Source organism: Devosia sp., from assembly GCF_048261455.1.
Taxonomy (GTDB): Bacteria; Pseudomonadota; Alphaproteobacteria; order Rhizobiales; family Devosiaceae; genus Devosia_A.
This window is the reverse complement of sequence record NZ_JBLXGA010000002.1, coordinates 263,831-321,323: the sequence shown is the minus strand read 5'-3', so window position 1 is coordinate 321,323 and position 57,493 is coordinate 263,831. Positions and strand designations below refer to the sequence as shown.

Annotated in this window: 51 protein-coding genes and 1 tRNA gene (1 of these 52 only partly in view); 35 read left to right on the top strand and 17 right to left on the bottom strand. The window is 61.0% G+C overall.

The window, feature by feature from the left end:
- On the top strand, positions 1-1,671 hold the 3' portion of the coding sequence (locus tag ACN0TK_RS03560) for a beta-galactosidase (RefSeq protein WP_417308065.1). Its footprint begins 438 nt before the window's first position; the window shows 1,671 of its 2,109 coding nt (coding positions 439-2,109); its start codon lies off the left edge, out of view; its stop codon occupies positions 1,669-1,671.
- 110 nt (positions 1,672-1,781) lie between these two features.
- Positions 1,782-2,669, top strand: coding sequence for a siderophore-interacting protein (locus ACN0TK_RS03555; protein WP_417308064.1), 888 nt, complete (start codon positions 1,782-1,784; stop codon positions 2,667-2,669).
- Between the two features lie 12 nt (positions 2,670-2,681).
- On the opposite strand, the gene ACN0TK_RS03550 is transcribed toward ACN0TK_RS03555, so the two are convergent.
- Both ACN0TK_RS03550 and ACN0TK_RS03545 read right to left on the bottom strand, forming a co-directional pair.
- The gene (locus ACN0TK_RS03550; RefSeq protein WP_417308063.1) at positions 2,682-4,118 is read right to left on the bottom strand and encodes a mannose-1-phosphate guanylyltransferase/mannose-6-phosphate isomerase; all 1,437 of its coding nucleotides are present in this window, start codon (positions 4,116-4,118) and stop codon (positions 2,682-2,684) included.
- A 44-nt stretch (positions 4,119-4,162) separates the two neighbouring features.
- Positions 4,163-4,966 (bottom strand): metallophosphoesterase, encoded by an 804-nt coding sequence (locus tag ACN0TK_RS03545; RefSeq protein WP_417308062.1) that lies wholly within the window; start codon positions 4,964-4,966, stop codon positions 4,163-4,165.
- A gap of 230 nt (positions 4,967-5,196) precedes the next feature.
- Here ACN0TK_RS03545 and ACN0TK_RS03540 point away from each other — a divergent pair, with 230 nt between their 5' ends.
- The 3 genes from ACN0TK_RS03540 to ACN0TK_RS03530 are packed head-to-tail and all read left to right on the top strand — an operon-like array spanning position 5,197 to position 8,413.
- Complete coding sequence (locus ACN0TK_RS03540) at positions 5,197-6,060, top strand: aromatic ring-hydroxylating dioxygenase subunit alpha (RefSeq protein WP_417308061.1); 864 nt, start codon at positions 5,197-5,199, stop codon at positions 6,058-6,060.
- Between the two features lie 11 nt (positions 6,061-6,071).
- Entirely contained in the window at positions 6,072-7,778 is a 1,707-nt protein-coding gene (locus ACN0TK_RS03535; protein WP_417308060.1) for a Rieske 2Fe-2S domain-containing protein, read from the top strand.
- Entirely contained in the window at positions 7,778-8,413 is a 636-nt protein-coding gene (locus tag ACN0TK_RS03530; RefSeq protein WP_417308059.1) for a glutathione S-transferase family protein, read from the top strand. Before ACN0TK_RS03535 ends, ACN0TK_RS03530 begins: the two co-directional genes overlap by 1 nt.
- A gap of 20 nt (positions 8,414-8,433) precedes the next feature.
- On the opposite strand, the gene ACN0TK_RS03525 is transcribed toward ACN0TK_RS03530, so the two are convergent.
- Both ACN0TK_RS03525 and ACN0TK_RS03520 read right to left on the bottom strand, forming a co-directional pair.
- A complete protein-coding gene (locus ACN0TK_RS03525; protein WP_417308058.1) occupies positions 8,434-9,174 on the bottom strand; it encodes a sugar isomerase domain-containing protein in 741 nt (246 codons plus the stop codon).
- A 2-nt stretch (positions 9,175-9,176) separates the two neighbouring features.
- A complete protein-coding gene (locus tag ACN0TK_RS03520) occupies positions 9,177-9,881 on the bottom strand; it encodes a GntR family transcriptional regulator (RefSeq protein ID WP_417308057.1) in 705 nt (234 codons plus the stop codon).
- Between the two features lie 220 nt (positions 9,882-10,101).
- Between ACN0TK_RS03520 and ACN0TK_RS03515 the strand changes: the two genes are divergently transcribed.
- The 10 genes from ACN0TK_RS03515 (at position 10,102) to ACN0TK_RS03470 (ending at position 18,594) form a co-directional block, all read left to right on the top strand.
- Positions 10,102-11,370: an ABC transporter substrate-binding protein gene (locus ACN0TK_RS03515; protein ID WP_417308056.1), complete on the top strand. Its 1,269-nt coding sequence runs from the start codon at positions 10,102-10,104 to the stop codon at positions 11,368-11,370.
- An 83-nt stretch (positions 11,371-11,453) separates the two neighbouring features.
- Positions 11,454-12,284, top strand: coding sequence for a carbohydrate ABC transporter permease (locus tag ACN0TK_RS03510; RefSeq protein WP_417308055.1), 831 nt, complete (start codon positions 11,454-11,456; stop codon positions 12,282-12,284).
- Positions 12,268-13,107, top strand: coding sequence for a carbohydrate ABC transporter permease (locus tag ACN0TK_RS03505; protein WP_417308054.1), 840 nt, complete (start codon positions 12,268-12,270; stop codon positions 13,105-13,107). Before ACN0TK_RS03510 ends, ACN0TK_RS03505 begins: the two co-directional genes overlap by 17 nt.
- A 9-nt stretch (positions 13,108-13,116) precedes the next feature.
- On the top strand, positions 13,117-14,475 hold the full coding sequence (locus ACN0TK_RS03500; RefSeq protein ID WP_417308053.1) for a beta-N-acetylglucosaminidase domain-containing protein: 1,359 nt from the start codon (positions 13,117-13,119) through the stop codon (positions 14,473-14,475).
- A 15-nt stretch (positions 14,476-14,490) separates the two neighbouring features.
- Complete coding sequence (locus ACN0TK_RS03495; RefSeq protein WP_417308052.1) at positions 14,491-15,123, top strand: GNAT family N-acetyltransferase; 633 nt, start codon at positions 14,491-14,493, stop codon at positions 15,121-15,123.
- 124 nt (positions 15,124-15,247) lie between these two features.
- Positions 15,248-16,048, top strand: a complete 801-nt coding sequence (locus tag ACN0TK_RS03490; RefSeq protein ID WP_417308051.1) for a substrate-binding periplasmic protein — start codon at positions 15,248-15,250, stop codon at positions 16,046-16,048.
- 38 nt (positions 16,049-16,086) lie between these two features.
- Positions 16,087-16,902, top strand: coding sequence for an amino acid ABC transporter permease (locus ACN0TK_RS03485; RefSeq protein ID WP_417308050.1), 816 nt, complete (start codon positions 16,087-16,089; stop codon positions 16,900-16,902).
- Positions 16,903-16,967: 65 nt separating this feature from the next.
- Positions 16,968-17,483, top strand: coding sequence for a CreA family protein (locus ACN0TK_RS03480; RefSeq protein WP_417308049.1), 516 nt, complete (start codon positions 16,968-16,970; stop codon positions 17,481-17,483).
- A 108-nt stretch (positions 17,484-17,591) separates the two neighbouring features.
- Positions 17,592-17,786, top strand: coding sequence for a hypothetical protein (locus ACN0TK_RS03475; RefSeq protein ID WP_417308048.1), 195 nt, complete (start codon positions 17,592-17,594; stop codon positions 17,784-17,786).
- 172 nt (positions 17,787-17,958) lie between these two features.
- Complete coding sequence (locus tag ACN0TK_RS03470) at positions 17,959-18,594, top strand: peroxiredoxin (RefSeq protein ID WP_417308047.1); 636 nt, start codon at positions 17,959-17,961, stop codon at positions 18,592-18,594.
- A gap of 60 nt (positions 18,595-18,654) precedes the next feature.
- On the opposite strand, the gene ACN0TK_RS03465 is transcribed toward ACN0TK_RS03470, so the two are convergent.
- Positions 18,655-18,915, bottom strand: coding sequence for a hypothetical protein (locus ACN0TK_RS03465; protein WP_417308046.1), 261 nt, complete (start codon positions 18,913-18,915; stop codon positions 18,655-18,657).
- Positions 18,916-19,038: 123 nt separating this feature from the next.
- On the opposite strand from ACN0TK_RS03465, the gene ACN0TK_RS03460 reads away from it, so the two are divergent.
- Complete coding sequence (locus ACN0TK_RS03460; protein ID WP_417308045.1) at positions 19,039-20,823, top strand: hypothetical protein; 1,785 nt, start codon at positions 19,039-19,041, stop codon at positions 20,821-20,823.
- Here the strand turns inward: ACN0TK_RS03460 and ACN0TK_RS03455 are convergent.
- Together ACN0TK_RS03455 and ACN0TK_RS03450 are read right to left on the bottom strand one after the other, a co-directional pair.
- Entirely contained in the window at positions 20,818-21,171 is a 354-nt protein-coding gene (locus ACN0TK_RS03455; RefSeq protein WP_417308044.1) for an MmcQ/YjbR family DNA-binding protein, read from the bottom strand. The genes ACN0TK_RS03460 and ACN0TK_RS03455 overlap by 6 nt on opposite strands.
- Positions 21,158-21,481, bottom strand: coding sequence for a hypothetical protein (locus tag ACN0TK_RS03450; protein WP_417308043.1), 324 nt, complete (start codon positions 21,479-21,481; stop codon positions 21,158-21,160). Before ACN0TK_RS03450 ends, ACN0TK_RS03455 begins: the two co-directional genes overlap by 14 nt.
- Positions 21,482-21,734: 253 nt before the next feature.
- Here ACN0TK_RS03450 and ACN0TK_RS03445 point away from each other — a divergent pair.
- A tRNA-Ser gene (locus ACN0TK_RS03445) sits at positions 21,735-21,824 on the top strand.
- A gap of 840 nt (positions 21,825-22,664) precedes the next feature.
- Here the strand turns inward: ACN0TK_RS03445 and ACN0TK_RS03440 are convergent.
- Complete coding sequence (locus ACN0TK_RS03440; RefSeq protein ID WP_417308042.1) at positions 22,665-23,153, bottom strand: hypothetical protein; 489 nt, start codon at positions 23,151-23,153, stop codon at positions 22,665-22,667.
- A gap of 705 nt (positions 23,154-23,858) precedes the next feature.
- On the opposite strand from ACN0TK_RS03440, the gene ACN0TK_RS03435 reads away from it, so the two are divergent.
- The 8 genes from ACN0TK_RS03435 to ACN0TK_RS03400 all read left to right on the top strand — a co-directional run bounded on the left by ACN0TK_RS03435 (position 23,859) and on the right by ACN0TK_RS03400 (position 37,085).
- Positions 23,859-26,513 (top strand): hypothetical protein, encoded by a 2,655-nt coding sequence (locus ACN0TK_RS03435; RefSeq protein WP_417308041.1) that lies wholly within the window; start codon positions 23,859-23,861, stop codon positions 26,511-26,513.
- 562 nt (positions 26,514-27,075) lie between these two features.
- Positions 27,076-27,987, top strand: a complete 912-nt coding sequence (locus tag ACN0TK_RS03430) for a restriction endonuclease (protein ID WP_417308040.1) — start codon at positions 27,076-27,078, stop codon at positions 27,985-27,987.
- Between the two features lie 12 nt (positions 27,988-27,999).
- Complete coding sequence (locus tag ACN0TK_RS03425; protein ID WP_417308039.1) at positions 28,000-30,732, top strand: class I SAM-dependent DNA methyltransferase; 2,733 nt, start codon at positions 28,000-28,002, stop codon at positions 30,730-30,732.
- A 229-nt stretch (positions 30,733-30,961) separates the two neighbouring features.
- Entirely contained in the window at positions 30,962-31,936 is a 975-nt protein-coding gene (locus ACN0TK_RS03420; RefSeq protein ID WP_417308038.1) for a hypothetical protein, read from the top strand.
- A complete protein-coding gene (locus tag ACN0TK_RS03415) occupies positions 31,933-33,990 on the top strand; it encodes a DEAD/DEAH box helicase (protein WP_417308037.1) in 2,058 nt (685 codons plus the stop codon). Before ACN0TK_RS03420 ends, ACN0TK_RS03415 begins: the two co-directional genes overlap by 4 nt.
- Complete coding sequence (locus ACN0TK_RS03410) at positions 33,983-35,182, top strand: GIY-YIG nuclease family protein (RefSeq protein WP_417308036.1); 1,200 nt, start codon at positions 33,983-33,985, stop codon at positions 35,180-35,182. Before ACN0TK_RS03415 ends, ACN0TK_RS03410 begins: the two co-directional genes overlap by 8 nt.
- A 220-nt stretch (positions 35,183-35,402) precedes the next feature.
- Complete coding sequence (locus tag ACN0TK_RS03405; protein WP_417308035.1) at positions 35,403-36,287, top strand: ArdC family protein; 885 nt, start codon at positions 35,403-35,405, stop codon at positions 36,285-36,287.
- A gap of 54 nt (positions 36,288-36,341) precedes the next feature.
- On the top strand, positions 36,342-37,085 hold the full coding sequence (locus ACN0TK_RS03400; RefSeq protein ID WP_417308034.1) for a hypothetical protein: 744 nt from the start codon (positions 36,342-36,344) through the stop codon (positions 37,083-37,085).
- 322 nt (positions 37,086-37,407) lie between these two features.
- Here ACN0TK_RS03400 and ACN0TK_RS03395 read toward each other — a convergent pair whose 3' ends face one another.
- Positions 37,408-38,280 (bottom strand): hypothetical protein, encoded by an 873-nt coding sequence (locus tag ACN0TK_RS03395; protein ID WP_417308033.1) that lies wholly within the window; start codon positions 38,278-38,280, stop codon positions 37,408-37,410.
- Positions 38,281-38,292: 12 nt separating this feature from the next.
- Positions 38,293-38,604: a hypothetical protein gene (locus ACN0TK_RS03390; RefSeq protein ID WP_417308032.1), complete on the bottom strand. Its 312-nt coding sequence runs from the start codon at positions 38,602-38,604 to the stop codon at positions 38,293-38,295.
- Between the two features lie 362 nt (positions 38,605-38,966).
- Here ACN0TK_RS03390 and ACN0TK_RS03385 point away from each other — a divergent pair, with 362 nt between their 5' ends.
- Together ACN0TK_RS03385 and ACN0TK_RS03380 are read left to right on the top strand one after the other, a co-directional pair.
- Positions 38,967-39,545: a tyrosine-type recombinase/integrase gene (locus ACN0TK_RS03385; RefSeq protein ID WP_417308031.1), complete on the top strand. Its 579-nt coding sequence runs from the start codon at positions 38,967-38,969 to the stop codon at positions 39,543-39,545.
- Between the two features lie 251 nt (positions 39,546-39,796).
- Positions 39,797-40,018 carry a hypothetical protein gene (locus ACN0TK_RS03380; protein ID WP_417308030.1) on the top strand — a complete coding sequence of 74 codons (222 nt, stop codon included), beginning with the start codon at positions 39,797-39,799 and terminating at the stop codon, positions 40,016-40,018.
- A gap of 69 nt (positions 40,019-40,087) precedes the next feature.
- On the opposite strand, the gene ACN0TK_RS03375 is transcribed toward ACN0TK_RS03380, so the two are convergent.
- From ACN0TK_RS03375 to ACN0TK_RS03355, 5 genes are all read right to left on the bottom strand, one after another.
- The gene (locus ACN0TK_RS03375; protein WP_417308029.1) at positions 40,088-40,654 is read right to left on the bottom strand and encodes a hypothetical protein; all 567 of its coding nucleotides are present in this window, start codon (positions 40,652-40,654) and stop codon (positions 40,088-40,090) included.
- 4 nt (positions 40,655-40,658) lie between these two features.
- On the bottom strand, positions 40,659-42,032 hold the full coding sequence (locus tag ACN0TK_RS03370) for a type IV secretory system conjugative DNA transfer family protein (RefSeq protein ID WP_417308028.1): 1,374 nt from the start codon (positions 42,030-42,032) through the stop codon (positions 40,659-40,661).
- A 10-nt stretch (positions 42,033-42,042) separates the two neighbouring features.
- Positions 42,043-43,317, bottom strand: a complete 1,275-nt coding sequence (locus ACN0TK_RS03365; RefSeq protein WP_417308027.1) for a relaxase/mobilization nuclease domain-containing protein — start codon at positions 43,315-43,317, stop codon at positions 42,043-42,045.
- On the bottom strand, positions 43,314-43,667 hold the full coding sequence (locus tag ACN0TK_RS03360; protein ID WP_417308026.1) for a hypothetical protein: 354 nt from the start codon (positions 43,665-43,667) through the stop codon (positions 43,314-43,316). The genes ACN0TK_RS03365 and ACN0TK_RS03360 overlap by 4 nt, the downstream gene beginning before the upstream one ends.
- Positions 43,668-43,784: 117 nt before the next feature.
- Positions 43,785-44,726, bottom strand: coding sequence for an AraC family transcriptional regulator (locus tag ACN0TK_RS03355; RefSeq protein ID WP_417308025.1), 942 nt, complete (start codon positions 44,724-44,726; stop codon positions 43,785-43,787).
- A gap of 110 nt (positions 44,727-44,836) precedes the next feature.
- On the opposite strand from ACN0TK_RS03355, the gene ACN0TK_RS03350 reads away from it, so the two are divergent.
- The 3 genes from ACN0TK_RS03350 to ACN0TK_RS03340 all read left to right on the top strand — a co-directional run bounded on the left by ACN0TK_RS03350 (position 44,837) and on the right by ACN0TK_RS03340 (position 48,814).
- Positions 44,837-45,205, top strand: coding sequence for a hypothetical protein (locus tag ACN0TK_RS03350; protein ID WP_417308024.1), 369 nt, complete (start codon positions 44,837-44,839; stop codon positions 45,203-45,205).
- Between the two features lie 296 nt (positions 45,206-45,501).
- Complete coding sequence (locus ACN0TK_RS03345; protein WP_417308023.1) at positions 45,502-46,809, top strand: alpha-L-fucosidase; 1,308 nt, start codon at positions 45,502-45,504, stop codon at positions 46,807-46,809.
- A 4-nt stretch (positions 46,810-46,813) separates the two neighbouring features.
- On the top strand, positions 46,814-48,814 hold the full coding sequence (locus tag ACN0TK_RS03340) for a DUF5107 domain-containing protein (protein ID WP_417308022.1): 2,001 nt from the start codon (positions 46,814-46,816) through the stop codon (positions 48,812-48,814).
- Here ACN0TK_RS03340 and ACN0TK_RS03335 read toward each other — a convergent pair.
- A complete protein-coding gene (locus ACN0TK_RS03335) occupies positions 48,811-49,815 on the bottom strand; it encodes an N-acetylglucosamine kinase (RefSeq protein WP_417308021.1) in 1,005 nt (334 codons plus the stop codon). The two genes, ACN0TK_RS03340 and ACN0TK_RS03335, sit on opposite strands and share 4 nt — an antisense overlap.
- Before the next feature lie 107 nt (positions 49,816-49,922).
- Here ACN0TK_RS03335 and ACN0TK_RS03330 point away from each other — a divergent pair, with 107 nt between their 5' ends.
- The 4 genes from ACN0TK_RS03330 (at position 49,923) to ACN0TK_RS03315 (ending at position 54,972) form a co-directional block, all read left to right on the top strand.
- The gene (locus tag ACN0TK_RS03330) at positions 49,923-50,882 is read left to right on the top strand and encodes a MurR/RpiR family transcriptional regulator (RefSeq protein WP_417308020.1); all 960 of its coding nucleotides are present in this window, start codon (positions 49,923-49,925) and stop codon (positions 50,880-50,882) included.
- Positions 50,875-51,624: a sugar isomerase domain-containing protein gene (locus tag ACN0TK_RS03325; protein ID WP_417308019.1), complete on the top strand. Its 750-nt coding sequence runs from the start codon at positions 50,875-50,877 to the stop codon at positions 51,622-51,624. Before ACN0TK_RS03330 ends, ACN0TK_RS03325 begins: the two co-directional genes overlap by 8 nt.
- Before the next feature lie 67 nt (positions 51,625-51,691).
- Complete coding sequence (gene ngcE / locus ACN0TK_RS03320) at positions 51,692-53,068, top strand: N-acetylglucosamine/diacetylchitobiose ABC transporter substrate-binding protein (protein WP_417308018.1); 1,377 nt, start codon at positions 51,692-51,694, stop codon at positions 53,066-53,068.
- An 11-nt stretch (positions 53,069-53,079) separates the two neighbouring features.
- The gene (locus ACN0TK_RS03315) at positions 53,080-54,972 is read left to right on the top strand and encodes an ABC transporter permease subunit (protein ID WP_417308017.1); all 1,893 of its coding nucleotides are present in this window, start codon (positions 53,080-53,082) and stop codon (positions 54,970-54,972) included.
- Positions 54,973-55,154: 182 nt separating this feature from the next.
- Here the strand turns inward: ACN0TK_RS03315 and ACN0TK_RS03310 are convergent, their stop codons facing one another.
- Positions 55,155-55,814 (bottom strand): DUF1028 domain-containing protein, encoded by a 660-nt coding sequence (locus ACN0TK_RS03310; protein ID WP_417308016.1) that lies wholly within the window; start codon positions 55,812-55,814, stop codon positions 55,155-55,157.
- A gap of 138 nt (positions 55,815-55,952) precedes the next feature.
- On the opposite strand from ACN0TK_RS03310, the gene ACN0TK_RS03305 reads away from it, so the two are divergent.
- Positions 55,953-57,493 (top strand): ABC transporter substrate-binding protein (locus tag ACN0TK_RS03305; protein ID WP_417308015.1); only part of this gene is annotated, 1,541 nt, incomplete at its 3' end.

Sequence of the window (57,493 nt, the reverse complement as noted above, 5' to 3'; positions counted from 1 at the left end):
CTCGCGACCCGCTACAAGGGCCACCCGGGCCTTCTCGGCTACGACGTCTGGAACGAGGTGAACTACTCGCCCGACGTCGATTATTCCGACTTCATGAAGGCCGATTTCCGGCTCTGGCTAAAGGAAAAGTACGGCACGCTCGATGCCCTGGCCGAGGCCTGGTACCGCTATTCCTACGCCGAATGGGACGACATCGAGCCGCCTTACGAGGTCGCCGCCTATCCGCAGAACCTCGACTGGCTCGATTTCAAGCGCGACAATTTCTACGGCCAGATGCAATTCCGGATCGACACGATCCGCGCGGTCGATACCGACTGCATGATTGCCGCACATGGCGTCGGTGGCGCCATCCAGAACATGGCGGCTGGTGGCTCCGACGACTGGCTGGCGGCCTCCAAGGTAGAGCTCTACGGTCTGACCTGGGTGCCCAGCCGGCGCGGCTTTGCGCCGTGGCAGAATTTCTTCGGCCCCGACATCACCCGCTCCGCGGCGCGCGGCAAGAAATGGTGGCACGCCGAGCGGCCGGCCGGTCCGCTGTGGCTGCAGCCGCAGGTGCTCGGCCGCGACAAGGAAGACGGCCGGGTGATGGAGCCCGAGGACATCCGCACCCTGACCATGACCTCGTTCGCGGCCGGCGCCACCGGCGTGATGAACCTGCGCTGGCGGCCGCTGCTCGATGGCCCGCTGTTCGGGGCGTTCGGCGCCTATGGCATGGACGGGTCGCGCACGCCGCGCTCGGACATGCAGAGCAAGATCGGCAAATGGGCCAATGCGCCGGGGCAGGGGGAGCTGTTCGCGGCGCGCCCGGTGAAGGGCGACATCGGGCTGTTGGTGATCCCCGAGGCGCAGGCCTGGGACTACCTGCTCAATGCGCGGCACCGCCCCCAGACCTATCGCGAGGCGATGTGGGGCGCCTATCGCGGCTTTTTCGACAATGGCATCCAGGCGGACTGGGTCCATATCGACGACATAACTGGCTATGACGCGATCTACGCGCCCTATCCGATCATGCTGACCTCCGAACACGCGAAACAGCTCGCAGACTGGGTCGAGGCGGGCGGCAAGCTGATCTCCGAAGCGACGCCGGGTTATTTCGGCGATCGCGGCAAGGTGGGAACGACCCAGCCGAACAACGGGCTCGACGTGGTCTTCGGCGCTACCGAGGACGAGGTCGAGTTCATGCCCGACATCGGCGACCGTATTCACCTTGCCCTCGAAGGCGTGCCGGTGCAGGGCGGCGGGTTCCTTCAGTCCTACACGCTGACGACGGGGCAGGATCGCGGTCACTTCGCCGACGGCCGGCTGGCGGTGGTGGAAAACCGCTTTGGCGCGGGCCGCACCCTGCTGGTCGGCACGCATCCGGGTGCCGGTTACTTCAACGCGCCGGGCGGCGACAACCTGCGCTATTTCGCCGAAGTCTTCGCCTGGACCGGCAAGACCCAGCAGGTGGTGCTCGACAACCCGTCGCTGCAGGCGCGCCTGCACACAAGCGACGGGCAGAAGGTGCTCTGGGTGATCAATTCTACCCGTGAAGCGCAGGAGGCGCGGGTGACGATCGCCGGGGCCGCCGCGGAACTCGGGTCCGCCTACTGGGCCGAGGCGGGCGCACTGGCGACCGGCGACAGGATCACCGTGCCGCCGCGCGACGCACTGGTCGTCCGCCTGGACTGACCGGCGCCGGCCCGGCGCGACGTGACCGCGCCGGGCATGTCTTTCCTGACAAATGTTGACTAGCGTTATCAGAATTAGTAGCGATGCCGGCGCCTGTTCCGGAGACTGCCATGACACCGCTGACGCTGATGACCGCGACCGTATTGGGCCGCCGCCAGATCACGCCCGGCATGGTGCGGGTGACGCTGGGCGGTGACGGTCTCGCCGGTTTCAGATCGACCGGCGTCGGCGACGAGTATGTCCGGCTTTTCTTCCCCGACCCCGAAACCGGGGAACTGGTGGTGCCGAACATCGACGAGAAAGGCCGCTGGCGCTGGCCCGAGGGCAAGACGCCGGCGCATTGCGAGTGCTACACGATCCGCCATGCGCGTGACGGCGAAATCGACCTCGACTTCGTGGTGCATGGGCATGGTCGCGCGAGCCACTGGGCCCAGCAGGCCGCGCCGGGTCAGACCATCGTCCTGCGTGAGCCCTATGGCATTTATGAAGCGCCGGCGGATTCGCGCTGGCTGATGTTCGTCTGCGATGCCACCGGCCTGCCGGCGCTGGGGCGGCTGCTCGAACAGCTTCCGGCTGGCGTCGAGGCACGCGCCATTATCGAAATCCCCGATGCCAACCACCGCCAGGTGCTGACCAGCCAGGCCGATCTCAAGCTCGTTTGGCTCGAGGGCAGCGGCAATGGGCTGTCCGCTTCGCAACTGTCCGATGCCGTGGCCGGGATGGATTTGCCCGCGGCCGACACCGCCTATGTCTGGGTGGCCGCAGAAGCCAAGGCTGCGCGGAAGATCCGCCGCCACCTGCGCCATACGCTCGGCTGGGCCGGCACCCGCTATTCGGTCACCGGCTACTGGACCGACAAGCTGGCCGAATGGGAAGCCAGCTGGAAGGCGCTGGACGAAGACGTCAAAGAACGCATCAGCGAACTCTGGGTCTCCGGCCGCGACCGCGAAGAGGTGGCCGATGAAGTCGAAAAGACCCTCGAGCCCTATGGGCTGTGAGCCGGGTCGATCTCAAGCGCGGCCGAACTCGTCCTCAATGCGGATGATGTCGTCCTCGCCGAGATAGGAGCCGGTCTGCACCTCGATCAGCTCGAGCAGGATCTTGCCCGGATTGGCCAGCCGGTGGACGCAGCCCAGCGGCAGGTAGATCGACTGGTTCTCGCTCAGCATCGTCACCTCACCATCGATCGTCACTTCGGCGGTACCGGAGACGACGATCCAATGCTCGGCGCGATGGTGATGTTTTTGCAGGCTCAGGCGCTTGCCCGGCTTGACGAAAAGACGCTTCACCTGGAAGCGCTCGCCATTGAGGATGGATGAATAGCCGCCCCAGGGGCGGTAGGCCGTGCGGTGGATTTCGGTGAGCGCCGCGGTTTCCGGATCGGCGCGCAGCTGCTTGACCATCGGCCCGACCTTTTGCGCTTCCGACAGCTTGCCGACATAGACCGCGTCCTCGGTTGCGATCACCGCGACATCGTCGAGCCCCTCGACGGCAACATGCGCCCGGTCGGTGACGACCAGCGCATTATGGGTGTTGTTCAGAGTCGCCGGGCCGCGCACGGAATTGCCGTCGCCATCATGCTCGGCGGCTTTCCAAACGGCATCCCAGGCGCCGAGATCGGACCAGGTATAGGTGACGGGCACCAGCGCCACGGCCTGCGACTTCTCGAACACGGCATAGTCGACCGAAATGTTCGGCGCCGTGGCAAAGCTCGAGCCCTCGAGCCGGGTGAAATCGAGATCGCGGGTCGCAGCGGTGACCGAGGCGCGGGCTGCGGCATGGGTCTCGGGCGACAGCCGTTCGATCTCTGCGAGGAAGGTCCCGACCCCGAGCATGAAGGTGCCCGAGTTCCAGAAATAGCCACCGGCTGCCAGCATCTCTTCGGCCCTGGCGCGTTCCGGCTTTTCGACAAAGCGCGCCACCGCGTGCACCCCATCGCCGAGCGCAGCGCTCTGCTCGATATAGCCATAGCCGGTTTCCGGCGCGCTCGGCGTAATGCCGAAGGTCACGAGCTTGCCGGCGCGCGCTGCAGCGGCGGCCGTATCGATGCTCCAGCGGTAATTGTCGTCGACCGTCACCGAATGGTCGGAGGCCAGCACATGCATCACCGCATCCGCGCCGAACTGCTCAGCGACATAAAAGGCGGCGGCGGCAATGGCGGCGGCGGTGTTACGTGCCACCGGCTCCAGCAGCACGGCCGAAGGCATCAGGCCCATCTCTTGCGCCTGTTCGGCGACAAGGAAGCGATATTCGGCATTAGTGACGATGACCGGCGGCAGATAGCGCGCGCTGTCCGTCACGCGCTCCAGCGTCTGCTGATAGAGCGAGTTCTTGCCGACAAGATCGAGAAACTGCTTGGGCCGTGCCGAGCGCGACATCGGCCACAGCCGGGTCCCCTGACCGCCTGCAAGGATAACCGGGACGATGAGCTGGGTGCTGGAGGTCATCAAGAAGCTTCCGTTGTTCCGCCGTGCAGTCAGACTGGTGAAAATTACGATCCTGCCAACATGGAGGACGTATCGATCAAAAAAGGAGGCTCGCCGCGCGCCAGACGTACGGCTGTCAGCCGGCCGGTGGCGAACGCCCCGGTGTCTATCGCGATCCGCCCCGGTGTCACGAGAGGCGCTTCGCGTATCGTATGGCCATGGACGACGACTTTTCCGAAATCAAGGTAATCCGCGGCAAAATCATCCCGGTACCATATGAGATCCGTCGCGCTCTGCGCGGCAAGCGGCACGCCAGGCATCAGGCCGGCATGGCAGAGGATCGCCTCCGGGGTTTCGATGAGGAGCGGCAGGCCGGACATGAAGGCGATGTGCTCGTCGGGGATATGGCGCTGAACCAGCGCGGCAAACTGGCGCTGTGGCAGATGCGGATCCTCCAGCGCGTCGAGCGGCACGCCATAAGACAGCAGGGTCTCCACCCCGCCAAACTCCAGCCAGCGATCGCCGCGGCGCGGACGGGCGATGAATGCCAGCATTGCCGCCTCGTGATTGCCCATCAGGCACTGGCGCTGAAAGCCGGCAGGGGGTGAGGTCAGCATGTGGTCGATGACCGCTGCGGAGTCTGGCCCGCGATCGACGAGATCGCCGAGCATCACGATCCAGTTTTCGCCAGCGCGGTGCTCAGCATCAGCAACAATCCGCGCCTCGAGCGCCTTCAGTTGCGCCAGGCACCCGTGCACATCGCCAATGACATAGAGGGTATCCGGCCCCGGATCGAAGCTGAGCCGCCGTTCGGGCGCATCGAGGTCCGGCAGCTCGGCCTCGGACCGACCACCCAGACGCTGCAGCAAACCTTTCAACACGGGTCTGCCCTTCTGTTCCCCTAGAGCCCGCAAACTATTGAGCCCACCCCCGTCTGGCAAGTGGCCCCAACGCCAGCCGTTTTCGCGCCCCGCCACCTGATGCAGGGCGGGTTTGTGCGCGATGCGCTTGTTTCGGCGGGCGGGGCGGTTCTAAGTTGTTTCAGTCAGCCTTGCGGCGTGGTCGCGGGGCGGGATTGGACGGTTGGAGTGCGTGTTTGATGAAACTGGCTGATGTTGCGCCGTCGGTGCTGGAGCTCTGGCAGGTGATTGCGCCGATCGACGCGCTGCGCCCCGGTGGCGAATTGCGCACCGTGCTGCTGGGCGAACCGATCATAGCGACGCGGACCGATGCCGGCCTGCGCGTTGTGCGCAAGGCGGCGCCCGATGTGCCTATGGCGGTGCTCGAACGCTACGGCTTCATCTGGACGAGTTTTGTCGAAACGCCCAAGCCACTGTTTCCGCTACCCGAATATGATGAACCGGACCGGCGCAATGTGGTGGCGGCCTCGTTCGGCGTTGCTGTGTCGGCGCCGCGGGCAGTCGAGAACTTCCTCGACATGGGGCACTTCCCCTATGTGCACACCGACATTCTTGGGGCCGAGCCACACACCGAGGTGAAAGAGTACGACGTCGAGATCTCGGAGGATCGTGACGAAGTGCTGGCGACCCGCTGCCGGTTCTTCCAGCCGCGCGCCGCGCTGACGGCCACGGAGGGGCAGGAGGTCGAATATGTCTACCGCGTGCCGCACCCCTATTGCTCGGTGCTCTACAAATCCTGCCCGGCCGACGAGAGCCGCTTCGATGTGATCTCGATCTTCTGCCAACCGGTGGGCGAGGAGCAGATCATTGCGCATCTGCTGCTGACCCAGGTCGACGAAACCAGCACGGAAGCCGAGATGCGGCGTTTTCAGCAGACAATTTTCGGCCAGGACAAACCGATCCTCGAAAATCAGTACCCCAAGCGCCTGCCGCTTGATCCGCGCGCCGAAACCCCGATCCGCGCCGACAAGTCGGCCATTGCCTATCGCCGCTGGCTGTCGAAAAAGGGCGTCAACTACGGCGTCATCCCCCAGCAGGCCTGACGGAGTTCTGCGTGTCCAATTTTGAAGGCTGGCATCCGATTGCCGCGAGCGGCGACCTGCCGTTTCGTCATGTGTTTCACGGCCAACTGGCCGGCCGCGAACTGGCCGTGTGGCGGGCCGACGACGGCAATGTGAATGTGTGGGAGAACCGCTGCCTGCATCGCGGCGTGCGCCTGTCGATCGGCATCAACGAAGGCACGGAACTGAAGTGCCAGTACCATGGCTGGCGCTATGCCAACCGCTCGGCCGGCTGCACCTATATTCCCGCGCACCCCGCCGATGCGCCGGCACGCCGGATTACCAACCGCACCTATCCGGTCACCGAACAGTTCGGACTGGTCTGGGCCGCGGTGACGCCGGTCACCGCATTCGCGCCGCCGCTGGCCGGTAGCGATTGGTTTGCGCTGCGCCCGATCCCCGTAAACGCGCCGCCGGACCTGGTGCTGCAGCATCTGCGGGCCGCGGCCGATGGCGAGGTGACCGACATTGGGCCAGAGGCACTGCAATTGACCCTGCAGGGTGCGGGCGGTGAGGAGACGGCGATCTTCGTGCAGCCGGTCGACAGTGACCGTGCGGTCATCCGCGGCCTGGTTGCGGGCAAGCCGCAGGACGAAGTGGCGACCCTGAGGCTGTTCAACCGGCTGCTGACCGATCTCAGGACAAAGATCGAGACAGCGGCCGCGGCGCAGGCTTCGCCTGAGCCCATTGTTCCGACCTATGAACCGGTATCGCTGGAACTGTCATCGATGCCGGACCTGCGGGTGGGGCAGCAGGCGACGCTGCGGGTGCGGCTGGCGCGGCGCTTTGCCGTGGCCGAGGACATCACCGGCCTTGAACTCGCGGCGCTCGAGGGGCATTTGCCGACCTTCCAGCCCGGCGCTCATATCGATCTGCACCTGCCCAATGGTCTGGTGCGCCAATATTCGGTCACAAATGGGCCGGGCGAGCAGCTGAGCTATGTCATCGCGGTCAAGCGCGAGCCGGACTCGCGTGGCGGGTCCACGGCGATTGCCGATACGCTGCGCGAAGGCGATGTGCTGGCGATCTCCGAACCACGCAACAATTTTCCACTGCGCCGCGATGCGCTGCACACGACGCTGATTGCCGGGGGCATCGGCATCACGCCGCTGCTGTCGATGGCGCGGGCGCTTCACGGCTCGCACCTGCCGTTTGATTTTCATGTCTTTGCGCGATCCGAGGCGCATCTGGCCTTCCGCGACGTGCTCACCGGCTTCGGCGAGCGGACGCATCCGCATCTGGGACTGTCGGTGGCCGAGACCGAGGCCGAAGTGGCGGCAGCGCTGGGCGCATACAGCTTTGCGCGGCACGTCTATGTCTGCGGGCCGGGGCCGATGCTGGAGCTGGTGCGCGCCACGGCGGCCCGGCTCGGCTGGCCAGACGAGGCGGTGCATTTCGAGTATTTCAAGAACACAAGGCCGATCGACGACAGGTCGAGCTTTACCGTCGAACTGGCGCGCTCCGCGCTGACGCTCGAAGTGCCCGGCGGCAAGTCGATCCTCGATGTCATGCGCGAAAACGGCATCGACGCGCCGTCGTCGTGTGAGCAGGGCGCCTGCGGCACCTGCCTGACCACGGTGCTGGAAGGCGTGCCCGACCATCAGGACGTCTATCTCAACGAAACCGAAAAACAGGCGAACCGCACCATGCTGACCTGCGTATCGCGCGCCAAATCGGCCCGTCTGGTGCTCGATATCTGATGCCGACCCTCTACGATTATGAACTGTCGGCGGGCTGCTACACGGTGCGGCTGATGCTCTCCATCCTGCGCCAGCCCTATGATGCCGTGCCGGTCGATATCTTCCCCGGCGTCGCGCATCTGGAGCCCGAATTCCTGGAGCTCAATCCGCTCGGTGAACTGCCGGTGCTTGTCGATGGTGATCGCGTGCTGCGCGATGCACCGGCGATCCTCGTTCATCTGGCACAGACCCGCGAAACCGGGGGCGAGTGGCTGCGCGAGGCAGACCTCGCCGAAATTACCAGCTGGCTGCTGATGGCGCAGCGGCTGAGTGCGAGTGTGGGGCAGGCCCGCCTGATCCGCGCTGGTATCGCCCAAGGCGAGAGCGCGCCGCTCGAGGCCGAAGCGCACCGCCTGCTGCGGGTGATCGACGAGCATCTGTGGTTTGGCGAGCGCGAAAGCCGCGACTGGCTGGTCGCCGGCGGGGCGCCGACAATCGCCGACATCGGCTGCTTCCCGGATATTGCGCTGAGCGAGGAAGCCGGCGTGATGCGTCAGGATTATCCTGCGGTGCGCCGCTGGATGGACCGGGTGAAGCGGCTTTCCGGGTTCATCGGCATGTCGGGCGTTTTTCCGGCGGGGCCGGCGCGGGAGTAGGCGCCGGGCCCCTCAAGCGACTAGAGCCCGACGATACGCGGGCGCCAGCGGGCGATGAGGGCTTCAGAGGCAGCTTCGGCACCTTCCATATTGGCGCTTTGATAGACATCGACGCTGATACCGCGCTGCGCCAGCAGATCGACCGCTTCGGCGAGCAGCGCATTGAGAATAAAGACGCCGGCAATAGTCGAGGTCGGGCCCATCTGCATCGTGCCTGCCCCGACATTGAGGCCGGCGTCGCCATAGCTGCCGGCATTGTCGAGGACCAGATCGGCGACTTCGTGCAGCAGCTTGCCGCTTTCATGTCGCGAACTGATCTGCTGTGAATGCGTGAGGGACGTGAGCGCGATGGTCGTGGCGCCACGGGCCCTGGCAGCGAGCGCCATTTCGATCGGATAGGCATTGCGCCCCGAATTAGAGGCGACGAACACCACATCGCCGGGGCCGACCGGATAGCGGGCCAGCACCTGCTCGGCCCGTCCGGGTTCGCGCTCGGTCTGGGTCGACAGCTCGGCGCCCTCGTGCAGCATCAGCGCCGGGTCGAGAATGGCCTGCGCTGCAGCAATGCCGCCGGCGCGATAAAACACTTCCTCGGCGAGGATATGCGAGTGCCCGCTGCCCGCCACATAGATCAGCCGGTCATTCTGGAGTGCCGCGGCCACGGCGTCGCGCGCCGCGTCCATCGCCTGGGTCTGGTCGGTGACAATCCGGTCGAGAATGGCGACGATCTGGTCTCTATAGGTGCGCCGTAGGGCAGTCATTTTTAGCCTCTGATTTCGCCGACATACTTATAGCGGTCACCGCGATACCAGCTGATCGCGTCTTCGACCGCCATACCATCGGCCCCGTAGCCGAGCTGGGAGATTTCGAGCACCGCCGCGCCCGGCCGAATGCCGAGATGCCCAGCGATTTCCTCATCGGCCTCCGACGCCTTGAGGGTCTGCAGGATCCGCCGCGGTCGCGCGTCATGCGCATCCATGCGTTCATACAGTGATCCCGAGCCGTCATAGTCTGCCCCGACAGCCGACACGGGGACGATTGCCCGCTCGTACGACAGCGCTTCGCCCCCAGCGAGGCGCAGTCGTACGAGCGTCAGCACCGAGGTGCCGAGCGGCAGTCCGGTCCGGATCGCCCCATCGGGATCGATGGGGCCAACCGAGCATTCCAGCACACGCGAGGTGGGCAGCAACCCACGCAGCTGCATGTCCTCGGTAAAACCGGATAGCCGCGACAAGGCTTTGGGGATGTGACCGGTCACCACGGTTCCGGCCCCGGGCCGGGTGGTAACGCGGCCCATTGCCGCCAGATCTTTCAGGCTTTGACGCAGGGTCGAGCGCGATACCTCCAGGCCTTCGGCCATTTCGCGTTCCGACGGCAGCGATTCACCAGCAGCGATCACACCGGAGTCGATCGCCGCAGCGAGTGCGTTGCGCAACCGCTCGCCGAGAGGACCGTGTTGGCGGTCCATGCGCTCCCTTAGCTGGCGATAGAAGTCCACGTCTCCCCCGGTGTCGTTGCCGACCTCTTGGATAGCTTCACTGGTATGTCTTTGGTTTGTTCATGTCCACCCTTAAGTCGTATCAAATGCGATCCGTGGCAATGTCGCGAAGGGGTATAGACAAACGCGTCCAAACCAATAACATACCAGTAGCAAGGCGGTCATCCGTCCGACACAAGGGGTGCGAACAATGAATGCTTTTCGTCTGACCACACTGGCGCTCACCGCGGCGCTGTTGAGTTCCACGGCCATGGCCGAAACCGAACTTCGTTTCACGCACCCGATGACGGGTGGGTCCAATCGTGTCGTTCTCGACGAGATCATTGCCAAGTTCGAGGCTGAGAATCCCGACATCAAGATCAAGCAGATCGTCTTCGATGACGATCAGTACTCGAACCAGGGTCTGATCACCCAGCTCAAGAGCAACGAAGTTCCCGACATCTATTTCCAGTGGGCCGGTTTCCCGGTGCAGCGCGACGTTGCTGCCGGCTACGCCATGGACATGTCCGAAGCGCTGTCGACCGACGGGTGGAAAGAGACCTTCGTGCCCGCCGTCTACGCCGAAGGGTCCGGCACCATGGTTGATGGCAAGCCCTACCTGATCCCGGACTCGCTCGATATCACCAATACCATCTGGTACAGCACCGAGATCTTCGAAGAGAACGGGCTGACGCCGCCCGAAACCTGGGACGAGTTCGTCGAGGTCGTGAAGACCCTGGCCGCGGCAGGGGAAACCCCGATCGTCGAGGGCAACAATGAATTCTGGCCGCTCGGCAACTGGGCCGGCCATGTCGCCGCCAAGGTGGTCGACCCGGACGAATATGTCGCCGCGTTCACTCAGGAAGGTCCGTTCAACACGCCGGGCTTTGAAAAGGCCCTCGACCTGTTCGCCGAACTGCACGAGGCCGGCGCCTTCAACAAGGATATGCAGGCTCTCGGTGCCGACCCGGCCATGGCCGCCTTCTTCCAGGGCGGTGCCGCGATGCACCCGATCGGCTCGTGGCTGGTGCCGTCCGCCGCTGATCTCGCCGAGCCCGATTTCGAATATGCCCAGTTCGACACCCCGGTCATCGATCCGGACCACCCGCTGGCCCATTCGGTCATCGGCACCATCACCGGCTTCCTCGTGCACAAGGATGCTGAGCATCCCGAAGAGGCGATCAAGTTCCTGAAATTCTTCACCTCCGAGGAAAACCAGATCCTTTGGGCTGAAGGCGGGCAGATGAGCCCGGTGGAAGGCGTGACGGAAAAGGCGGAGCTCAGCCCGCACCTCGCATCGATGGTCACCATGCTGTCGGAAGCCCCGGCGCTCGTGCCGCCGCCGGACAACAAATACCCCGTGCCGGTTGCCGAAGCCTTCTATGAGGCTGCCGCGCGTGTTGCCGACGGGCAGATGAGCTCCAAGGAAGCTCTGGTCTGGCTCGACGATACGGTCGCTGCCATGGGTGATCAGCAGTAGCCTGAGACTGGACCACCGACGTGGAAGATCGTGCGTCTCCTATCAGCGCCGGGCCCATAAACGTTCTGTTTGTGGCGCCCGCCATGCTGCTGTTTGGTATCTTTGTGCTGATGCCGCTCGGTGCCTCAGTCTATTACGCGTTCACCTTCTGGGACGGCTTCGGCGCGCCCCAGTGGGCCGGCCTGGCGAACTTCGCCCGGGCCGTGACCGACCTGACGTATCTGTACAGCTACGTCCACGTCGTCATCTACATCTTCGCCACCCTGGTCTTCGAGGTGACCTTCGGGCTGGTGATGGCCGTGGTGCTCGATTCCAACCGCCGGCCCTTCTCGCTGATGCGCGGCATGTTCTTTTCGCCGGTCGTGCTGTCGATGTCGGCGGCGGGTGTGCTTTGGACCTTCGTCCTCGATTACCGCACCGGCCTCCTGAACTCGGTGCTGAAATCGATCGGCCTCGGTGACTTCGCCCAGCCCTGGATGAGCCAGCCGGAAACGGCCTTGCTGTTCATCTGCATCGTCTCGGGCTGGAAATATGCCGGTTTTTACATGGTCATTTTCTTTGCCGCCCTGCGCCGCATTCCGCGCAATATCTATGAGGCGGCGCGGCTCGATGGAGCAGGTGAGCTGCAGCAGTTCTTCATGATCACCGTGCCGCTACTCAAGCAGAACATGCTGGTTTGCGTGCTGCTCGCGGTGACCGGGGGCTTTGCCGGGTTCGACCTGTTCTTCACCATGAGCAATGGCCAGCCTTTCGGCGCCACCGAGGTGCCGGCGACCTGGATCATCAAACAGGCCTTTGACCAGAACCAGATCGGCTATGGCATCGCACTCACCGTGATCCTGACGCTCGTCGTCTCGGTCATTTCAATCATCTATCTGCGGCTGTCGGAGCGCACCAATGTCACGCGTTTCTGAGCGGCCGCGCAGCCCCCGCGAATGGCTGCAGTTGGGTGTCGCCGGCGCCGTGGTGCTGGTGATGTTCTATCCGACGGTGTGGATGGTCTATTCCTCGTTCAAGTCGAACCGGGAAATCTTCCGCACTCCGTTTGCGCTGCCGAGCGAATGGCGCTGGAGCAATCTGGTGGAGGCCTGGCAGGTCGGTGGGCTGGGAACGCTCTATCTCAACTCGCTGCTGGTGACGACCGTGGCCGTCGCCATGTGCGTGCTGTTCGCGACGGCCGCCGCCTTTGCCTTCACCCGGCTCGAATTCCCGGGTCGGCGCTGGTATTTCCGCGCCCTGCTGATCGGGCTGCTCTTGCCGCCGCCTTCGGTGGCGATTGCATTGTTCACCCAGCTGCGCGACCTGCAACTGCTCAATACGCCGTGGGCGCTGATCTTCCCCGGCGCCGCCTGGTCGCTGTCGCTGACCGTGTTCCTGATGCGCTCCTACTTCAATTCCATGCGCCCGGAGATGGAAGAGGCGGCCCGGCTCGACGGCGCCAACACCTTTCAGATCTTCTGGTCGATCTCGGTGCCGATGGTCTGGCCGGCGATGCTGACCATGATCGTGCTCAACACCATCAACATCTGGAACGAGCTGCTGTTCGCCCTGCTGTTCATCACCGATGACAATCTGCGCACCCTGCCGGTCGGTCTGGTGCGGTTTTCGGGCCTGCACAGCACCGACTACGCGCTGGTCTTTTCGGCGCTGACCATCACCACACTGCCCATTCTCATCCTCTATTTCATCCTGCAGCGGCACGTCATTGCCGGCCTCACCGCAACGGCAATGGACTAGGAGCCGATCATGTTTCTCAGCGGTGTCATCGAGGGCTTTTACGGGCGCGCCTGGACCCATGCCCAGCGCATCGAAATGCTCGACTGGATCGGTAACGCGGGCATGAACACCTTCGTTTACGGACCCAAGGACGACATCAAGATTCGCGCCCGCTGGCGCGAAACCTACAACGCGGCCGAGGCCGCAGAACTCCAGGAGCTGGTCGGGGCAGCCGCGGCGCGCGGGCTGAATTTCATGGTAGCCATCGCACCGTGCCTCGACGTCACATATTCGGACGCAGCCGATATCGAGGCCCTCAAGGCACGGCTCGACCAGCTTCTGGGCCTGGGCGTGACCCATTTCGCGCTGCTGTTCGACGATATCCCGAGCGAGATGTCGGCGGCGGATCAGGCGGCTTTCTCATCCTTCGCCGCCGCGCAATGCCATTTCGCCAATGCGGCGCGGGAGCATGTGAGCACAAAGCTGCCCGAAGCGCGCCTGCTGTTCTGTCCCACCGAATATTGCGCTGCCTTCACCTCGGCGGGGGTGACCCGCTCGACCTATCTGCGCGACCTCGGCGAATTGCTGCATCCCGATATCGGGGTCTTCTGGACCGGCCCCGATATCGTGTCGAAAACCATCAGTGCCGACAGCCTGCGCGAGATCGGTGCGGTGATCGGGCGCAAGCCTGTGATCTGGGAAAATTTCCACGCCAACGACTACGACATCCGCCGGATTTATGCCGGACCGCTGGGCGGGCGCGATGCGGACATCCTGCCGCTGATCGACGGCATCATCACCAATCCCAACAATGAGTTCGAGGCGAATTTCGTGCCGGTGCACACGACGGGCGCCTTTGCGGCGGGCGTCGACGACGCGCAGTCGGCACTCGATGCGGCGCTGCCCCAATGGCAGCCGCGCTTTGCCCTGGCCTTCACCGACTTGCCGAAGACCCTCGAACGCGACGAAATCCGGCTGCTGACAGATCTATTCTATCAGCCCTTCACCTGCGGGCCGCAGATCGAGGCGCTGCTGCAGGTGGCGCGCGGGCTGCTGACAAAGCACCGCCCCGACGTAACCAGCGCCGACTGGCAGGCCGGCCGTGCGGCACTGACGGACCTGCGCGAACGCATCCGCAAACTCTTCGACCGGATGACAGAACTAGAGAATCGCGATCTCTTCTACGCCTTCCATCCCTATCTGTGGGAGGCGCGCGAAGAGGTGACGCATCTGGTGAGCTATCTCGACTGGTTGGCGGAAAGCCCCGCCGATGACGCCGATTTCCCGGCGGCCGAGCGCATCCACAATTTCTACCGCCACGGCTTCACGGTCGCGGTGCAGGAATTGCTGCCGCGCGACGCGGCCGGACGCTATCGGCACGGCGCCTGATCTTGGAGCTTTACCTTGGAACTTGATTTCGGCGGCGGCTACCAGCTGCGCCGGGCGACCGAGGCGGATCGTCAGGCGCTGGAAATGGTCTGCCTCAAAACTGGCGATTCCGGCGCTGACGCCACCGCCCGCGAGGATGACCCGCGCCTGCTGGGGCTGATCTATGCCGTGCCCTACCAGGTCTACGTGCCGGATTTCGCCTTCGTCGTCGAGGGACCGAACGGCGTCTGCGGTTATATTCTGGGCACCCCGGAGACCGAGGGTTTCAACGAAACCCTGCGCACCGAATGGTTTCCCTCACTCGCCGCACATCTGCCCGACCCCGGGCCGGACGAAAGCAGCTGGACCGGGAGCGACTGGGCCCGCCGGGCCATCCACCATCCCGACCTGAGCTACCCGCCCGTGCTGCATCCCTGGCCGGCCCATGGGCATATCGACCTGCTGCCCGAAGCCCAGGGCAAGCGGATCGGGCAGCGTGCGATGCACGTGCTGTTCGAGTGCCTGGCCGCAGCCGGTGCACCGGGCATGCATCTCGGTGTGAGCCCGGACAATCCCGGCGCCCAGGTCTTTTATCGCAAGCTCGGCTTTGAAACGCTCAGCGATCCCGCCTTGCCCGCGCACACGGTTTTCATGGTACGCAACTTCTGATCCAGGGCGCGCAAAGAGGCGGTTTTTGCCTAGAATCCGGTTGAGCCATCGCCGCTATCGCGGATAGTCTTCCGCCACATCCCGGCCGATATCAGGCCAGCACCAGCCCGGAGACTGCCGCCTCATGAAACGCTTCGCCACTCTGCTTGCCGCACCGCTTGCGGCGCTTGCCTTCGCCGCGCCCGCGATCGCCCAGGACGCCCTGCCGGACCTCGAAGGCCGAACCATCAGCGCCGTCACCGAGAATGCCTATTACCCGCTGAACTTTGCCGACCCGATGACGGGCGAGGGCATCGGCCTCGAATATGACCTGGTCAACGAGATCGCCAAGCGGCTCAACGCCAAGGTCGAATGGAACCTCGGCGCCTGGGACGTGATGATCGAGGCGGTGCGCACCGGCCAGTATGACGTCGGGGCCGACGGCATCACCATCACCGACGAGCGTGAAGAGCAGATCGACTTCACCGTGCCCTTCATCACCGTCGAGCAGTATTTCCTCGTCCGCGCCGACGAGGACCGGATCACCGGCGCCGAGAGCTTTAGCGAGAACGAAGAGCTGCTGTTTGGCGCCCAGCCGGGCACGTCGGCTTTCTACACCGCGATCTACGACGTGCTCGACGGCGACGAAGCCAACCCGCGCGTCAAGCTGTTCGAGACCTTCGGCGCCTCGGTGCAGGCACTGAAATCCGGTGACGTCGATGCGGTGATCGCCGACCAGGCCGCCTCGGCGGGCTATATCGGCGCCGACCCCGGTGCCTTCAAGCAGATCGGCGAAGCCATCAAGTCCGAGCCGCTGGGGCTGATCCTCACCCCCGGTTCCGATCTCGTTGCGCCCTTCGACGCCGCCATCGAGCAGATGAAGGCCGATGGCACGCTCGACGCGATGATCAACAAGTGGTTCTTCGAATATGGCGAGGGTGCCTGATCCCTCCCGGGGCGCGCGGCTGACGCGCGTCCCCTCTCATGTATAGAAAACCCCGTTCAGACGCTCTGTCCCGTTTCCCATGGTGGCTGTTGGCCATCGTGCTGCTCGGGCTCGTCTTGCTGTGGGCGATCATCGCCGACGAGGACTATCGGCAGATTTTCACCATGCTGCAGCGCGGCGTAGTGACGACGCTTTGGGTCAGCCTCGTCGCTTTCGCGATGGCGTCTGTAGTGGGGCTGCTGGTCGCGCTGGCCCGCACCTCGTCCAACCCGGTGCTGGTGCAGCTCGCGACTTTTTACGTCGAGATCATCCGCGGCATCCCCATTCTGGTGGCGCTGTTCTATATCGCCTTCGTCGGCGCACCCTGGCTGGTCGACGTCGGCAATTTCCTGCTGACGCCGCTGGTTGAGACGGGCCTTGTCGAACCGCTGACGGTGCGCGGCTTCGACTTCACCTGGCGCGCCATCTTCGCGCTGACCCTGTGCTACTCGGCCTTCATCGCCGAAATCTTTCGCGCCGGCATCGAGGCGGTGGATCGCGGCCAGATCGAAGCGGCTCGCGCGCTGGGCCTGTCGCCGCTCACCACCTTCCGCCATGTCGTGGCCCCGCAGGCGCTGCGCACCATCCTGCCGCCGCTGGGCAATGATTTCGTCTCGATGATCAAGGACTCGGCCCTCGTCTCGGCCCTCGGGGTGCAGGACATCACCCAGTTGGGCAAGGTCTATTCGTCCGGAACCTTCAAGTTCTTCGAGACCTATAATGTTGTCGCCTTCCTTTATCTGGTGATGACCATCTCGCTGTCGTTGCTGGTGCGGCTGCTGGAACGGCGAATGCAGAAGGCGCATGCGCGCTGAGCCATTGCGCCAGCCAGCACGAAGGCCCACATGATCTGCACATTGAAAACGGGGACTCGCCACTCATGCTGAAACGTCTTTTGGGACTTGGTGCGACTGTCGGCATCGCACTGACGCTCGCCGCCTGCGGCAATAACAATTCGTCAGACGTCGGCAGCGTCAGCGTTGACTGGACGGGCAATGACATCGCCATCGACGCTGTGCCGGACCCCGAAGTGCAGGGCGTCGTCTGCCATGTCGCCTATTTCAACCGCAGCCTGCTGGACCGGCTGCAGCAGGGCAACTGGTTCGAGGACCCATCCTATTCGGCCGTCGACTGCAGCGCCGCCGGCCCGATCACCGTCGGTGACATCTCGATGAAAAAGGGCGGCGAGGAGATCTTCAAACAGGGTCGCTCGCTGATCTGGAAGAGCCTGCGGGTCTCGCGCATCTATGACGCCGAAAACAACGCCCTGATCTATCTGGCTCATGCGCGCGAGCTGCAGAAGGGGTCTGGCAAGATGTCGCTGTCGACCGTGCCGCTGAATGGCCAGGACGTCACCTGGACCAATGGTGCGCCCGCCGGAGCCTCCCGCAACTGAGCGGTCCGCGCAGTTTCATTCAATAGCGGGCGATCGCCGAAAGCCGCGGCATACGATGCCGCGGCTAGTATGCGTCTCGATCAGTAAGGCTGATGGGAGGTATCTGCGATGTCCGGACTTTTGGCGAGCCTGCAGCATGATGCCGGGGCGCTCTTGGGCGCCGTATTGATCATCGTCGCGATGTTCCTGATCGCCCGCGTACTGCGCCTGTCGCAGACGCAGGCGCTCACTTTGGCGCTGACCCCAATGGCTGTTGCCCTGGCATTCGATCGCGCCATTCTCCCGGCTCTCGCCCTCGTTTGAGCGCCTGAATCGATTGCTTTTCGTGCCCCTGTGATGGAAGGGCACGTCGTCACGCCTTTTGCCCTGAAATTGCAAAACTGTTTCACCGGCGCCGCTCGCATTGGCGGGGCCGGATGACGATATTCCCTGCCAAGACAGTATGTTGCACATCTGCAGGGAAGGATAACGCATCATGGCCATTCTCATTGGCGACACCGCCCCGGATTTCGAAGCCGACTCCACCGAGGGTCGCATTAAGTTCCACGATTACATCGACGGCAGCTGGGCCGTGCTGTTCTCGCACCCCAAGAACTACACCCCGGTCTGCACCACCGAACTGGGCTACACCGCCAAGCTGAAGCCCGAGTTCGACAAGCGCGGCGTCAAGGTGCTGGGCCTCAGCGTCGACAAGGTCGAGGACCACGCCGGCTGGGCCGCCGATATCGCCGAGACCCAGGGCACGGCGCTGAACTTTCCGCTGATCGCCGACAGCACGGGCGAAGTGGCCCGCAAATACGACATGATCCACCCCAATGCCGACAACAGCCTGACGGTGCGCTCGGTCTTCGTCATCGGGCCGGACAAGAAGGTGAAACTGAAGATCGAATATCCGGCCTCCACCGGCCGCAATTTCGATGAAGTGCTGCGCGTCATCGACAGCCTGCAGCTGACCGCCAAGCACCAGGTCGCGACCCCGGTGAACTGGAAGGACGGCGAGGACGTGATCATCGTCCCGGCCGTGTCCGACGAAGCCGCGCGCGAGAAATTCCCCGGCGGTTGGAACGCGGTAAAGCCCTATCTGCGCATCGTGCCGCAGCCCAAGGGCTGAGACGGCCGGTAGATCGACGGATAACAACGGGCGGCTTCGGCTGCCCGTTTTGCTATGCGCTCAGCCCCTGAGGCTGCGGTTGATGGCGCCGAGCAGGAAGATGACGCGCCCCATGCCCATCATAAGCAGCCCCCCGACGAACGGCCCGATCGCCCAGCTCAACTGATTGCTGACGGCAAGCAGCACCGTTAGCGCATCGGCATCGGCGCGCTGCATGCCGGCGCGATAGGCGTCATACACGGCGGGTGCCGCTGCACCGGCAAGCACCGCTGTAATCACGATCGCCACGAAGCCGAAGATATAGAGTAGCCCTGCAGTCATGTGTCACTCCTCCCAAAGACGACTGGACTGACTTACGAGGGCGGCAAAACCCCGTCAACAAACCGCTTCAGGCGTTCTTAAGGCCGAGGCGCTAGACCACGAAGTGGTCGACGGGGCATGCCGATGCAGCAACGGAACATCGATGGGCGGCTGGTGCTGCTGTTTTTCGTGCTGGGCGCGGCATTCTACATCGCGCGCGCCATGACCGGCGCGGCCACTACACCGCTGTTCAACGACACCGACGACGCCATGCGGCTCGTCGTGGTGCGCGATCTTCTCGATGGACAGGGCTGGTACGACCACATCCAGCACCGGCTGAACACGCCGTGGGGCGCCTCGATCCACTGGTCGCGGCTGCTCGACCTGCCGCTGGCCCTGCTGCTCGGCGCCTTCCGCCCGCTGTTCGGCGCCGATGCGGCAATCGCGCTCAGCTATGTCTGGCCGCTGGCCCTGCTGGCGCTGCTGCTGTGGCTCAGTGCGAGCCTGGCGCGGCGGTTGGCTGGGCCCGGTGCCGTACTGCCCGCCGTGGTCCTGCCGGTCTTCTCGCTGATCTCCATGGCCGAATTCGCCCCCGGCCGTATCGACCACCACGCTGTGCAGATCCTGCTGATGCTGGTGCTGGTAATCCTCACGATCGACGCGCTCACCCGCCCGCGCCAGGCGCTCTGGGCCGGCTTGGTGGCGGCGAGCATTCTGGCGATTGGCATCGAGGGCCTGCCGGTCGTTGCCGCGGTCATTCTCAGTTTCGGCATGGCCTGGGTGCTGGTGCCGGCGCGCCGCGACGCGCTGTGGCGCTTCGGTCTGGCGCTGGGGCTGGGCAGCCTGCTGCATCTGCTGATCGCGCTGCCGCCCGATCAATGGCTGGTGCCGGCCTGCGATGCCCTGTCCATCACCTATGTCGCCGCCTGTGTGGCGACCGGCGGGGTTTTCCTTGCCCTGGGGCTGCTGCCCACGTCCCGCTGGCACCCGTTGCAGCGGCTGGCGCTGGGCGCCGCATTGGGCGGCATCATTCTGGCGGGCCTGCTGCTGTCTTATCCCGAATGCCTCGGCGGGCCCTACTGGATGCTCGACCGCTGGATGCTGGACAACTGGATCAACCGCATTGGCGAGGCCAAGCCTTTCTTCGTCTCCGCCCGGTCCGACCCGACCTATGCCGTGGCGTCCGGTGTGCCGGTGCTGCTGGCGCTGATCGCCACGATCTGGGGCGTTCGGCGCGGCACGCCCACGCAACGCGCGGGCTGGTGGGTCTATGGCGGTGCGCTGCTGGTACTGATGCTGGTGATGCTGACCCAGGTGCGCGGCGCCCGGCTCGCCACCAGCCTTGCCATCCCCGGCGCGGCAGCGCTGATCGTTTTCGTGCGCGAAGACTATCTGCGCCGCCATAACCCCGGCTGGCTCGCGCCGCTGGTGCTCAGCTGGATCGGCGGCGCCGGGCTGGCGCTGGTTGTGCTCACCAATCTCGTGATCATGCAGTTTCCCGCCTATGCCGCAACGCTCGAGGATCCCAAGGCCGCCGAGCGCGCCCTGTGCCGCCTGCCCCAGGCATTCGATGCGGTCGCCGCGCTGCCGCCGACCCGGCTGATGGCGCCGATCGATCTCGGGGCGCATCTTCTGGCCTTCACCCCGCATGCCGTGGTGGCCGCCCCCTACCACCGCAATGTCACCGGCCTGCGCGATACCTTTGCCTTTTTCAACGGACCGCAGGACGAGGCGCGCCGGATGCTGCAGCGCCGCGGGATCACCCATGTGGTGATCTGCCCGGCCATGCCGGAAGTCGCCGGCTTTCCGGACAAGGCGGAGGACTCGTTTGCAGCGCTCCGGGCCAAAGGCGCATTGCCGGACTGGCTGACGCCGATCGGAGATGCGGACGCGACGCTGCAGGTCTACGCCGTTACAGCCGGCTCATAACCCCAGCTCGGCGCGCAGCTTGCGCGTCAGTTTGGCGGCGATCATGGCGTGTGACGCGGTGACATAGGCCGCCAGCGTCTCGTCATCGAGTGCGCCGGGTTGCGTCTGCACCCACTGACCCTTGGCGAAATAGGGCGCCTGGCCGACGCCGGGGATCGCCGTAAGCCCGTCAAAGCCGATCGACGTCACCTTGAAGGTGATCGCGAAGCTGGTTTCGCCGATTAGCGCAAACACCTTGCCGCCCACCTTGGCGACGAGACTGCCCCATTGTTCGACCAGCGTCACAGCTGGCAGGCTGGTGACGAGGGCTTCAAAGCCGGTGCGGGTCGACAGGTCAGATCCGGTCATGCGTCACGAACACCCGGGCGCGGCGCGAGCGCCCCATCCAGCCCAGCAGGGCGCCGGGCACCGCCAGCACCAGCCAGCCGGGCAGCGCCAGCAGCATGGCGAACACGGGCGCGACAATTGGCGCAAAAAAGCGCGAATCGAAAAAGCTGCGAACCGCTTCCAGGCTGTCCGCGTGCACCCACAGCCAATCCTGCTCGAACGAGGTGATCACCAGAGTGCTCGCCGCCAGCGAGCGGGTGCCGTCGATCACCAGCAGCACCAGCGCCACCCCGAGCATCCAGGTGCCCACAAGTCTTACGATAAGCCGCATGCCACTCCCGCCATCGACCGGTCGATCGCAGGCTGCCGCATTGCCCTTGGCAGCCCGCCAATGTCTATTGCCACGCGGGCCGCCCGGGCCACAAGGGGCGGGCCTGTTTCACCATTCGCACGATAGCTGCATCAGGGGCCTTGCGGCGGGCGCGCACCTGAGTATATTGCGCCCGCCTGAGACGGGTCGACCCCCGTCAACGCCCCAGTGGCTCAGGCGCACAGTCTCCCGGCATGCCGGCATGTCTGTATGCGGAGAGGTGGCCGAGTGGTCGAAGGCGCACGCCTGGAAAGTGTGTAGGCGGGGAACCGTCTCAAGGGTTCGAATCCCTTTCTCTCCGCCATTCCCTCAAAAGGGCGATCTACATCTCCTAAGATGCTGAAAGGCATGGTAGTTTTCGGGGTTCGAAAACCCGTTTCAGCGTCCCAGGCCAATCGCTCAGAAAAGGTCAATCTAAGTGCCAATTTCTGGCACTCCGATCGCCCAGAAATCCAGAATCTGTGCGGGTTTGAGAGGAAGCCTAAGGCGAGTTCGAAAAACTCCTCCTCATCTTCATCCGCTGCCGATGGCTCGGATGAAGGCATACGATCTGTGGCATTTGAAAATACTGACGTTAAGTCTAGCATCAGGCGGAGTTGCCCGCCTTGGGGAACCTGCAAACGACTCACAAGATCGTCGCGGTTGGAAAGCAGCGGAAAGCCTAGATCCACAAATCCCACGACGATGTCCCAGATGGTCCGCAGAAGCTCGATTGCTTCCTGCTCACTCAGTTCCGCGTCCTGGACATATTCGAAGGTACTCTTTTGCATCGAACTGGAGAGCGGCAAATTTGCCTGCCGCAGGGCCTGCGTCCGCCTCCCCGTCCGAGTCGTCATTGGGGGGCTGCCCTGCGCTGTCGGTCTTCATGATGAAGTCCATGTCATTCTCCTTTGTCGTTCGCCTGTGGTTCCTCCTTGTTCGAAAACCAGAACAAAATAGGAACATATACCCAGGTGGTTTGGCAAGAAAAATTCTGCCATGCTCGCCAAGGCTGCGGATTCGCTGGCTTTTGGCGCTATGGTTATGCCCGACCGACGGCGGGTAGATATCGGGCATTGCGCGGGTAACCAGGGATGGTCTTACCGATGCAACACGGGGAGTTCGATTGGGCAGCGGCGACCCACTTTCCCGTCGGGTCGATTGTCTATGCGAACCACTTCAGTGCTTCCCGCACCTCAGCCACTCCGGCTTCCCAGCTGGCAAACCAGCAGTCTAGCTCAGCCTTGAGCCAGACTGCCAAACCGTCGACGCAATGCGCGCCAGGAAACCCCAAGTGTTTGACCGCGAGCGCTATCTCAGTAGACGACAGACCACGAGAGACTTCGCTAAGCTGGTCGCTACGCACATATCCGTAGGGCAGCATCAGCTGCAACACTTCCTCGTACTCGCAATCGCAATGGTCCAGATGAGTTATTGCCCAGCTGAGAACTTCCTCAATGGAGCGGCCAGAGGTACTGTGCGCAACATGAGTGCTGGTGGGAAATCGGCTTGAAAGTTCGAGCTTCGCGAACTGCTTAATTTCGATCCCGAGAAAGGCTGCGGTAACGTCGTCAAGGACAAATCCGGCCGAGGCCAGGAAATTGTCTCCAACAAACTTCTGAAAACGAATATAGGGGGCATCTGCGCTTGTCATGCTAACCTCGTAGGTTTCATGCACGATAGTCGTCGCCTGCACCTCATCCGTCTTTGATAATGTATTGCATAGTAGCAATACTTCTCTAAGTATCTGAATCCAAAAGCGAAATTCGTAAAGTTTGCTATAAGGACGGACCCGCATTAATCTCGACTGGATGAATAGAGATTACGATGAGACAATATTCACGGTACTTATCAGCCGCGATACAGCGACAGGCCGTTTAGTCGATGAGGAATGGTGTGACGCCGACGGGCAGTTTCACCGTGACGGTGACCTGCCGGCACGAGCGTTCTACGGGCAAAAGGGCCACTTTTGGAAGGAGTGGTGGGAACACGGTTTGCTTCACCGTACCGGTGGCCCAGCGGTCACAGGCAATCTTCTCTCGCATTGCGATCCTCGGCTGATACTTACAGAAGAGTGGTATCGAAACGGTGTGTTGCACCGAGATGGTGACCTGCCGGCATATACCCTTCGAGATCCGTTCGAAGGACGGATTTTGGAGCTTAGGTACATGTTCAACGGACTTCTGCATCGCGACGATGGCCCCGCATTAATCCAGTACAAGCCCTCCAGCGAGAAAATCAAGAGTCGGCAATATTGGCTGAATGGCCAACATCTGGTTGGATGGGCACGCAAAGCTGGCCGCTCACCACTATAGCAGGCAGCGCAGCACGTTTTCAAAACTGAGCGAGCGCCGTGGAAATGTCCGCTGAATTCAACAACTTCCATAAACTGCTAATCCAGTATCTCGAATACTCGTCGCCAGAAAGCAAGGTGCTATTTAAACGTCGCTTGGGAAAGCTCGTTAGCGATCGAATTGGCAGAAGAAGAGAGCGCGGTACTGGCAAAAAGAAGGGGGCGTTGACGCGGTTCGCACTAGACGTGTCAGGTTTCAATATCAACCCATCTGAAGATTATAGAGTATTGTTCGCAAACCTCGTGCGTGGGCAAGGACGGGTTGCGGCGGCTGAGGCCATTTTCTTCTTGTGCAATAAGTTGGATGGCTTCAACAAAATTACGCATGAAGCTGGGCTAGCGATTGGCCTCGACACAGAGGCGGACGACTGGAAGGGACTAGAATTAAAGAGGGAGTACACCCTTAATGACGTATTCGCGGAATTGTATGCCCCAGCAACCCCTCTTCCATCCAATGCCTCGTCTGCGTCCTCCGACGACGCATTTCGCAACGAGAGCGAGCGCTACGCTAGAAACGTCATCAGCCACTCGCATTGGCAGCGGTTTCGCCAAGGCGGTAGGCGATATCTGCATCCACTGGCGAATCCCGGCGCCCCTGCCAAAGATCTAGAGACAGCACCATTGCTTCCCACGGAATATACTCGGGAAGTAGAAAGTTATCTTCATCAGAACGCACAAAGAACTGTCCTACTGCTCGGCGATATCGCAAGCGGAAAAAGCAGTTGCGTTGAATACGTTACCCAGCAATGGCTAGCTCGAGGTCGGGAGCGTTCCGTAACAATACTGCCTCTCACAGGTGAGTTCTCCGAAGGGGCTGAGTGGACTGTAACTAGGGCGGCCAGGGCATTCATCGACGTCCTTTCTGCGGTTGAGGAAAGAGAGGCGGAAGCGCACTTATTTATTGTTGAAGACGCACACGAAGGTTTCAAAGGTGCGAGACCGCTGTGGACGGAGGGTGTGGTACGTCAATTTTCCCATCTACGTATAATAATTACCTCGCGATCCGACACTGGTAAAAGGGTCCTGGATAGTATTCGCAGCGACTGGGGGATAGATGACCCAGCGGTTGTAGCCTTGCTGCCGTCCGTCACGGCAAAAGCTCTGGCCGATTCGGTCAGGACAACAAATCGTGTTCCAGTGCCCGGAGAGATGGCAGACTTGTTCCCCGAACTCGGAAACAACCTATTCGCGTTTGCGAGTGCGTTGAGAGTATTGCAAATGAACCCCAGTCACGCCCTTGATCTCAATCTTGCATATGAGGCCGTAACAATCGAGCTTGAACGGTTATGTGAGCACCCTGCTACTCAGGCATTGTCCTTACAAGCAGATGGCATTGAAGGCTTCAAGGCAACAATTCTATTGATTTGGATGTTAGGAGCTGTAGATGGGTCATTTGAAGATTATCAGATAGCAAGAATGCTGAACCGCACCAGCGTAGGCCAGACACTGACGTATCTAATTTCGATAGAAGAATTGTTTCGTGACGAAAAGGGAGCACTTCGAGGCCGGAGACATCCTGGCTGGGGCTCTCTAGTAATGAAGGCAGTTAGTGAGTCCGATAAGTATGAAAACTTTTACTATGAACTAAAGCAGCGCATCCAGAATAGATTTTCGACTGACCCTGCCATCAAGGGGGCGTCCGATGCAATTTCCCTAATCCTTTTCTGCGCGATGTCTATGGGAATCTGCTCCATTCGCACCACCGGCTTCATATGTATCGGGCAACATTTGCACGAGTCGTTCCTCGATGCATCGGAAATGCTACGCCAGGCTGGCTTTCTTGATCGATGGCCTGTGGAGGATCGCGCTCAGGTAATACTGGATCTGGCCAGCAGCGGCCGGCGATCCCGCCCAGGTGATGATAGCTTTCGCCAGAAGTTCATGGACGACGGTTACCGCCTTGTTTGTCATACACTCTCTGGCATTGAGGAGTCGGACGGTGGTGAGGAGCTCCAGCGCCTATTGGGTTTTGCTCTCTATGAAAAAGCCTATTTCGAGATGCTGCGGGGCGATCTCGCTGCAGCCGAAGCAAGTTTTGCGCGAAGCGTTGCGCACGAACACAATATACCATCAAGACGTATTTTCGAGATAATGTCTGCTTCGCAGCAGGCAATTACATTAAGCTTTCAATTTAAGACGCGAGAGGCAGTGGCCATCCTTGATGGCTATCGAGATGAGCTCATTGCGAAATCCAACGATCCAGCCGAATCTAAGCTCGCGTTCCGTTTTGGAGCGAATTTCTGGTATTCCGCCTATGAGGCTGCATTAGTTGAACGCGACGTTGATCAAGCGCGCAAGCATCTAGAGGTGTTTTTGGATTGGCAGACAAAATCGGGATTTAGCGTCAGTCGCGCTATCTATGATGCACGACTTGCGTTGTTAACTTCGGACTATGAGCAAGCGGTTAATCAAGCTGCTACCGCCCTCGAGACGCGAGAGGCGCGAACCTATGCAGAAATGTACATGACGTCCAATCGGGTTCTCGGAGACGCACACTTTGCACTCGGTAACCTGAAGGACGCGGAGCTCATCTACCTGCCTCTCATACCCGGGTCGGAAGACGGATTTGACGAACCGGAGGCTCTTCTTGTTAGGGATCGACTGGCCAGTCTGGCGAAAGGTCTAACGTTCGCAAAAGCAATCGAGGACAGTCGCGTTTAACCGCAATTGTGTTGGCGGTACTTCGATTCGCCGGGTTCTGCGAAATGATGCATAGGGTCTCTTAGAACGTCTGCAAGATGTGTGCTGGTAGCACCATCTTGGCAAGGGGAGCCCGCTGCGCGCTCCCCGTTGCATCCCCACCGACAGTGACCCGCCAGGCATCGAGCCGTGCCGCGTCGCGAACCGTCTGATCGGTTCATCGCCACCAGGGAGCATTGCGCGCTCCCTGGACCCAACGCCCACCGTCTTACCGCTGGACCAACGCGCGGGGAGATTTCAGCTCTCCCCCGTCAACCCTTCGACCAGCGGTCTCGCCCCGCTGGACCCGCGAGCAGGAACTGGTCCCTGCGCCCGCTTTCTCAAGGGGGGGGCGAGCCGAGTCGACCAAAAGGGCTTCCCCTCGCCGCGAGCTCTTCCTCCGCAGCTTTTTTCTTCTCGTGTCCAACCCATACTTATACACAGGAGAGGCCGCCAACGTAGATTCACTCTGGAAACTTTGCTGCGGTCAGGTAAAATTCGCAAGTATTTGTAATGGCTTAAATGGCGCACGGAGGCGCGGCGCATGATACCTGACTATCAGACCTTGATGCTTCCGGTTCTGCGCTCCGCTCGCGGCAAAGAAGTCACCACGCGTGCGGTCATAGAGCAGTTGGCTCTGGATTACGGGCTAACGGACGAAGAGCGCGACCAGCTTCTCCCTAGCGGCAAGCAACGAACTTTCGACAATCGAGTCCACTGGGCGAAAGGCTACCTCAAGCAAGCGGGTCTTGTACGCTATCCGTCACGCGGCACATTTATCACCACTGATGAGGGCAATCGCGTTCTCGACGGCAATCCGCAGCGCATCGACAACACGTTCCTACGTCAGTTTTCATCGTTCCTGGACTTTCAAAGCCGAAAAGGAACGACATCTAGCAATGCGCCGGCAAGCGCACCTGAACCCGTGGACGATAGCTCGACTCCTGATGAGGTCATCCGTGCAGCTTATCAGCAACTTAACGCCGCCTTGGCCGCTGACCTGCTCGATCGAGTGCGAGATGCGTCGCCGCAGTTTTTTGAAGAGCTCATCATCGAGCTCCTGCTCGCCATGGGATATGGTGGTTCCTCCGAAGATGCAGCTCGCGCAATTGGCCAATCGGGGGACCATGGAGTGGACGGCGTCGTTGATCAAGATCCACTCGGTGTCGATCAGCTCTATGTTCAGGCGAAGCGATACGGCGAAGCCAATCCTGTAGGGCCTGGCCACATCCGCGATTTCTTCGGTGCGCTAAACCTGAAGAAGGCGCAAAAGGGACTGTTTGTAACCACGTCGAGCTTCAGCCAAGCCGCTGTCCAAACTGGCAAAGACTTGGGTATGCGGATCGTGCTGATTGATGGTCCTCAGCTCGCCAAGCTCATGATCCGCTATAACGTGGGATGCCGGGATGAGGATATCCTACATATCAAGAAAATCGATGAAGAATACTTTGCCTAAGAAAAGTGACGCATGAACGCCGTTGAGATTGAAGAAGCTATCTCCGCTTTGGCCGAACAGCCGTTCGACGCTGATGAGTTTCCCTATGCGTTTCTCCTTGCCTTCGGCAACAAGGACACCACGATCAAGCGCTTGCGCTCTGGCACATCGAACAAATCCGATCTGGGCGGTGTCCTTCAGACAAACAACATTCACATCGCAGTCTGCCCCGAAGGACAGGTCACGGACACGCTGCGCTCTTTGCGTGAAAGCCCCAAAACTGCCAGTGCCAAGGCCAAGTTCATTTTGGCGACGGATGGGAAGGAATTTGAAGCTGAAGACCTGAGCAGCGGCGAAACCGTCGCCTGCGCCTACACAGACTTTCCGGACCACTTCGGTTTTTTCCTGCCGTTGGCTGGAATCTCAACGGTCAAGCAGCTGCGCGAAAGCGCATTCGACATCAAGGCGACCGGACGTCTCAACCGCCTGTACATCCAGCTCCTGAAGGATAACCCCGACTGGGGAACGGCTGCCAAGCGCCCTGAAATGAACCATTTCATGGCGCGACTGATCTTCTGCTTCTTCGCCGAAGACACGGACATTTTCCATCCGGGTTATCAATTCACCAACACCGTTGAGCGAATGAGCGCGCGGGACTCGTCGAACACCCACGAGGTGATCAGCAAGATATTCCGAGCGATGAATACCAAGACAGCGGACAAGGCTGCTTCAGGCCTGCCGCGCTGGGCTGATGGCTTCCCTTACGTCAATGGCGGTCTTTTTTCAGGCAGCACTGACGTCCCGCGCTTCAGCAAAATCGCGCGTACGTACCTGCTGCACATCGGTGGCCTGGATTGGACCAAGATCAACCCGGACATTTTTGGTTCGATGATTCAAGCCGTCGCTGACGATGACGAGCGTGGCGCTCTCGGGATGCACTACACCAGCGTGCCGAACATACTGAAGGTGTTAAACCCGCTGTTCTTGGACGACCTTCGCGCACAGTTGGAAGAGGCCGGCGACAACAGCCGCAAGCTACTTAATCTGCGCAACCGCATGGCCCGGATTAGGGTGTTCGACCCAGCCTGCGGCTCGGGCAATTTCCTCGTGATCGCATACAAGGAAATGCGAGCTATCGAGGCCGAAATCAATAAGCGGCGCAGGGAAGCCGACCGGCGCACGAATATCCCGCTCACCAACTTTCGCGGGATCGAGTTGCGTGACTTTCCGGCCGAGATCGCACGTTTGGCGCTGATCATTGCCGAGTTTCAATGTGACGTTCTTTACCGTGGCCAAAAGGAAGCCTTAGCCGACTTTCTCCCGCTGGACGCGCAGAATTGGATCACCTGTGGCAACGCTTTGCGACTTGATTGGATGAGTATTTGTCCGCCGACCGGTACCGGTGTGAAAATGCATGGTGATGACCTGTTCAGTACGCCACTCGACCAGCCGCAAATCGACTTCGAGAATGAGGGTGGGGAGACCTATATCTGCGGGAATCCGCCCTATCTCGGCAAAGGCAAATTGAGTGCGGCACAGAAGGACGAAATGGCCCTACAGTTCAAAGGGCGAACGAAGCACTGGGGATATATTGACTACGTTGCCGCTTGGATTGTGAAAGCTGCAGACTATGGGCGCTCAACACAGTCAACTGCAGCGTTTGTTGCAACTAACTCCATTTGCATGGGGCGACAAGCTCCGGCGCTCTGGCCAGCCCTATTTGCCGAGGGCGTTAAGATTTCCTTCGCTCATACCTCATTTCTTTGGTCCAACAGTGCCACGAACAATGCTGCGGTTTTCTGCGTGATCGTGGGCATCTCCAGAGAGAACAAAGGTCCCTGTCAACTGTTTGATAACGGCACAGTATTGCGGGCAGAACACATCTCTCAATATCTAACGCCGGGAAAAGCTCCTGTCGTCGTCGTAAGAAGCAAAGCTGTATCGGCGCAGCTTCCCGAAATGATATTAGGCAACATGCCTAATGATGGTGGCGCACTAAGCTATTCGATGGCAGATCGTGCTGACGTCACCGACAAGCAAGTTCTACCACTGCTTCGACGCTTCTATGGTTCACGTGAGTTCAACAACGACATTCCGCGATATTGTCTCTGGATCGCTGACGGAAATTTAGAGGCCGCGATGCAGATTTCTGAAGTTCGAGATCGCGTAAATGCGTGCCGAGAGACCCGTCTGAAAAGCCCAGACGCCGCCAATCGGAAACTTGCTGAGAAGCCTCACCAAATGCGTGAATTCAATTGCGCCGAGAGTGGCGTGGTGATTATCCCTCGGATGACATCGGAAAAGCGTGCTTACCTTCCTTGCGGGTTGCTGTCTAAAAACTCTGTAGTGTCCAGCCAAGCTTTCTCGATTCTCGATCCAGATACATGGGTGCTGGGATTATTGTTGTCGAGATTGCATTTCACATGGGTGGCGACCATCTGTGGTAAGTTCAAGGAAGACTACAGATACTCGAATGATCTCGGCTGGAACACATTCCCCGTTCCCAAGCTCACGGAAAAAGACAGGGCGGACTTAACGCGTAGTGCCGAGGACATCCTTCTGGCGCGGGAGGCGCATTTCCCAGCGACCATTGCCGATCTCTACGACCCCGAGAACATGCCGGACAATCTCCGCGCTGCGCATGATCGCAATGACGAAGTTTTGGAGCGCATCTATATCGGCCGCCGCTTCCGCAATGACACTGAACGTCTGGAAAAGCTATTTGAGCTGTACACCAAAATGACCAAGACCAAGGGGGCCGCATGATTGATCGCGAGCCCGGCTGGGATCAAAAGGAGATAACTCGGGTCGCGAATGATTATTTCGATGGCGACCGTAGGGCGCTTGCTGGTGTTGTTAAGACCGATACGTCCAAAAACAATTGGCAGCTCAGCCTGTCGCAAGACATTTGCAAAAATTTGGCTCCATAGAGCAGTTCAGCGAACGCTTCCCACCGAAGACGAACGAGAACTCACCGAAGCATCCGGACTTGGCTGTGAGTCAGGTTGATGAGAATGTATGGGATTGCGGATATAGCATTCTCTTCACCTCATACTGGGGCTGGTCGCCTGAGACCTGGGGCACAGTTGGGTGGACTGGAAAGCGGGGGCTGACACGGCGCGCAAACCTGCTTGAGCAACTGACCGACCCGTTCATCACGGTCTGCTATCTCACAAGTAATCAGACCTACGAAGATCCTTCGGTAAAAGGGATGATCGCCGGATATTACGTGGTCAGCCATGAGACCGGCGACCGAGATGAGTTCACCCACCCCATCCACTATAGGCGCGACGCCGATAAATGGCGGCACTCGCTGCGTGCGCTGCGTGCGTTTAGCTATTTGCCTGAGCATCGTTTAAGACCGACTGACCTCGATCCAAAGATATTGGCCCGTGCTCGTTCGGTGTCTGCGATGGGTGAAATCATTTCCGACCCAAACCAAATAGCCCTTTTGCGGGACACGCCCTGGACGGAGGTTGAGGTATTTCAGCCTTCGCAAGATGCGCTGGATGTCGAAGCGAAGACCGGCATACGAGGCATGGTTCAGGCGGGTCCAGCAAACTCCGGAGGCTATGTCGTTTCACGCGGCACCCAATTTCTACCCCGAGAGCTCTACATTTTGCGCATGGATGGAGACCTGGACGCCTATTTGGGCAACCCAGCTTCCGGACGAAAAATCATCAAGGTCGGGCTTTCAGCCAGTCCCGATCTACGCCGCCAATCGTTTCAAAAGGCCATGCCGCGCGGTGCGTTCAATTGGGTGGTTGAGCGAACAACACAATCTCGTGGCCTGAGTCCATACCCAAGCCACTCGGTCGCTGTGCAAGGGGAGTACGCGATGAAACGGTATTTGGCCACCCATGCAGACTGGCTGGGAGGGGAGTTTTATCTGGCATCAGAGGAGATGATCGAAGCTGCTTGGCAGGCTGGGTGTGATGCGGCAAAATCTACGAACGAGAGGCAAAAATGACAATAAAAACAGTACCCTCAGTATCCGTCACCTATGCGCAGAATGGCAGCTCAACGCAGGCCAATGAAATGGGTATGCGGCCCATGCAGGTGGACGTTTACGCCAAGCGGGGCGAACAATATCTGCTGATCAAGTCGCCGCCCGCTTCCGGCAAAAGCCGCGCTTTGATGTTCGTTGCCCTTGATAAGCTGCATAATCAGGGACTGCGGCAGGCAATTATCGTCGTGCCCGAAAAATCCATTGGTGCGAGCTTCGATAGTGAGGCCTTAAGCAAACACGGCTTTGCCCATGATTGGGTGGTGGAGCCGAAATGGAACCTCTGCAATGCGCCGGGGTCAGACAATGGCGGCAAGGTCAATTCAGTCGCGGCTTTTCTTGAGAGCGATGACCGCGTTCTGGTCTGCACGCATGCGACCTTCCGCTTTGCGGTCGAGAAGTTCGGTGTTGAGGCCTTTGATGACCGGCTGATCGCGGTTGATGAATTCCATCACGTCTCAGCCAATCCCGATAACCGGCTCGGCCAGCATCTGGCGCAGTTCATTGCGCGCGACAAAGTCCACATTGTCGCGATGACCGGGTCGTATTTCCGGGGGGACGCCGAGGCCGTTTTGATGCCTGAAGACGAGGCGCGTTTCGATACAGTCACCTACACCTATTATCAGCAGCTCAATGGATACAAATATCTGAAGTCCCTGCATATCGGCTATTATTTCTACGCCAACTCTTATGTGGACGACATTCTGAAGGTGCTCGACCCGGCTGAGAAAACCATCATTCACATTCCCAATGTGAACTCGCGCGAGAGCACGAAAGACAAGATCAAGGAAGTCGAGCACATTATCCACGAGCTGGGGAACTGGCAGGGTACGGACCCGGTCAGCGGCTTCCAGCTTGTTGAAACTGACGATGGTCGGACCCTGAAGATTGCTGATCTGGTTGATCCTGAACAACAGGCCCGTGTTCAGGCCAGTTTGCGCGCGTCTGCGATGAAGACCGACCGGGAGTATGTCGACATTATCATTGCGCTTGGCATGGCCAAGGAGGGCTTCGACTGGATCTGGTGTGAACACGCCCTAACGGTCGGCTATCGCTCTAGTCTGACAGAGATCGTGCAGATCATTGGGCGCGCGACGCGCGACGCGCCCGGCAAGGCAAGTGCGCGCTTCACCAACCTAATCGCCGAGCCGGATGCTTCTGAAGAAGCGGTCACCGAAGCCATCAACGATACGCTCAAGGCAATTGCAGCGAGCCTGCTGATGGAGCAGGTTCTGGCACCCCGCTTTGCGTTTACGCCGAAAAAATCCTCCAATCAGGCGGTGGACGGTTTCGACTATGGCGATCAAGGCTATGATCCGACAAAGTGTAATGTGGGTTTCAATGACAAGACCGGGCAGTTTCAGATCGAAATTCTCGGGCTAGCGGAGCCGAAATCCAAGGAAGCGACGCGCATCTGTCAGGAGGACCTCAATGAGGTCATTACTGCCTTCGTGCAGGACAAGCAGTCTTTGGAACGTGGCCTTTTTGATGGAGAGCACGTCGGCGGCGATACGCTGCCCGAAGAGCTGACCCAAATACGCCTGGGCAAGATCATTCGGGACCGCTATCCGGAATTGGATGAGGGTGATCAGGAGGCCGTGCGTCAACACGCAGTGGCTGCGCTCAATCTTGTGCAAAAGGCAAAAGAAAATGTGCTGGCAGGCGCATCGTCAGAGAAAGCGAATACCGCGTTGATCGATGGTGTCCGCAAATACGTTACTGACGTGAAGGATCTAGACATCGATCTGATCGACAGCATCAACCCATTCAGTGAGGCCTATGCGATCCTTGCCAAAACGATGAGCGAGGATAGCTTGAAGCAGGTCGCCGCGATCATTTCTGCCCGCAAGGTGTCCATGAACCCAGAAGAGGCTCGCGATCTCGCGAAGCGTGCTTTGAAGTTCAAACATGAACGGGGTCGCCTCCCGTCGATCACTAGTCCGGATCCGTGGGAAAAGCGGATGGCCGAGGGCGTAGCCTTTCTAGCACGTATGAAAACCGAGGCCGCGAATGGCTGATTTCACCGATGATGATGATGCGCTGTTGGCCGAACTTGGGGTTGATGTCGAAGTTAAGAAGACCTCGACCTACACACCGCAGCAAGAGCGCGTGATCGCTGGATTCGAGGAAATTCAGCGCTTTGTCGGAGATCATAGTCGCCAACCGCAACACGGCGAGACTAATGATATATTCGAGCGCCTCTATGCCGTGCGGCTGGATCGCCTACGATCTCTTGATGAGTTTCGGCCGCTGCTCGAACCTCTGGATCATCAAGGGCTGCTCGCTGGTGCGGTTGCTCTTCCTGCATCCGCAGTGGACGATCTCGATGATGATGCGCTGTTAGCCGAACTCGGGGTTGAAGCCGAACCTAAAGATATCACCGAGCTAAGACATGTTCGCTCGAGTGCTGAGAAACGTGCGGCAGAAGAAATTGCAAACCGCGAGCGATGTGAGGACTTCGAGACGTTCAAGCCGCTATTCGAACAGGTGAAACGCGACCTTGAGACCGGCGCACGCACTATCCGTCCTTTTGTGAGGGACGCCGGCTTCCTGAAGGCAGAGATTAGGCAAGGACAGTTTTTTGTTCTCGGTGGACAGACCGCCTATGTTGCGGATGTCGGTGAGCCGATAAAGGCCCCTAACGGGGAGCTCGATGCCCGCCTGCGGGTCGTTTATTCGAACGGCACGGAAAGCAACTTGCTGCTCCGATCCCTGCAGCGCGCGCTTTACAAAGATGAGGCTGGTCGCCGAATAACCGATCCGGTGGCCGGACCCCTATTCTCTAAAGAGCGTTCTGAAGATGACCTTGAAAGCGGAACAATCTACGTCCTCAGAAGTCGCTCGGAGCTGCCCATAATCGCGGAGAACCGCGATCTGATCCACAAGATCGGTGTGACTGGCGGCAAGGTGGAAAGCAGGATTGGGAACGCAAGAACAGACCCGACCTATCTCTTGGCAGATGTCGATATAGTGGCGACCTATGACCTCTACAATATAAACCGCACGAAGCTGGAGAAGCTCATTCACCGTGTCTTCGATGCAGCTCGTCTAGATTTGGAAATTACAGATCGATTTGGTCATCCTGTTGTGCCGCGTGAGTGGTTCTTAGTGCCGCTATTCATCATTGATGAAGTCGTGGAGCGGATCAGGGATGGCAGCATCTCCCAATATTCGTATGACCCCAGTTTGGCATCCCTGAGAGCCGAATAGTCACCTCTAGCTTCGTTCTACACTAGTTCTATTTGAGCCGCCGAATGGCGGCTTTTTGCTTAGGGGCTCTGCCCCCTGGCGCGGCTCAAGGGTGTCCCCGGTCTTCATGCTTGCAGACCGGGTGATCCCCCTCCCTTGATCCTTGCACCCCCCGATCTCGCCGATGGGCAGGGGTTCAGGCGGCTTTTGACCGCTGAACCCTTCAACCCAGGTAGCGATCATGACCAAACCTCAACGCAGAGACATCCATTCAGACATCACCAATCAGCTGATAGCGGCCATTGAGGCCGATCCCGGCAATCAAGTTATGCCGTGGCGTCGGGCGGGCGGTTCCATGCTGATGCCGCGCAATGTGTTGAGCGGCAGAGCCTATAACGGCGTGAACATCCTCAGTCTGTGGGTGGCCGCTCAGGGCAACCACTTTGAAACCGCGATCTGGGGCACCTACCGGCAGTGGCAGGACAAAGGCTGTCAGGTCCGCAAGGGCCAGAAATCATCCCTTGTGGTGTTCTATAAGGATTACAGCGTCGAGCCCGAACCGGATAGCAAGGACGACGACGGGCGGCGGTTTGTGGCGCGGGCCTCGCATGTGTTCAATGCCGGTCAGGTGGACGGTTACACCCAGAATGAGCCATTGCCCGCGCTGGGGCCGGTGGAGCGGATCGACAATGCCGATCGCTTTGTAATCGGCACGAGTGCCGATGTCCGCCATGGCGGCGGCAGCGCGTTTTTTGACCCAGCGGGCGACTATATCCAGATGCCCGACGAGGGACGGTTTGTTGGCACCGACACGATGAGCCGCAGCGAAAGCTATTATGCGGTGCTGGCGCATGAGCTGGTGCATTGGTCGGGTGGCAAGAGCCGGCTGGCGCGCGATCTTTCCGGGCGCTTCAAATCCGATGCCTATGCCGCTGAGGAATTGGTGGCAGAAATCGGATCAGCGTTCCTGTGCGCCGAGCTTGGTATTACCCAGGACGTGCGCCCCGATCATGCGCAGTACATCACCCACTGGCTCAAGCTGCTGAAAGATGACAACAGGGCTATATTCACGGCGGCGGCGCGGGCGTCAGAGGCCTTTTCCTTTCTTCAAAGCCGGTCCTGTTAGTGCTGTCAGCAGGCAATTTTCATGGCGCGCGCGGATTCACGCAGGAATCTGGATATGTTATTGATTCGACTAGTCGACCTTGTTCTGCATTCGGCTGGTGAAAATGCGCTGCATCTCAGCGGCAGTGCCCCCACGAACGAGGCCGTCTTAATGCGTGCAGCCAAAAAAGGGAGTAGAGGACCATCGTCCCCCCGAAAAGTTGCGCACTCAGCCAGTACTGTGCAAAATATCGTACTTAAATATAGAGCTCTGCTTGAAGAGGAGTTCTCTGAAGAAAGAAGAAAGGGCGTCAAGTCAGATTTTGCCATAGTTGCCGCAGATACTGCCGTTTCTCTTATCGAGGAAATATCGGCGGCGAAAGATATTGCGTATAAAGATAGATATGAGGCAATACTGGGCGTTTGTGACTCAGCTATGGACTCGCTTTTCGAGCTCGAAAGGACGCTGTCCGATTTGAAATGGTCAGACCGAGGCGAGGCTGAGAGGTCTATAAACCCTTGTGAATTCGTCGCGCGTCATTACTACCTATATGGTGAGGGGTTGACGCAAGACATGATTAGGCGGTTCGATTTTCCGCTGTATCGTGCCCTTCACAACCGTCGTCAAAATAAGGGGTGGCCAGATTGGTTCGAGCTCCCGACCGCAGCAGAAGAAAACTCACGACTACTCGAGTCGGCCGACACCATTCCCTCGCTCTCTGAGATTGCTGCTAAGGCGCCGCCTTCAATCAGGAAGCTGATAAGGTTACATGAGCTTGCCCGCTCACGAGGGCTTCCGAAGCTTAGTAACGCATCTTAATAGAAGACTTCCCGGCTCAGCGACCACCCACCACAATCAATCTTAGTACGTTCAGCGTCTTAACGTTCTTGAAACTGTGGTGCGTTACCTTCTTCGGTTAGGAGGTCGCAGAGAATGTGGAAAAAACTATTCGATAGTGCCCACCGACTGTTCAGTCAGCTTAGGAACAAGGCTCAATCGCTCGGCAAATGGTTGTGGCTCAGTCGCTTCCTGTTTGGAGCGATAAGCTTTCTTGCCGCTGTGATTACCATCAGCGAGATACTCTGGCGATAACGCTTAGTGGCGGACGCCGCCCATGAGATCGGCGCCCGCCACGGATGACCTATAGCTGCGGCGCACCTTCTCCGGTAACCCCGTTGGCCTTCTGATCCAGCATATCGCTCAACATCTGGTCCAGTGTGCGGGCATCGTGCATCTGACGTGCGTAATCGGATGCTACGATCTTTAGCTCCCTCACCGTGTTCGCATTGCTCCCGTAAAAGATGATGAACTGTATGCCGCCGATGCAAACATCCCAGCCCGGGTTGCCTTTTCGGATGCCAGGTTCCTTGAAGTCGTAAGGTTCGGCATATCGGCCATGGTCGACCAACAGAAGACAGGGATTGATGTTGACGGGGTTCGTGCCCGCAAAGCCCCGCTTGCTCACATCCTGATCCGGAAAGTAATCAATGGGGCGCTTCTCCCACGTGTAGGTAATCTCGTCCCGGTTCTGATGCGGATACAACTCGACTAGCGTTGCCCTGCCATACTTTTCGGCGATGGATTGCCGCAACGCTTCCATTGAGGCTTGTTGGCCGTTCGGGTAGCGGATGGTGCGCTCGATCTTCCAAAGGCGACCGCCCGTGGCGTCGGATGTAAAGCGCAATATGATGTGCTCGGTGGTAGCTTGGCCAACGCCGCCTTCGGCACCATAGGTGTAGGCGAACTTCACCGCATTCCCCCGGGTGTCGCGCAACGTGTATTCGGTTGCATAGGTCTCTAGATCGAGCCCAGGGATTGCCGCCTCGAACAGGGCGATGGCTTCATCGCGCGGCGTCCCGAACGGCACGCCGAGAATATCCGGCGGATTGGCGCCATAGCCTTCCGATGGCGCTATATCCTCAATCGTCGGCAAGATGACGGCGTCTTCCTGTGCGAGCACCTGGTGGCTCGCGCCCATCATGACCGCGAGCGCGGTCGATCTCAGCAGTTTCATGGTGTGTCTCCCTTAGCGCACGCGGTCCATCTGCCAGCCGTCGGCATTGAAGAACCGGGCCTTGTCCCACTGGCCATGTTGTTTCTGGCCGCCAATGACCGCGTTAAGGCGGTAGTCGCAGATGAAGCCGGGCTCACCCTGTGCCTGGCTGCAACCGCCTTTCTCCACGGAGGAGTCGGCGAGGATCTGGTCGAAGTTGGCGGGAACGCCCGCGAGCTCCGCCGCAGCCAGCATTTGCAGATAAAGATCGTTGTTGCTCCGCAGGGCCTGTTTGATTTCATTGGCACCGGGCTCGCCCGAGCACGCCGACAAGAGGAGTGCCATGGCTACCGCCCCGACACGTGTGGTCGTCTGATTGAGTATTCTCACCTTGAGTGATCTCCGCTGGAGGGTCGCGACCCTCTGGAATCCGGATGGCCTCAGACTTGTTCGAGCCTGAGGCCATGTGTTTGGAGGCGAAAACGGTGGTCGGGCGGAGTGTGAACAGACTTGCCCATTCTGTTTAAGGGGCTGATCCTGCTTTGAATTTAGTTGTCGCGGCGGAGTAGGGGATATATAGTAGGCGGCAGAAGTCGGGCCGGAACCGCTTGTTTTCTGCGGCGCTCCGGTCACCCGGCTACCGGCGTGAACGAAATGGGCAAGACTGTGCTTTTTGATCGGCGTAAGGCCGAACCAAAAGCACAGAAATGAACCAGCACTTCTCCCCAGACTGGAGCCTGCGCGCGCGATCAGGCGGACGAAAATACGTCACACCAACAGAGCGCCAGCGCTTCCTCCAGACAGCCCAGACCTGCCCAGACAGGCGCGTGGGGCTATTCTGCTTGCTTCTGGTCTATTCCGGATGCCGTCTGTCAGAGGCATTGGCCGTCACAGCGTCATCATTGGATGCCGCCGAGGGCTGTATCGCTATCCGGTCTTTGAAGAAGCGAGGAAGTGTCGTCGTGCGGGAAGTGCCGATCCCCACAACGCTCATTCACGAGCTCCTGGCATTGCAGGTCATGGACGACGCCGACCGGATTTGGCCATGGTCCCGGACGCATGCCTGGAAACAGGTCAAAGCCATCATGAGCGCGGCCAGCATATCAGCAGGACCGCATGCGAGCCCAAAGGGGCTGCGTCACGGATTTGGCGTGCATGCCATCAGAAGTGGCGTGCCGCTCAACCTCGTTCAACGCTGGCTCGGTCACGCCAGCCTGTCCACGACAGCGATCTATGCCAATGTTCTGGGTCCGGAAGAGCGGGAGATTGCCGGGCGTATGTGGTGAGTTCACCGGTAGCTGGTCCTCGGGCGGTCCCAGGCAAGGTCCCGCGTTCGGCTTGGTATGACGGGAGTGACTGACCGGGGCGGTGACCTGTTCAACCCGGCTCGCTTCCGCGTCTTCGCCTTGTGCAGCTCCGCCCCCTAACGGGTTCACCCTTGGGCGAAGGGTTTGAACCGCTCTCCTATGCCCCGGTCTTGATTGTCTCCGTCAAGCCGGGCGCGGTGCCTGGCAAAAGTCCAACGAGGAGACATACCATGATCAAGAACACACCAGAAAAACGCCTGCCAACCCATTCCATCTTCCAGGTCATCGGCGAAGGCGACAATGCCCGCTGGATCAGGGTAGGTGCTGGGTGGAGCCACCGGAAGGACGGCAAGGGCATGAACCTCGTTTTTGATGCCTACCCGGTCGTGGGTCGCATCGTCGTACGCGAGGTCCCACCAGCCGAGCCGTCCGGGAACGCCGCAACGAACTGACCAAAGCTTGGGCCGCATCATTCTAGAATGATGCGGCCCACTATCAATCTGATCGCCGATGTCGTGCTGCTAGCGGATCAGGGTCACGACGGCTTCAGCCGTTCGTCCCTCTCCCAGGCTTGAGCGGAGTGCAACAAGCGCCCTTGTAAGACGAGTCGTCACTTCAAGCGCATCTTCATCCGAGAGCCCATAGCTGAACACCACGCTTTCTCCGTTCTGCGTTATCAGTCGGACTTCGAAGTATCCCTTCGCGAAGGACATCTGTCGTGCCTCGATATTTGCGATGTCAGCCTGCGAGATATCAAGCCGCTTGATGTCGTTCCGTACGGGCAAGCCATATGGCAGCTTGATATCGTCCCCTGCGGCAAAAACGATTGAACGGTGACGCCTGGGCAAAAGCAGAGATAGTCCGCCGCCTATTGGCATCAGTGTCAGCCACACGGTAGCGATCTGCACGCCCGCGCTTGGCCGCCCCATGAAGGCCAAGGTGAAAAAGCCACCCACCAGCGCAACAAGGAGCCACAAGGTCACCAGGCCGCGCGGCGTCGCCGACGATTCTCGCCATTCCCCGCCAACCGCGACCAGCCGCCCCGAGGCGTCTCGCTCTTCGATGTTCTTGTAGAACGATTTGCTCATGGTCTTACATCCTGTTGAGGTAAATCGGCGGACGACCGGGCGAGAGGATCAGTTGCCGCCCCGTCTCCCTTGAAAAGTGCCGTCGCAATTCAGCGGGCTCGAGCAGCCGCACATGGCGCCATTGCTCACGCTGGCCGATATCGCCGTTGCTCATTGCGCTGGCGGACACCCGCACGCCCTGACGTTCGAGCACCATGGCGTTACCCATTGCCTGGGAGAGATATTCAGCGGTGCCTGCATCGGCGACGGCAAGCGCTTGGATGATTCCGGCATTACCAAGAAACGTCTCCCAGCTGTTCTTGTAGAGCGCCTTCAGCTGCCCGATGTCCTGAAGCACGATCCACAATCTGAGCCCGAAACCGGCCATATATCCGGCTGCGACTTCGATGCTGCGCATGTGCCCAAGGGCGGCAAACTCCTCCAATACACACAGAACGGGCGGCTTGCCGCGATCGGTGGGCACCGCTTCCATCGCCGCGACGGCTTGCTGAATGATCAGCCGCAGCCAGCGATGGTGCGTGGCCATCCGTGTCCCTGGGAGCACGAGATAGACCGTGGTGGGGCGGCGCTTCAGATCCTTCAGAGAAAAGTGTGACGCACCGCTTGAGCCAAGAATGTCGTCCAGTGGTGCCGTCTGTTCCTGGGCCGATGACAAAATTTCCTGAAACTCCCGCTCCGAGGTGCGGAACTTGCCCAGAAACGACGAGCCTATGCGCGAGACGATCCCGCCAAAGGCCTTGCTGGTCTGCATGTCGATGAACAGCTCCTCAAGTGCGAGCTGGTCGCCACACAGCGCATTCCGCAAATCCGCCAGGGTCGGAACGATCTCGGCGGTGCTCAACAGATGAAGCGTGATGCCCCGCACCAGATTGCGCGCCGCCGCCGTCCAGTGCGTTTCCTTTTCGGCATCGATAATCAGCGCATCGGCAAGCTGCGCGGCATTAGGTGCTACCTCGTGCTCACCCTCGCCCAAATCCGCCAGCGGGTTGTAGGACGCGGTCGGCACACCGGTAATACCGAAGGGATCAAGAACGTGAACGTTCTGCCCCATCGCCGCCCGAGCCGATGCCGTTGCAGACACCAGCTCGCCTTTGGGATCAATGACGATCACCGAGCCCGGATAAACCAGAAGGTTCGGGATCAGCGAGGTGCGGGTCTTACCGCCGCGACTGCCCGCGATGGTCGCGATATGGCGGTCATCGTCGATTCCTACTTTCCAGGTGGCATTATCCGTTGGCCAAACGCCGAGAAGGATGCGGCCCGGTTTCCAGGTCCAGACAGACGGGTCTAGCTGCCAGGGATGGCCCCAGGTTTCGGATGGTGCGGATTCCTGTCGGCCTTCAATGCCGGACCCGCGCGGAGGAAAAGTCTGCTGCATGGCGTGCTCCTCACATTTGCAGCGCGGGACCACGCGCCCGCTCGCGATCCGGGCGCTGCGCCTGTTGACGCTCCGTTCGATGCCCGAGAATCTTGGAAATCCGCTGCACCAGGTCGCGGCGTTCCTGCCGCTGGCGCACGAGGGTCGTCTCAAGCTCAAGCTGGAGGCCGCGCCGGTCCTTGAGGTGCATGTTGGTCAGCACTTCTCGCAGTGCCCGGTCGCGCCGGTAGCACTCGAAGGCTTCCCGCTCATTCCGCTCGCGTATGACGCGCGCACGCCCTATCAGGATATCGATGGCCCCACGCACGCCGCCGCGATATCGCCCGGCGCGCGCTTGCTCCTCTTCTTTCCGGCGCTTGCTAAGACCACGCTCAAGGCGTGTTCGTTCGTCACGCTGTATTGCCGCCATGGCCTTGATGCGGTCGCGGATATCTGCGGTCTCGCTGGTCTGAGCTGCCCGCGCCTCACCCAGATGCTCACGCATGCGCGTGTCCAGCTTCTGCGCGATCTCGTGCTTCCGCTCCTCGACGCCCGGAAGGTTGCGGGGGTGTCCCAGCCGCATTTCGACGTCTTTGGATTTCACGCCCGTCCAGCGGGTGAGACTGTAAGTATCGCCTTCGATACCGACGGCCACGAAGCCGCGCCGATCGCCTTTGGCCAGATAGAGGCCATGCTCTTCGAGAGCGGCGCTGAAGGATTTTCGATCATCCGAACGCTGCCAGGCGCTTTGGAATATCTGCTTGATTTCGCGTGGATCGCGATCTGCGCGATCAGCCTGCTTGAGTTCAGGCAACGTGTAGTTCAAAGGATTGCGCCAGTTCTCCGAGCGCATTCCACGCGGCAGCTCCCAGCCGTGATCGAGAAACAGGTCGCGCGCCACGTCCTGCAACTTCATCTTGAAGTGCGGGAGGTTGATCGCCTTCATTTCGTGGCCGTCGATGCGCGACCAAACGCAATGCGCGTGACGACGCCCGTTCTTTTCATGGAAGACAATGGCGCGCGGCTGTTTTTCCAAGCCGAGCTTCTTCTCCACCCGCGAGATGGCATCCTCGAACATGTCGAGGGAGACCTCCGCCTGCGGCGGCGGGTTCAGGCTCAAGGAAAACAGGTACTGGCTGCACTTCGTGCCCGCGCTGATGGCTTCAACTTCAGCCATGGCCTCGCGCAGATCGTGGGAGATGAAACCCCGAACTTCGTGCAGCCGGATATGATCGTTATGGCCTTGGGCGAGAAGGTAATTGGCCATGGCCTCGCCACCGCCGCGCTGCGACGCTTTGAGGATCATGGCGACTGCTCCGACAGGGCACTCAGGAGCAACAGCCGCATGGCAATGACAGCTTCACACGCCTCAGAGATGCGCCGGATCGTATCGGGATCGTTGTCGAGGCTGTTGCTTTCGGCAGCCCTGGCAAGCACCTCCAGCTTGCTCATGACCTCCGCCTCGCCCAGCCGGGCGAGCACCTGCGCCAGTAATTCCGGGTTGGCGGTCCATCCCTGCGATTTGAACAGGGAGCGCTTGATGTAGGTCGAAAGCGGTGTGGTGCCCGCCTTTCGGCGGAGCATGCCCAGCTCGGCTTCATTGAACCTTATTGAGATAGGGCTGGCGCGCTTCGAAGCCTCGGATTGGCGGCTCATGGCCGCAACTCCGGTGCAATCGCCTTTATTTCCTTATTCCACCGCGCCAGCTCGTCGAAGAGTGCTTCGGAGTTCGAAGCAAAACCTCGATTCTCCGCCATTTTCTTGTTCAAGACATCAGCTTTGCTGGATTCGCCCATTCATCGCTACGGCGCCATTCTGGGCAAATGATTGCGCGTGACGGCGGGGCGTGTTGCCCGTGACGCGTTTGAAGGCCGTCCTGAAGGCGCTTTCCGACTCATAGCCGAGAGCTTCGGCAATCGTGCTGATGGGTTCGCCGAGCTCCAGTCTGCGCCCGGCGAGCAGCATCCGCCAATGCGTGAGATAGGCGAGGGGGCTTTCGTCGACCAGCTGTCGAAACCGCGCCGCAAAGCTGGCGCGCGACATGCCGGCCTCGGTGGCGAGCGTCTTGACGGTCCAGCGCCGCGAAGGCTCGCGATGGATCGCCTTGATGGCGGCCGCCACCCGTTGATCCGATAGCGCGAAAAGCCAGCCGGTTCCCGTGTTGTCCTTGAGATAGAGGCGGAGCGCCTGGATGAAGATCATCGAGGCGAGCTGCTGGGCGATGAGGACGCCGCCCGGCTTGAGACCCGTCAGTTCTTCCCGCATCCGCGCGAACGCCCAGCGCAGCGTTTCGCTGTCGGTTTCGCTGCGCACATGGATAATTGGTGGCAGCAAGCGGAGCAACATCTCCGCCTGTGGCCCGGCGAGGGCAAAGTGACCGCCGAGCACCGTCACACCGGAGCCCTGATTGAGTTTCACGACCGCACCTTCTGTGGCGTCGAGGAAGTAGCGCCGCCAATCTTCTGGCGGCAGGCTCAGGTCGCTGGCGATCCGGAACGGCTGGCCGCGCGGCAGCATGAAGCAATCGCCCTGTTGCAAGAACACAGGCTCGCCCGTGCCCTCCACCGCGATCCAGCACGCGCCGGCGGTGACGGCGTAGCATTTGATGGCCTCATAGGCGTCGAAGCCGATGGACCAGTTCCCACCCGCTTCGAAGCCGCCCACGAGATAGCTCCGAAGTCTGAGAAACGAGACGACATCGGACAAAGGGTCCATTTGGACGATCTCCAACAAAATCCGGATCTTCGCGAATAGTACGTCCGAAACGCGATGCCTATGACTCGCGGGTCTCGCTGTCCAGCAGCCATTGATCAGGGAGTTTGACTTTGACTTTTGAGATATTGGCCCTCGTCATGACGGTCGCGTGCATCGTTCTGGGCGCCCGCTTCTTCGCCTTCGGTGGGGGCGTGCTCAAGGAATGGGGGCTCGAGAGCACCACTGGCGCTCTCATCCTGTTTCGCCGGATGGGCGTGATGTATTTCGGCCTCGCCGCGGCATTCTTCCTCGGGCGGACAGCCGGCCCCTCCGAGATCCGTTCGGCAGTGTGCCTGATCCTCGGCGGAACGGCCCTGCTGCTTGCCGGTCTTGGCGTTTACGAGTTCCTGGCCCGGCGTGCCACCGCGGGCATTTTTCGTTCCGCCGTCGCGGAGGCGGTACTCGGGGCAGCATTCATCTGGGTGGGGTTGGTCGGGTGACACACGCTGCCGTTGGCCTGCTGCGCACGCATTGCGGGCCGAAGGCTCCGGCAGACGTCGCAGCCCGAGCACCGGAAGTCATCTTGGCTGGAACCGCACCCGCCTGACAATTGACCGAGCGTCCGATGCGCGCCCGCGGGTGTGCATCGGACGGCTGCAGGTGGTCACATTGGGCGAACGCGGCCGCAAAGAGCGGGGTGGGTTCGCTTCTCATTTCCTGCGGTGGAACGCCGCTGCCTTGAAAGCGGAATTGGGTGTGGTACGTACCATCTCAGTTTATGCCTTAGGACCATACGATGACCGACTCCGTTTCGCCCGACCTGTTTCTGCCCGACGAGAAAAAGGCATGGTTCAACCATGACCGGTTCGGGATGTTCATTCACTGGGGGATCTACGCGCTGGCGGCGCGGCACGAGTGGGTGAAGTCGCGCGAGCTGATCGACGACGCCGGCTATCAAAAGTATTTCGACAATTTCGATCCCGATCTCTACGACCCGCGCGAATGGGCGCGCCGGGCCCGCGAGGCCGGCATGAAATATGTCGTGCTGACCGCCAAGCACCACGATGGCTTCTGCCTGTGGGACAGCGCCACCACCGATTACAAGGCGACGAAGACCCCGCACGGCGCCGATCTGCTGAAGCCCTTCGTCGAGGCGTTTCGTGCCGAGGGGCTGAAGGTCGGATTTTATTACTCGCTGCTCGACTGGCACCATCCCGATTTCGGCATCGACATGTATCACCCGCTGCGCGACCGCGAGGATGCGGCGGAGCTGAACAAGAGCCGCGATATCAAGCGCTACGCGGAATACATGCGTCAGCAGGTCACCGAACTGCTGACCGGCTATGGCAAGATCGACATCATCTGGTTCGATTTCAGCTATGAGGGCCGCACCTACAAGGGCCTGCCGGGCAAGGGCCGCGAGGATTGGGAAAGCCTCGAGCTGCTAAAGCTGGTGCGCAAGCTGGCGCCCGACATCATCGTCAACAATCGGCTCGACCTGCCCACCGACAGCCCGGACATGACGACGCCCGAGCAATATACGCCGCGCACGCCGCCGATGATGAACGGCAAGGAAGTGACCTGGGAGATGTGCCAGACCTTCTCCGGTTCCTGGGGCTACTATCGCGACGAGGAAAGCTGGAAGAGCCCGGCGCAGCTGATCCAGATCCTGATCGACGGAGTGGCGCTCGGTGGCAATCTGTTGATGAACGTCGGGCCGACCGCCCGCGGCACGTTCGATCAGCGCGCCATCGACGCGCTCGAGGCCTATGGCAAGTGGATGCACCTGCATGGCCGGGCGATCTATGGTGCTGGACGGTCGGAGTACCAGGCGCCCGATGGCTGCCGCTTTACCCAGAAGGGCGACCGGCTCTACCTGCACATCTACAATTGGCCCAACCGCTACCTGCATCTCGACGGATTGGCGGGCAAGGTGAAATACGCCCAGCTGCTGAACGATGCGAGCGAGGTGCTGTGGATCGGCGCCGATGCCGATCCGCACTTCGTGCCGCCGGTCGGCGAGACGACGCTGACGCTCGATCTGCCGGTCAAGAAGCCGGATGTCGTCGTGCCAGTGGTTGAACTGATCCTCAAGGACGCCTGAACCGATGACCACCACCATCCGTAAGCACAGCGTCTCGCTGCCCATGGCACGGCTCGGTGCGCCGAGCAATCTGCCCCGCTTCCAATGGCAGCAGCCGATGGCCACCAAGCCGACGCCGCCGAATTTCGGGCTTACGGATGACGAGGCCCGGCACGGCTTCACCTGGGGGGAGGATTCGATCCTCCCCTATCAGGTCTCCGAAGACTATGACCGCACCCGGGTCGAGGCGGAGCTCAAGTGCATCGTCATCGACAACGGACGCCTGCGCGCGGTGGTGGCGCCTTCGCTCGGCGGCCGGTTGCTGGAACTCAAGGATCTCGCAACGGGACGCGACCTGGTGTTTCGCAACCCGGTGTTCCAGCCGGCCAATCTTGCCGCGCTCAATGCGTGGTTTTCAGGTGGGATCGAGTGGAACGGCCTGGTGCCCGGTCACACCCCCTTCACCTGCGCACCGGTCTTCGCCGGCATCCGCGAAACGGCGGATGGCCCGATCCTGCGGCTTTACGAGTTCGACCGGGTCGTCGAGGCGACCTGGCAGATTGATCTCTTCATGCCGAAAGGCGAAGCACAGCTGTTCGCGCATGGCCGGATGGTCAACCCGGCGGATGCCGAGCGGCTGGCCTATTGGTGGACCAATGTCGCTGCGCCTATGGACAAGGGCACCCGTGTGCTGAGCCCTGCCGACTATTCGGTTGAGCACATCTGGCCGGGCAATAACCTGGGGCGCTGCGACTTTCCGCGCGCCCCGAACGATCCGTCCTATCCGGACAATTGGGAGAACGCGACCTCGGTCTTCTTCCGCGCCCCTGATGCGCCGCGGCTGTTCATCGCCTCGGTTGACGGCGACGGCTATGGCCTCATGCAGACCGGGACTCGGGAACTTGCAGGGCGCAAGTTCTTCTATTTCGGCAATGCGCAGGGTGGCCAGAACTGGATGGACTACCTGTCCAATCCCGGTGAGGGCAATTACCTCGAAATCCAGAGCGGCGTTGCGCCGACCCAGAACCAGCGTTTCGCTCTGGCGCCGGGCGAGCAGCGCGAATGGACCGAAGTGTTCATGCCCATCCAGCTCGCGGCGGATACGGCGCACGCATCGGATTACGGCACGGCGGTAAGCCATGCCGCAGACGCGCTGGACGGCATGCTGTCGGCGGCGGCGCTGGCTGAGATGCATGATTTCCTCAGCGCCGAAGCGCGCCTGCCGCTGACCACGCGCCTGTCCTCGGGCGCGGCCTGGGGCGCGCGGCAGGAACAGCTGCTGGGTCGCGCGCTGGCCGAGGGACTGGATTTTTCGCTCGAGCGGACCCCGGACTTCTGGGATGCACTGGCGGCCAACGAGGCGATCGGCACGGAGCATCTCAAAACGCTGCCGGATGGCATTGTCGTTTCGGACGTCTGGATGAACCGGCTGACGGAAAGCGCCGCGGCACATGGCATGACATGGGTGCATGCGCTGATGCTGGCTGTTGCTGCGCTCGATCGCGGCGATCGCGCCGAGGCGCAGGATCAGACGCGGGCCGCCCTGTCGCTTCAGCCGAGCTGGCTCGGCTATCGGATGCAGGCGCTGCTGGATGCGGACGGCGACACCGACGCGGCGATGGAAAACTATCTGAAGGCCTGGGGCATGGGCGATGCACCGCCGGAGCTGGCGGTCGAAATCGCGCAGTTCCTGATGACCGCGGACCGGCCCGCCGAGCTCAAGCGCTTCGTCGATGCCCTGCCGGCGGACATCCGGGACAATGAGCGGATCGTGCTGGCCCGGGCTGTGGTTGCCGCCGATCAGGGTGCCTTCGATACCGCGGAAGAGCTGTTGCTGAGTCGGCAGTTCGCCACCATTCGCGAGGGCGAGACACTGCTCTCAGACATGTGGATCCGGCTGCGGCGCGGCCGCCTGGCGGCGGCGCTGGGCCGCACGCCGACGCGCGAGGAAATCAATGCCGATCTGAGTGCGCACCCGATGCCCAAGACGCTCGATCTGCGCATGCACGCGCTGGAAGACAGCTAGGCGCGGGCCCGCAGACCATGGGCGGCGATGGAGGTGATGACGCTTTGCACCATCGCCTCGTCGACCGTGACCTTGGCGCTGCGCAGCGCCAACACCACTGCGCCCACTGAGCCGTCCTGCACCAGCCGGATATCCGGGACCTGGCCGGCGCCGCGCATGATTTCGCTGATCCGCGACTGCAGTCCACTCAGATGCGCGACGATGCCCCCGCCCAGCACCACGGGTCCGGCAAGCTCCCGGTCGAAGACCATGGAGAAATCCTGCACCAGATAGTCTTCGGCCTGGGCGAGCAGCCGCGCCGCCACCGGGTCGGTGCGGTTGGCGATGACCATTGGTGCAAAGCGCGCCAGTTCGATCGGCCGCATGGCATAGATGGTGTCGACGAAATGGCGATAGGGGACGGGCCGTCCGTCCGGCAGCCGGTCGTCGTTCAACTCGATGCCCATATCGCCCAGAATGGCGCTGGTCAGGGCGGTCTTTTCACCGCGCCCTTCGAGGTCGGCAGTGACCGCGCGCGCCGCCTGATGGCCGAGCCAATAGCCGGAGCCGGCGTCGCCGAGCAGCCAGCCGGCGGCATCGATCACCGCGTCAAGCTCATTGTCGCGCAGCCGAACGGCGCCGGCGCCGGTGCCGCACACGATGCAATAGCCATTGGTGGCCGCCGTGACCGAGGCCACCATGGCCTGCAAGTCGCCGGTGAAGACCACGGGACCCGTGAGTCCGAGCGCTTTCAGCGCCGTCTCCAGCTGATCCTGCACCGCCTTGAACTTCGGCCCGGCCATCGCCAGCAGCGCCAGTTCGATCGTCAAGCCCGGCAGGGCGGCATCGGCAATGGCGGCTTCAACGGCGGCGACGATGGCCGCGTTCGCCAGATCCGGCGGGTTGGAGCCGGGATTGCCGCCGCGATTGCGGCCCTGACCCAGGCAATTGCCGGCATGATCGACCAGCGTCGCGCGCGAGGTGGACCCACCGACATCGATGGCGAGGAGCGCTGTTGTCATTTCGTCATACAACCGCTTGTCATGCGAGAACAGGATGGATAAGAATTGTTTTCATCCGATGGCCAGCCATCTTGAGAGCGATTTTCAAGGGTGAGTGCGTAACACACATGAATGCTGCCGCAAAGACGTTCAGTGTGCTGGATCGCATCGAGACCTACCAGTCTCAGATGCCCGCCACGATGACGAAAATTGCGGCCGTTCTGATGGATGATCCCAAGGCGCCGCTGCGCCTGTCGATCACCGAACTTGCCGAGCGCGCCGGCACCTCTGCCGCCTCCGTCACCCGTTTCTGTCGCATGATTGGTTACGCCGGCTACAGCCAGCTGCGCGTCGGCATTGCCGAGGATGTGGGCCGGGGTGGTTCCAAGGCGGCCTGGATCGCCGATATCGGTCGCTCCTTCGGGCCCGATGATCCGCCGGACGAAATTCGCGCGTCCTTGCTCAACACCCATACACTATCTCTGCAGACCACTGCGGGCCTGCTCGACATGGACGCCGCCGTCCGCGTCGCAAGCACGATCGGCAAGTCGCGACATCTCGATGTCTATGGTGTCGGCGGCAGCGCGCTCACCGCGCTCGAGGTCGAGGCACGGCTTTATCGCATCGGGGTCAATGTCCACCCCTGGGCCGAGGTGCACAACGGCCTGACCAGCGCCGCCATTCTCGACGACGACTGCGTCGCCATCGGCATCTCCAACACCGGCCGCACCGACGAAACCATCCAGATGCTGAGTGCTGCCAAGGCATCCGGCGCCTATACGGTCGCGATCACCGGCAACCCGGATTCGCCGATCGGCAAGATCGCCGACGACGTGCTGATCGCCGCCTCGCCCGATGGCTATCTGCAGCCGGCTGACCTGTCGGCGCGGCACTGTCAGCTGTTCGTCGTCGATCTGCTTTACCTGCTGATCGCGCAGGGGAATTTCGAGCGGACCACGCGCCTGCTTGCCGCCTCGGCCGCCGCCGTGGCGCCACGGCGCCGCCCTGCGCGCGGCATTGTCCTAGCGAATTACAACTCCCGTCCAGATGCGGGAACAACGTCCGAAAGTACGAAGACCTATGACTGACCTGAACGCGAAATACCTGAGTGAAGTCTCGACGCGCCTCGAGCAGCTGGCGGGCCCCAACCCGGCCATCGACGAGGCCGTCGCGGTGATCGCAGATTCGCTGGAAAACAACGGCGTCGTGCAGGCGTTCGGCACCGGCCACTCCGAAGCCTTCGCCATGGAAATCGCCGGCCGTGCCGGCGGCCTGATCGCCACCAACCGCATGGCCCTGCGGGCACTCGTCCTGCGTGGCGACTATGACGTGTCTGCACTGGGCGGGGCCGAGTTCGAGCGCGACTCCAATGTCGGCGCGAACCTCGTCGACCTGTTCGACGTGCAGCCCAACGACGTCTTCATCATCGCCTCGAACTCGGGCGTCAACGGCTCGATCCTCGGTGTGGCGCTCGCCGCCAAGGAGCGCGGCCACAAGGTGATCGCGGTCACCAGCATGGATCACACGATGAAGGTCCAGCCCAAGCATCCGAGCGGCAAGCGCCTCAGCGAAGTCGCGGACATTGTTATCGACAATCTGGCGCCCTATGGCGACAGCACCATGGCGCTCGAGGGTGGCATCGGCATCGGCGCCGTGTCCTCGATCACCGCAGCCTTTATCGCCCAGCGCATCACCATCGGCGTGGCCGAGACGATCCGTCTGCGCGGTAAGACGCCTCCGGTCTACATTTCGGCAAACATTCCGGAAGGTGACGAGCACAATCGTGCTCTTGAAGATCTCTACGGCGATCGCATCCGAAGGGACGCGTAAGCGGCTTGCGGAGCCGGTTGACGTGGGATGTAATACTTTTGTCTCTCGACATGGGAAGGGAACGAAAATGACTACCAAAACGACTTTCGACCGTCGCACATTCCTGCGCGGATCGACGGCTGTCGCAGCACTTGCACCGTTTGGCAGCCTGCTGGCATCGACCAGCGTGCTGGCCCAGGATGCGGCCAATCCGTTCGGCGTTGCCGAAGGTTCGACCGTTGACGCGGTGATCTTCAACGGCGGTTACGGCATCGACTACGTCGAATTTGCCGCCAACCTGATGAAGGAAAACCACCCGAGCCTGAACGTGATGGTGTCGCCGTCGACCCAGATCGCTCAGGAACTGCAGCCGCGCTTCCTCGGTGGCAATCCTCCGGACCTGATCGACAACTCGGGCGCCCAGGCCATCGGCTTCTCGGCTATCCTCGATCAGCTCGAAGACATGAACTCCGTGCTGGATGCCCCGAACCTCGACGGCGTCACCATTCGCGACACCCTGGTGGGTGGCGTTGAAGCGGCTGGCACGTTCGGCGACAAGTTCGTTGCGCTGAACTACGTTGTGACGGTTTACGCCCTCTGGTACTCGGCACAGCTGTTTGAAGACAATGGCTGGACCCCGCCGACCACCTGGGCCGAAGCCATCGAGCTCGGCAAGAAGGCCAAGGAAAAGGGTCTGTACCTGTTCGGTTGGGGCAAGGAAGCCGCCACCTACTACCGCACCACTGCAGTCGCTTCTGCGATCAAGGCAGGCGGCGACGAGGTCCGTCTGGCCGTCGAGAACTTTACCCCGGGCATGTGGTCGCTTCCTGCGTTCCAGTCCGTGTTTGAGGCGCTCTACGAGATCATCCAGGGCGGCATGATGAAGCCGGGCGGCGCTGGCACCCAGTTTACCGCTGCGCAGGCGCAGTGGTCGAACGACCAGTCCTTCCTGCTGTATCCGTCGGGCTCGTGGATCGAAAACGAGATGAAGCCGGCCACCAAGGAAGGCTTCCGCATGACCGGCATGCCGGAGCTCTCCGTCTCCGACGATGACGCCATGCCCCACACGGCGCTGCACGCCACTGCCGGCGAGCCCTTCATCATCCCGATGAGCGCGCTCAACGTGCCGGGCGGCAAGGAGCTCCTCCGCACCATGCTGTCGAAGGAAGCTGCGACCAACTTCGCCAAGACCAAGCTTGCGCCGACCATCGTCAAGGACACCGTGCCTGCCGACGGTTTCGGTTCGACGGCTCTCGTCTCGCAGAGCAAGCTTCTGGCCGATGCCGGCACCGACGTGTTCACCTGGAACTCGTTCGACCTGTATGGCACCAACCAGGACGAACTGGTCGTGTGGAACAGCTTCCTCGATGGCAAGCTGGACGTCGCGGCCTTCACCGAAGCGCTGGAAGCAATCACCAGCGCCGTCTACAACGATCCCTCCGTCACGAAAGTCGAAGTTAAGTAATGGACAGCACGATGGCGAGCGCGCCTTCCACGACGAAGCGCCGCTGGAAACTACCTAGCCTTGAGAACACCGGCTTCATGCTGGTGTTCCTGGGGCTTCCCTTGGCGATCTACGTGGTCTTCGTGATCTCGCCATTCGTGCAGGCCTTTTACTATTCGATGACCGATTGGTCGGGCTTTTCGAAGAATATGAACTTCGTGGGCCTGACCAATTATTTCACCCTGGTGCGAGACCCAGTCTTCACCAAGGCCGTGGCCAACTCGATCTTCCTGGTGGTGGTTCTGCCACCACTGGTCATCATCCTGTCGTTGACGCTCGCCACTCTGGTGACCGTCGGCGGCGGGACGATGGGCGAGGTGCAAGGCCTCAAGAATTCCGGTATCTACCGCGTCATTTCCTTCTTCCCCTACACCGTGCCGGCGATCGTCATCGGCATCCTGTGGGCGCAGATGTACGATCCCTCGAGCGGCTTGCTGAACGGCATCCTGACCGCGATGGGGTTCGACTTCTTCAAATCTTTCGCCTGGCTCGGCGACGAGCGCACCGCGATGGGTGCCTCGATCTTCGTCATCGCCTGGTCGATGGTCGGCTTTTACATGGTGCTGTTCATCGCGGCGATCAAAGGCATCCCGTCCGAGGTCTATGAAGCGGCGCGCGTCGATGGCGCCGGGCGCTTCCGCACGGCGATCTCGATCACCGTGCCGATGATCCGCGACAACATCCGCACCGCCTATGTCTATCTCGGCATTCTGGCGCTCGACGCCTTCGTCTACATGCAGGCGCTGAACCCCAGCGGCGGCCCGGCGAACTCGACCGTGGTGATTTCCCAGCACCTGCTGAACACCGCCTTCAAGAAGGGCAAATTCGGCTATGCGACCTCGATGGGTGCCGCGCTCGCGCTGATCACGCTGATCTTTGCAGCGCTGGTATTCTTCGTCTTCTGGTGGACCGGACGTCCGCCGAAATCGGGAAAGGTCACGACATCCAGCGCCCCGCGCGAAGTGCGCGCCGCGCCGACACAGAAGGCTGCCAAGCCGGTCGGCAAGATGGAACGCGCCCATGCGCCCAAGACCTTCTGGACCGACAAGAACGTCGCCCGGATCTCGCATGTCGCGCTGATCGCCTGGGTGGTCATCATCTGTGGCCCGCTGCTGTGGGTGCTGATGAGCTCGTTCAAGACGACGGCGGAAATTTTCCAGTCGCCGTTCACGCTGCCCACCACCCTCAATTTCGAGAACTACGTCTCGGCCTGGACCACGGCCAATATCGGCAGCTACTTCTTCAACACCATCATCGTCGTCGGCTTCTCGCTGGTCTTCGTGATGCTGCTGGGCTCGATGTGCGCCTATTATCTGGCCTGCTACGAGTTCAAGGGCAGCAAGGTCATCTACTACCTGATGCTCGCCGGCCTGACCTTCCCGATCTTCCTCGCCGTGGTGCCGCTGTTTCAGACCCTCAAGGGCTTCGGGCTGCTCAACACCTTCCCGGGACTGATCACCACCTATGTGGCCTTCGCGTTGCCGTTCACGGTGTTCTTCCTTTATGCCTTCTTCCGCACCCTGCCCAAGGAGATCGCGGAAGCGGCGGCGATCGACGGGGCCGGTCCGTGGCGCATCTTCTTCACCATCATGCTGCCCATGGCGACGCCGGGCATCGCATCGGTGTCGATCTTTAACTTCCTCGGTCTGTGGAACCAGTTCCTGCTGCCGATCGCGTTGAACACCAACACCAACAACTACGTGCTCAGCCAGGGCATGGCCTCCTTCGCCTCGCAGGCCGGTTATGCGGTGAACTTCGGTGCGCTCTTCGCTGCCGTGGTGATCACGGTGCTGCCGGTGCTCGTCACCTACATCATCTTCCAGCGTCAGCTGCAGGGTTCGGTGTCGCCGGGCACTCTGAAGTAGGCAAAGGCGCGCCGCGTCACCCGCGACGTAGCTCAAATGATCACGGCCCCGGCGCGGTACATCCGCTCCGGGGCCGCTTTGGTTTTTAGGGACAGGCAAATCACCTGAGGGCGAGGACCACTTCGGATGGCATGTCGCAGTAGCAGCCAGCCCGTGAGCTAGGTGCTGTCCGTCCGGGCGGACTAGTCGGCAGCAGTGTCCGTGCCACGGCGTGGCAGAGTGGCGAAGAAATCGGCGTAGGCGCCTGAGGTCGCTTCGGCCAGCAGTTGCGAGAGCCGCGCCATGGGCGTGTCGGAAACATCGACGCGCAGGTCGAGGTCGGGATAGGCCTCGGCGCCGAAAACGCGCAGCGCCGTCGAGCCGATGCCGCGGCTGTCGCCACCGGCGGCGGCCCCGGCCATGAGCGCGCGCAGCAGACCCTGCCCGAGGCCTGCCGACTGGTCGGCGCAAAAGGCGGCGAGCATGTCTTCGAGCACTTTGGGCCCGACCAGCATGTTGCCGGCGACCGCGACGTCCGGGGCGGTGAGGTGGCCGGCATAGGGCACGCAGTCGCCGCCGGTCCATCCGTCCACCGCGCCATCGGCATCGACAACGACGATCTGGCGTAGGCTGGCGTCAGGATCCCGGGACAATGCCGCCTTCAGCGCCGTGTCGACGGGCTGGTCGGCGAGTGCCGCCAGCGTGTCGACGGCCAGATAGGGATTGGTCATCGCCTGGGTCGCCACTGCGCCGACACCGCCCTTGCCGTGCGGCACCAGCGCACCGACCATCGGCCCCGCTGTCGCCGTAGCGACGCCGAGTGCGCCGGTGGTCGGGTCACGGGCGACTATGGAAAAGGTCATGCAGGCAGTCCTCGCGTCAAAACGTATTTATCATCATAAATTGACGGGTCCAAAAATTTATGATGATAAATTGGTAATGTCCTTTTCTCACGGTCCGCCATCGCGAGGCAAGGGCGAGGGAACGCAAGGAGGTTTCACATGATCCGCAAATGGAAGGGCATCGCGCCGCTGTTGCTCGCTGCCACCGCTCTGGCTCTGGTCTCTCCGGCCATGGCGCAGACGCCGCCCAATATTCTCGTTGTCGGCCAGATCGCCGAGCCGGCATCGCTCGATCCACACGTCTCGACGGCCGCCAATGACTTCCGCATCGCCGTCAATCTCTACGACGGGCTCGTGCGCAACAAACCCGGTACGCTTGAGATCGAGCCGGCGCTCGCCACCGACTGGTCGATCTCCGATGATGGCTTGGAGTACACCTTTAACCTGCGCGAAGGCGTCACCTTCCACGACGGCACCCCGTTCAATGCCGAGGCGGTGAAGTTCAACTTCGACCGCATGCTGGACGAGGATCATCCCTACGCCTCCACGGGTCCGTTCCCGCTGTCCTTCTATTTCTCCTCGGTCGAGAACGTCGAAGTGCTCGATGATCTGACGGTGAAGTTCACGCTCAACGAGCCCTTCGCGCCCTTCATGTCGAACCTGGCCTCGGCCACCGGCCTGATCGTTTCGCCAGCGGCTGTTGAAGAGTTCGGCGCCGACTATGGCCGCAATCCGGTCGGCACCGGCCCGTTCAAGTTCGAGGAATGGCAGTCCAACACCAGCGTCGTCGCCTCGCGCAACGAGGACTACTGGGATGGCGCGCCGCCGCTCGAAGCGGTGATCTTCCGCCCGATTTCCGACGCCAATACCCGCGTCGCGGAAATGCTGTCGGGTGGCATCGACGTGCTGCTCGAGACCCCGCCGGATAACGTCGCCCAGTTCCGCGACGACTCCAGCTTCCAGGTCGTCGAGGCCGTTGGCCCGCACGTCTGGTACGTCATGCTGAACGCCAAGGACGGTCCCTTCGCCGACAAGCGGGTCCGCCAGGCGGTGAACTATGCCGTGAACAAGGAAAGCCTCGTCAACGACGTGCTCCAGGGTACGGCGGACGTCTCGGCCGGCCCGATCCCGCCGGCCTTCAACTGGGCCTATAACGCTGACGTCGATCCCTATCCGTATGATCCCGACATGGCGCGCAAGCTGCTCGCCGAAGCCGGGGCAGAGGACGCCTCGCTGACCTTCCTCGTCACCGAGGGCGGTTCGGGCATGCTCGATCCGGTGCCAATGGGCACGGCCATTCAGGCCGATCTCGCAGCCGTGGGCCTCGATGTCGAGATCAAGACCTATGAGTGGAACACCTTCCTATCGGAAGTGAACCCGGGTCTCGAAGGCAAGGGCGACATGGCCGAAATGGCGTGGATGACGTCCGACCCCGACACGCTGCCCTTCCTCGCCTTGCGCACCGCCGCCTGGCCGGCCGAAGGCGGGTTCAATTCCTCCTACTATTCGAACCCCGAAGTCGACGCGCTGCTTGACAAGGCGCGTGTCGCGACCGACCGGGCCGAGCGTGGCGAGCTTTATAAGCAGGTCCAGGCGATCACCCATGAGGATGCGCCCTGGCTCTATGTCGCCAACTGGAAGCAGAATGCCGTGATCACCAGCGCCGTCGGTGATTTCGAACTGCAGCCGGACTTCAGCCT

Coding starts and splice junctions, on each gene's coding strand:
- ACN0TK_RS03555 (WP_417308064.1), top strand. CDS start 1,782: ATGACACCGCTGACGCTGATGACCGCGACCGTATTGGGCCGCCGCCAG.
- ACN0TK_RS03550 (WP_417308063.1), bottom strand. CDS start 4,118: ATGACCTCCAGCACCCAGCTCATCGTCCCGGTTATCCTTGCAGGCGGT.
- ACN0TK_RS03540 (WP_417308061.1), top strand. CDS start 5,197: ATGAAACTGGCTGATGTTGCGCCGTCGGTGCTGGAGCTCTGGCAGGTG.
- ACN0TK_RS03530 (WP_417308059.1), top strand. CDS start 7,778: ATGCCGACCCTCTACGATTATGAACTGTCGGCGGGCTGCTACACGGTG.
- ACN0TK_RS03525 (WP_417308058.1), bottom strand. CDS start 9,174: ATGACTGCCCTACGGCGCACCTATAGAGACCAGATCGTCGCCATTCTC.
- ACN0TK_RS03520 (WP_417308057.1), bottom strand. CDS start 9,881: ATGGACCGCCAACACGGTCCTCTCGGCGAGCGGTTGCGCAACGCACTC.
- ACN0TK_RS03515 (WP_417308056.1), top strand. CDS start 10,102: ATGAATGCTTTTCGTCTGACCACACTGGCGCTCACCGCGGCGCTGTTG.
- ACN0TK_RS03510 (WP_417308055.1), top strand. CDS start 11,454: ATGCTGCTGTTTGGTATCTTTGTGCTGATGCCGCTCGGTGCCTCAGTC.
- ACN0TK_RS03505 (WP_417308054.1), top strand. CDS start 12,268: ATGTCACGCGTTTCTGAGCGGCCGCGCAGCCCCCGCGAATGGCTGCAG.
- ACN0TK_RS03500 (WP_417308053.1), top strand. CDS start 13,117: ATGTTTCTCAGCGGTGTCATCGAGGGCTTTTACGGGCGCGCCTGGACC.
- ACN0TK_RS03490 (WP_417308051.1), top strand. CDS start 15,248: ATGAAACGCTTCGCCACTCTGCTTGCCGCACCGCTTGCGGCGCTTGCC.
- ACN0TK_RS03485 (WP_417308050.1), top strand. CDS start 16,087: ATGTATAGAAAACCCCGTTCAGACGCTCTGTCCCGTTTCCCATGGTGG.
- ACN0TK_RS03480 (WP_417308049.1), top strand. CDS start 16,968: ATGCTGAAACGTCTTTTGGGACTTGGTGCGACTGTCGGCATCGCACTG.
- ACN0TK_RS03475 (WP_417308048.1), top strand. CDS start 17,592: ATGTCCGGACTTTTGGCGAGCCTGCAGCATGATGCCGGGGCGCTCTTG.
- ACN0TK_RS03470 (WP_417308047.1), top strand. CDS start 17,959: ATGGCCATTCTCATTGGCGACACCGCCCCGGATTTCGAAGCCGACTCC.
- ACN0TK_RS03465 (WP_417308046.1), bottom strand. CDS start 18,915: ATGACTGCAGGGCTACTCTATATCTTCGGCTTCGTGGCGATCGTGATT.
- ACN0TK_RS03460 (WP_417308045.1), top strand. CDS start 19,039: ATGCAGCAACGGAACATCGATGGGCGGCTGGTGCTGCTGTTTTTCGTG.
- ACN0TK_RS03455 (WP_417308044.1), bottom strand. CDS start 21,171: ATGACCGGATCTGACCTGTCGACCCGCACCGGCTTTGAAGCCCTCGTC.
- ACN0TK_RS03450 (WP_417308043.1), bottom strand. CDS start 21,481: ATGCGGCTTATCGTAAGACTTGTGGGCACCTGGATGCTCGGGGTGGCG.
- ACN0TK_RS03440 (WP_417308042.1), bottom strand. CDS start 23,153: ATGACAAGCGCAGATGCCCCCTATATTCGTTTTCAGAAGTTTGTTGGA.
- ACN0TK_RS03435 (WP_417308041.1), top strand. CDS start 23,859: ATGTCCGCTGAATTCAACAACTTCCATAAACTGCTAATCCAGTATCTC.
- ACN0TK_RS03430 (WP_417308040.1), top strand. CDS start 27,076: ATGATACCTGACTATCAGACCTTGATGCTTCCGGTTCTGCGCTCCGCT.
- ACN0TK_RS03425 (WP_417308039.1), top strand. CDS start 28,000: ATGAACGCCGTTGAGATTGAAGAAGCTATCTCCGCTTTGGCCGAACAG.
- ACN0TK_RS03415 (WP_417308037.1), top strand. CDS start 31,933: ATGACAATAAAAACAGTACCCTCAGTATCCGTCACCTATGCGCAGAAT.
- ACN0TK_RS03410 (WP_417308036.1), top strand. CDS start 33,983: ATGGCTGATTTCACCGATGATGATGATGCGCTGTTGGCCGAACTTGGG.
- ACN0TK_RS03405 (WP_417308035.1), top strand. CDS start 35,403: ATGACCAAACCTCAACGCAGAGACATCCATTCAGACATCACCAATCAG.
- ACN0TK_RS03400 (WP_417308034.1), top strand. CDS start 36,342: ATGTTATTGATTCGACTAGTCGACCTTGTTCTGCATTCGGCTGGTGAA.
- ACN0TK_RS03395 (WP_417308033.1), bottom strand. CDS start 38,280: ATGAAACTGCTGAGATCGACCGCGCTCGCGGTCATGATGGGCGCGAGC.
- ACN0TK_RS03390 (WP_417308032.1), bottom strand. CDS start 38,604: ATGGCACTCCTCTTGTCGGCGTGCTCGGGCGAGCCCGGTGCCAATGAA.
- ACN0TK_RS03385 (WP_417308031.1), top strand. CDS start 38,967: ATGAACCAGCACTTCTCCCCAGACTGGAGCCTGCGCGCGCGATCAGGC.
- ACN0TK_RS03380 (WP_417308030.1), top strand. CDS start 39,797: ATGATCAAGAACACACCAGAAAAACGCCTGCCAACCCATTCCATCTTC.
- ACN0TK_RS03375 (WP_417308029.1), bottom strand. CDS start 40,654: ATGAGCAAATCGTTCTACAAGAACATCGAAGAGCGAGACGCCTCGGGG.
- ACN0TK_RS03370 (WP_417308028.1), bottom strand. CDS start 42,032: ATGCAGCAGACTTTTCCTCCGCGCGGGTCCGGCATTGAAGGCCGACAG.
- ACN0TK_RS03365 (WP_417308027.1), bottom strand. CDS start 43,317: ATGATCCTCAAAGCGTCGCAGCGCGGCGGTGGCGAGGCCATGGCCAAT.
- ACN0TK_RS03360 (WP_417308026.1), bottom strand. CDS start 43,667: ATGAGCCGCCAATCCGAGGCTTCGAAGCGCGCCAGCCCTATCTCAATA.
- ACN0TK_RS03355 (WP_417308025.1), bottom strand. CDS start 44,726: ATGGACCCTTTGTCCGATGTCGTCTCGTTTCTCAGACTTCGGAGCTAT.
- ACN0TK_RS03345 (WP_417308023.1), top strand. CDS start 45,502: ATGACCGACTCCGTTTCGCCCGACCTGTTTCTGCCCGACGAGAAAAAG.
- ACN0TK_RS03340 (WP_417308022.1), top strand. CDS start 46,814: ATGACCACCACCATCCGTAAGCACAGCGTCTCGCTGCCCATGGCACGG.
- ACN0TK_RS03335 (WP_417308021.1), bottom strand. CDS start 49,815: ATGACAACAGCGCTCCTCGCCATCGATGTCGGTGGGTCCACCTCGCGC.
- ACN0TK_RS03330 (WP_417308020.1), top strand. CDS start 49,923: ATGAATGCTGCCGCAAAGACGTTCAGTGTGCTGGATCGCATCGAGACC.
- ACN0TK_RS03325 (WP_417308019.1), top strand. CDS start 50,875: ATGACTGACCTGAACGCGAAATACCTGAGTGAAGTCTCGACGCGCCTC.
- ngcE (WP_417308018.1), top strand. CDS start 51,692: ATGACTACCAAAACGACTTTCGACCGTCGCACATTCCTGCGCGGATCG.
- ACN0TK_RS03315 (WP_417308017.1), top strand. CDS start 53,080: ATGGCGAGCGCGCCTTCCACGACGAAGCGCCGCTGGAAACTACCTAGC.
- ACN0TK_RS03310 (WP_417308016.1), bottom strand. CDS start 55,814: ATGACCTTTTCCATAGTCGCCCGTGACCCGACCACCGGCGCACTCGGC.